This window comes from Oceanisphaera submarina (assembly GCF_046521305.1).
Taxonomy (GTDB): domain Bacteria; phylum Pseudomonadota; class Gammaproteobacteria; order Enterobacterales; family Aeromonadaceae; genus Oceanimonas; species Oceanimonas submarina.
Map to the genome: position 1 here is coordinate 1 of NZ_JBKGFN010000003.1, position 56,231 is coordinate 56,231.

52 protein-coding genes, 4 tRNA genes and 2 pseudogenes (1 of these 58 running past the window's edge) are annotated in these 56,231 nt (G+C 58.2%); 40 read left to right on the top strand and 18 right to left on the bottom strand.

What is annotated here, in order from left to right:
• Positions 1-164 precede the first annotated feature (164 nt).
• The 3 genes and pseudogenes from ACLEIV_RS04090 to ACLEIV_RS04100 all read left to right on the top strand — a co-directional run.
• Positions 165-338 (top strand): annotated as a pseudogene (locus tag ACLEIV_RS04090) (ATP-binding protein); the annotation flags it as partial.
• A gap of 116 nt (positions 339-454) precedes the next feature.
• A complete protein-coding gene (gene pdxR / locus ACLEIV_RS04095; protein WP_410455392.1) occupies positions 455-1,864 on the top strand; it encodes a MocR-like pyridoxine biosynthesis transcription factor PdxR in 1,410 nt (469 codons plus the stop codon).
• Positions 1,865-1,964: 100 nt separating this feature from the next.
• Positions 1,965-2,663 carry a phosphatase PAP2 family protein gene (locus tag ACLEIV_RS04100; protein ID WP_410455393.1) on the top strand — a complete coding sequence of 233 codons (699 nt, stop codon included), beginning with the start codon at positions 1,965-1,967 and terminating at the stop codon, positions 2,661-2,663.
• A gap of 9 nt (positions 2,664-2,672) precedes the next feature.
• On the opposite strand, the gene ACLEIV_RS04105 is transcribed toward ACLEIV_RS04100, so the two are convergent.
• From ACLEIV_RS04105 to rnk, 3 genes are all read right to left on the bottom strand, one after another.
• Positions 2,673-3,575 carry a LysR family transcriptional regulator gene (locus tag ACLEIV_RS04105; RefSeq protein WP_410455394.1) on the bottom strand — a complete coding sequence of 301 codons (903 nt, stop codon included), beginning with the start codon at positions 3,573-3,575 and terminating at the stop codon, positions 2,673-2,675.
• Between the two features lie 72 nt (positions 3,576-3,647).
• Complete coding sequence (locus ACLEIV_RS04110) at positions 3,648-4,604, bottom strand: AEC family transporter (RefSeq protein ID WP_410455395.1); 957 nt, start codon at positions 4,602-4,604, stop codon at positions 3,648-3,650.
• 121 nt (positions 4,605-4,725) lie between these two features.
• Positions 4,726-5,133 carry a nucleoside diphosphate kinase regulator gene (gene rnk / locus ACLEIV_RS04115; RefSeq protein ID WP_410455396.1) on the bottom strand — a complete coding sequence of 136 codons (408 nt, stop codon included), beginning with the start codon at positions 5,131-5,133 and terminating at the stop codon, positions 4,726-4,728.
• A gap of 243 nt (positions 5,134-5,376) precedes the next feature.
• On the opposite strand from rnk, the gene ACLEIV_RS04120 reads away from it, so the two are divergent.
• A complete protein-coding gene (locus tag ACLEIV_RS04120) occupies positions 5,377-5,967 on the top strand; it encodes an OmpW family outer membrane protein (RefSeq protein WP_410455397.1) in 591 nt (196 codons plus the stop codon).
• A 92-nt stretch (positions 5,968-6,059) separates the two neighbouring features.
• Here ACLEIV_RS04120 and lhgO read toward each other — a convergent pair whose 3' ends face one another.
• Together lhgO and glaH are read right to left on the bottom strand one after the other, a co-directional pair.
• Positions 6,060-7,271, bottom strand: coding sequence for an L-2-hydroxyglutarate oxidase (gene lhgO, locus ACLEIV_RS04125; protein ID WP_410455398.1), 1,212 nt, complete (start codon positions 7,269-7,271; stop codon positions 6,060-6,062).
• Positions 7,272-7,376: 105 nt separating this feature from the next.
• The gene (gene glaH / locus ACLEIV_RS04130) at positions 7,377-8,345 is read right to left on the bottom strand and encodes a glutarate dioxygenase GlaH (RefSeq protein WP_410455399.1); all 969 of its coding nucleotides are present in this window, start codon (positions 8,343-8,345) and stop codon (positions 7,377-7,379) included.
• 164 nt (positions 8,346-8,509) lie between these two features.
• On the opposite strand from glaH, the gene csiR reads away from it, so the two are divergent.
• From csiR to ACLEIV_RS04160, 6 genes and pseudogenes are all read left to right on the top strand, one after another.
• Complete coding sequence (csiR, locus tag ACLEIV_RS04135) at positions 8,510-9,199, top strand: DNA-binding transcriptional regulator CsiR (RefSeq protein ID WP_410455400.1); 690 nt, start codon at positions 8,510-8,512, stop codon at positions 9,197-9,199.
• 235 nt (positions 9,200-9,434) lie between these two features.
• Positions 9,435-9,746 (top strand): annotated as a pseudogene (locus ACLEIV_RS04140) (5-methyltetrahydropteroyltriglutamate--homocysteine S-methyltransferase); the annotation flags it as partial.
• 36 nt (positions 9,747-9,782) lie between these two features.
• Positions 9,783-10,688, top strand: coding sequence for a methylenetetrahydrofolate reductase (metF, locus tag ACLEIV_RS04145; protein ID WP_410455401.1), 906 nt, complete (start codon positions 9,783-9,785; stop codon positions 10,686-10,688).
• A 204-nt stretch (positions 10,689-10,892) separates the two neighbouring features.
• Positions 10,893-11,900: a DctP family TRAP transporter solute-binding subunit gene (locus ACLEIV_RS04150; protein ID WP_410455402.1), complete on the top strand. Its 1,008-nt coding sequence runs from the start codon at positions 10,893-10,895 to the stop codon at positions 11,898-11,900.
• Positions 11,901-11,975: 75 nt separating this feature from the next.
• Complete coding sequence (locus tag ACLEIV_RS04155; protein WP_410455403.1) at positions 11,976-12,470, top strand: TRAP transporter small permease; 495 nt, start codon at positions 11,976-11,978, stop codon at positions 12,468-12,470.
• Positions 12,460-13,764 carry a TRAP transporter large permease gene (locus tag ACLEIV_RS04160; RefSeq protein WP_410455404.1) on the top strand — a complete coding sequence of 435 codons (1,305 nt, stop codon included), beginning with the start codon at positions 12,460-12,462 and terminating at the stop codon, positions 13,762-13,764. Before ACLEIV_RS04155 ends, ACLEIV_RS04160 begins: the two co-directional genes overlap by 11 nt.
• A gap of 315 nt (positions 13,765-14,079) precedes the next feature.
• On the opposite strand, the gene ACLEIV_RS04165 is transcribed toward ACLEIV_RS04160, so the two are convergent.
• Positions 14,080-16,344 (bottom strand): heavy metal translocating P-type ATPase, encoded by a 2,265-nt coding sequence (locus tag ACLEIV_RS04165; RefSeq protein ID WP_410455405.1) that lies wholly within the window; start codon positions 16,342-16,344, stop codon positions 14,080-14,082.
• Between the two features lie 34 nt (positions 16,345-16,378).
• Positions 16,379-17,302, bottom strand: a complete 924-nt coding sequence (locus ACLEIV_RS04170) for a LysR family transcriptional regulator ArgP (RefSeq protein ID WP_410455406.1) — start codon at positions 17,300-17,302, stop codon at positions 16,379-16,381.
• A 113-nt stretch (positions 17,303-17,415) separates the two neighbouring features.
• Between ACLEIV_RS04170 and ACLEIV_RS04175 the strand changes: the two genes are divergently transcribed.
• Positions 17,416-18,039: a LysE/ArgO family amino acid transporter gene (locus tag ACLEIV_RS04175; protein WP_410455407.1), complete on the top strand. Its 624-nt coding sequence runs from the start codon at positions 17,416-17,418 to the stop codon at positions 18,037-18,039.
• Here the strand turns inward: ACLEIV_RS04175 and ACLEIV_RS04180 are convergent.
• The 4 genes from ACLEIV_RS04180 to ACLEIV_RS04195 form a co-directional block, all read right to left on the bottom strand.
• Positions 18,034-19,791 (bottom strand): trans-sulfuration enzyme family protein, encoded by a 1,758-nt coding sequence (locus ACLEIV_RS04180; protein ID WP_410455408.1) that lies wholly within the window; start codon positions 19,789-19,791, stop codon positions 18,034-18,036. The two genes, ACLEIV_RS04175 and ACLEIV_RS04180, sit on opposite strands and share 6 nt — an antisense overlap.
• A 294-nt stretch (positions 19,792-20,085) precedes the next feature.
• A complete protein-coding gene (locus tag ACLEIV_RS04185) occupies positions 20,086-21,354 on the bottom strand; it encodes an O-acetylhomoserine aminocarboxypropyltransferase/cysteine synthase family protein (protein ID WP_410455409.1) in 1,269 nt (422 codons plus the stop codon).
• Between the two features lie 68 nt (positions 21,355-21,422).
• Entirely contained in the window at positions 21,423-22,802 is a 1,380-nt protein-coding gene (locus ACLEIV_RS04190; RefSeq protein WP_410455410.1) for an ATP-binding protein, read from the bottom strand.
• The gene (locus ACLEIV_RS04195) at positions 22,792-23,517 is read right to left on the bottom strand and encodes a response regulator (protein ID WP_410455411.1); all 726 of its coding nucleotides are present in this window, start codon (positions 23,515-23,517) and stop codon (positions 22,792-22,794) included. The genes ACLEIV_RS04190 and ACLEIV_RS04195 overlap by 11 nt, the downstream gene beginning before the upstream one ends.
• Positions 23,518-23,694: 177 nt before the next feature.
• On the opposite strand from ACLEIV_RS04195, the gene ACLEIV_RS04200 reads away from it, so the two are divergent.
• A complete protein-coding gene (locus ACLEIV_RS04200) occupies positions 23,695-24,165 on the top strand; it encodes a hypothetical protein (protein WP_410455412.1) in 471 nt (156 codons plus the stop codon).
• A gap of 37 nt (positions 24,166-24,202) precedes the next feature.
• On the opposite strand, the gene asnC is transcribed toward ACLEIV_RS04200, so the two are convergent.
• Positions 24,203-24,673 (bottom strand): transcriptional regulator AsnC, encoded by a 471-nt coding sequence (gene asnC / locus ACLEIV_RS04205; protein WP_410455608.1) that lies wholly within the window; start codon positions 24,671-24,673, stop codon positions 24,203-24,205.
• A gap of 142 nt (positions 24,674-24,815) precedes the next feature.
• Here asnC and asnA point away from each other — a divergent pair, with 142 nt between their 5' ends.
• Positions 24,816-25,808, top strand: coding sequence for an aspartate--ammonia ligase (asnA, locus tag ACLEIV_RS04210; RefSeq protein WP_410455413.1), 993 nt, complete (start codon positions 24,816-24,818; stop codon positions 25,806-25,808).
• 77 nt (positions 25,809-25,885) lie between these two features.
• Here asnA and ACLEIV_RS04215 read toward each other — a convergent pair whose 3' ends face one another.
• On the bottom strand, positions 25,886-26,272 hold the full coding sequence (locus ACLEIV_RS04215; protein WP_410455609.1) for a CBS domain-containing protein: 387 nt from the start codon (positions 26,270-26,272) through the stop codon (positions 25,886-25,888).
• 375 nt (positions 26,273-26,647) lie between these two features.
• On the opposite strand from ACLEIV_RS04215, the gene ACLEIV_RS04220 reads away from it, so the two are divergent.
• From ACLEIV_RS04220 to ACLEIV_RS04255, 8 genes are all read left to right on the top strand, one after another.
• On the top strand, positions 26,648-28,087 hold the full coding sequence (locus ACLEIV_RS04220; protein ID WP_410455414.1) for a sensor histidine kinase: 1,440 nt from the start codon (positions 26,648-26,650) through the stop codon (positions 28,085-28,087).
• A complete protein-coding gene (locus ACLEIV_RS04225) occupies positions 28,080-28,568 on the top strand; it encodes a hypothetical protein (RefSeq protein ID WP_410455415.1) in 489 nt (162 codons plus the stop codon). Before ACLEIV_RS04220 ends, ACLEIV_RS04225 begins: the two co-directional genes overlap by 8 nt.
• A 5-nt stretch (positions 28,569-28,573) precedes the next feature.
• Positions 28,574-29,917 (top strand): sigma 54-interacting transcriptional regulator, encoded by a 1,344-nt coding sequence (locus tag ACLEIV_RS04230; RefSeq protein WP_410455416.1) that lies wholly within the window; start codon positions 28,574-28,576, stop codon positions 29,915-29,917.
• A 59-nt stretch (positions 29,918-29,976) separates the two neighbouring features.
• Positions 29,977-31,002: a protein-methionine-sulfoxide reductase catalytic subunit MsrP gene (gene msrP, locus ACLEIV_RS04235; protein WP_410455417.1), complete on the top strand. Its 1,026-nt coding sequence runs from the start codon at positions 29,977-29,979 to the stop codon at positions 31,000-31,002.
• Positions 31,002-31,646 carry a protein-methionine-sulfoxide reductase heme-binding subunit MsrQ gene (gene msrQ / locus ACLEIV_RS04240; RefSeq protein WP_410455418.1) on the top strand — a complete coding sequence of 215 codons (645 nt, stop codon included), beginning with the start codon at positions 31,002-31,004 and terminating at the stop codon, positions 31,644-31,646. The genes msrP and msrQ overlap by 1 nt, the downstream gene beginning before the upstream one ends.
• 323 nt (positions 31,647-31,969) lie before the next feature.
• Positions 31,970-32,431 (top strand): hypothetical protein, encoded by a 462-nt coding sequence (locus tag ACLEIV_RS04245; RefSeq protein ID WP_410455419.1) that lies wholly within the window; start codon positions 31,970-31,972, stop codon positions 32,429-32,431.
• 81 nt (positions 32,432-32,512) lie between these two features.
• The gene (locus ACLEIV_RS04250) at positions 32,513-34,456 is read left to right on the top strand and encodes a DNA topoisomerase III (RefSeq protein WP_410455420.1); all 1,944 of its coding nucleotides are present in this window, start codon (positions 32,513-32,515) and stop codon (positions 34,454-34,456) included.
• Positions 34,457-34,539: 83 nt separating this feature from the next.
• Positions 34,540-35,613, top strand: coding sequence for a trypsin-like peptidase domain-containing protein (locus ACLEIV_RS04255; protein ID WP_410455422.1), 1,074 nt, complete (start codon positions 34,540-34,542; stop codon positions 35,611-35,613).
• 195 nt (positions 35,614-35,808) lie between these two features.
• On the opposite strand, the gene ACLEIV_RS04260 is transcribed toward ACLEIV_RS04255, so the two are convergent.
• Genes ACLEIV_RS04260 through ACLEIV_RS04270 form a run of 3 tightly spaced genes read right to left on the bottom strand, consistent with a single transcriptional unit; the run spans position 35,809 to position 37,690 of the window.
• Positions 35,809-36,675, bottom strand: coding sequence for a carbon-nitrogen hydrolase family protein (locus ACLEIV_RS04260; protein WP_410455423.1), 867 nt, complete (start codon positions 36,673-36,675; stop codon positions 35,809-35,811).
• Positions 36,672-37,280: a GNAT family N-acetyltransferase gene (locus ACLEIV_RS04265; protein ID WP_410455424.1), complete on the bottom strand. Its 609-nt coding sequence runs from the start codon at positions 37,278-37,280 to the stop codon at positions 36,672-36,674. The genes ACLEIV_RS04260 and ACLEIV_RS04265 overlap by 4 nt, the downstream gene beginning before the upstream one ends.
• Entirely contained in the window at positions 37,280-37,690 is a 411-nt protein-coding gene (locus tag ACLEIV_RS04270) for a ketosteroid isomerase-related protein (protein ID WP_410455425.1), read from the bottom strand. The genes ACLEIV_RS04265 and ACLEIV_RS04270 overlap by 1 nt, the downstream gene beginning before the upstream one ends.
• Before the next feature lie 206 nt (positions 37,691-37,896).
• Here ACLEIV_RS04270 and murB point away from each other — a divergent pair, with 206 nt between their 5' ends.
• Both murB and birA read left to right on the top strand, forming a co-directional pair.
• Positions 37,897-38,931: a UDP-N-acetylmuramate dehydrogenase gene (murB, locus tag ACLEIV_RS04275; protein ID WP_410455426.1), complete on the top strand. Its 1,035-nt coding sequence runs from the start codon at positions 37,897-37,899 to the stop codon at positions 38,929-38,931.
• Positions 38,919-39,893, top strand: a complete 975-nt coding sequence (birA, locus tag ACLEIV_RS04280; protein WP_410455427.1) for a bifunctional biotin--[acetyl-CoA-carboxylase] ligase/biotin operon repressor BirA — start codon at positions 38,919-38,921, stop codon at positions 39,891-39,893. Before murB ends, birA begins: the two co-directional genes overlap by 13 nt.
• Positions 39,894-40,037: 144 nt before the next feature.
• Here birA and coaA read toward each other — a convergent pair whose 3' ends face one another.
• Positions 40,038-40,979: a type I pantothenate kinase gene (coaA, locus tag ACLEIV_RS04285; protein WP_410455428.1), complete on the bottom strand. Its 942-nt coding sequence runs from the start codon at positions 40,977-40,979 to the stop codon at positions 40,038-40,040.
• Positions 40,980-41,238: 259 nt separating this feature from the next.
• On the opposite strand from coaA, the gene ACLEIV_RS04290 reads away from it, so the two are divergent.
• From ACLEIV_RS04290 to ACLEIV_RS04320, 7 genes are all read left to right on the top strand, one after another.
• A tRNA-Thr gene (locus tag ACLEIV_RS04290) sits at positions 41,239-41,314 on the top strand.
• Positions 41,315-41,323: 9 nt separating this feature from the next.
• A tRNA-Tyr gene (locus ACLEIV_RS04295) sits at positions 41,324-41,408 on the top strand.
• Positions 41,409-41,479: 71 nt separating this feature from the next.
• Positions 41,480-41,554: transfer RNA gene (locus ACLEIV_RS04300), tRNA-Gly, on the top strand.
• 3 nt (positions 41,555-41,557) lie between these two features.
• Positions 41,558-41,633 (top strand) — tRNA-Thr (locus ACLEIV_RS04305).
• A gap of 99 nt (positions 41,634-41,732) precedes the next feature.
• Positions 41,733-42,917 (top strand): elongation factor Tu, encoded by a 1,185-nt coding sequence (gene tuf, locus ACLEIV_RS04310; protein WP_410455429.1) that lies wholly within the window; start codon positions 41,733-41,735, stop codon positions 42,915-42,917.
• Between the two features lie 162 nt (positions 42,918-43,079).
• Positions 43,080-43,505, top strand: coding sequence for a protein tyrosine phosphatase family protein (locus ACLEIV_RS04315; RefSeq protein ID WP_410455430.1), 426 nt, complete (start codon positions 43,080-43,082; stop codon positions 43,503-43,505).
• Positions 43,506-43,727: 222 nt separating this feature from the next.
• Complete coding sequence (locus ACLEIV_RS04320) at positions 43,728-43,919, top strand: bacterioferritin-associated ferredoxin (RefSeq protein ID WP_410455431.1); 192 nt, start codon at positions 43,728-43,730, stop codon at positions 43,917-43,919.
• A 97-nt stretch (positions 43,920-44,016) separates the two neighbouring features.
• Here the strand turns inward: ACLEIV_RS04320 and ACLEIV_RS04325 are convergent, their stop codons facing one another.
• Entirely contained in the window at positions 44,017-44,589 is a 573-nt protein-coding gene (locus ACLEIV_RS04325) for a superinfection exclusion B family protein (protein ID WP_410455432.1), read from the bottom strand.
• Positions 44,590-44,823: 234 nt separating this feature from the next.
• Here ACLEIV_RS04325 and ACLEIV_RS04330 point away from each other — a divergent pair, with 234 nt between their 5' ends.
• The 10 genes from ACLEIV_RS04330 to pdxR (ACLEIV_RS04375) all read left to right on the top strand — a co-directional run.
• A complete protein-coding gene (locus ACLEIV_RS04330) occupies positions 44,824-45,255 on the top strand; it encodes a GlcG/HbpS family heme-binding protein (protein WP_410455433.1) in 432 nt (143 codons plus the stop codon).
• 179 nt (positions 45,256-45,434) lie between these two features.
• The gene (locus tag ACLEIV_RS04335) at positions 45,435-46,055 is read left to right on the top strand and encodes a TetR/AcrR family transcriptional regulator (RefSeq protein WP_410455434.1); all 621 of its coding nucleotides are present in this window, start codon (positions 45,435-45,437) and stop codon (positions 46,053-46,055) included.
• 325 nt (positions 46,056-46,380) lie between these two features.
• Complete coding sequence (gene xdhA, locus ACLEIV_RS04340) at positions 46,381-47,826, top strand: xanthine dehydrogenase small subunit (protein WP_410455435.1); 1,446 nt, start codon at positions 46,381-46,383, stop codon at positions 47,824-47,826.
• Entirely contained in the window at positions 47,819-50,215 is a 2,397-nt protein-coding gene (gene xdhB, locus ACLEIV_RS04345) for a xanthine dehydrogenase molybdopterin binding subunit (protein WP_410455436.1), read from the top strand. The genes xdhA and xdhB overlap by 8 nt, the downstream gene beginning before the upstream one ends.
• A 471-nt stretch (positions 50,216-50,686) precedes the next feature.
• A complete protein-coding gene (xdhC, locus tag ACLEIV_RS04350; protein WP_410455437.1) occupies positions 50,687-51,532 on the top strand; it encodes a xanthine dehydrogenase accessory protein XdhC in 846 nt (281 codons plus the stop codon).
• A 30-nt stretch (positions 51,533-51,562) separates the two neighbouring features.
• Positions 51,563-52,867, top strand: a complete 1,305-nt coding sequence (gene guaD, locus ACLEIV_RS04355) for a guanine deaminase (protein WP_410455438.1) — start codon at positions 51,563-51,565, stop codon at positions 52,865-52,867.
• Between the two features lie 221 nt (positions 52,868-53,088).
• Complete coding sequence (locus ACLEIV_RS04360; protein ID WP_410455439.1) at positions 53,089-53,829, top strand: GntR family transcriptional regulator; 741 nt, start codon at positions 53,089-53,091, stop codon at positions 53,827-53,829.
• Between the two features lie 266 nt (positions 53,830-54,095).
• On the top strand, positions 54,096-54,491 hold the full coding sequence (locus tag ACLEIV_RS04365; protein WP_410455440.1) for a nuclear transport factor 2 family protein: 396 nt from the start codon (positions 54,096-54,098) through the stop codon (positions 54,489-54,491).
• Positions 54,492-54,530: 39 nt separating this feature from the next.
• Positions 54,531-55,955, top strand: a complete 1,425-nt coding sequence (locus tag ACLEIV_RS04370; RefSeq protein ID WP_410455441.1) for an FAD-dependent oxidoreductase — start codon at positions 54,531-54,533, stop codon at positions 55,953-55,955.
• Between the two features lie 133 nt (positions 55,956-56,088).
• A protein-coding gene (gene pdxR, locus ACLEIV_RS04375) for a MocR-like pyridoxine biosynthesis transcription factor PdxR (RefSeq protein WP_410455442.1) crosses the window boundary here: on the top strand, positions 56,089-56,231 show its 5' portion. Its footprint extends 1,324 nt past the window's final position; the window shows 143 of its 1,467 coding nt (coding positions 1-143); it begins with the start codon at positions 56,089-56,091; its stop codon lies beyond the right edge, outside the window.

Genomic DNA, 56,231 nt, shown 5'->3' on the forward strand with positions numbered 1-56,231 from the left:
AGTTCAGGCCGAGAATCGGTCTAATTTATTGTCCGGGATTAGTTGACCACTACAACTGCTGCGCAATGCCGATGAACTCGGGCCTGCCTGCGAGGCTACAGCGTACGCGACTACCGTCTCACCCGCCTGCCGTTGGAGCTGACCCAGACACACCGCAACGATCTGACGACCGACATGGCAAGACCTGGACACTGGTGAGCTGCCAGCCACCGACGGACTCGTGGTACACCAGCATTGGCGACAATACCTTGGCGGACGCCGTTCTGGACCGGCTGGTACACAACGCACATCGGCTTCAGCTTAAGGGAGAATCAATGAGAAAACGGCTCGGGAAGTGAACCGGAGATGAACGCCTGAGCTAAAAACACCAGGGCGTGATGCGTTAAGACACCGGGTGTTCACGTGCGCCCGGAATCGGTGTTCATCTTCGCCGGAATACGCAGTACCATGAGTCATGCATAATTTACAGATACAACTAAATCGCGATGCTGATATTCCTGTAACTGAGCAAATAAGCACAGCGATTGGCGCATCAATTCGTAACGGCCGCCTCTATTCAGGCGCTCGCCTGCCTTCTTGGCGTGACCTTAGTGTTCAACTTGGCGTGGCGCGAGGAACTGTGCGAGTAGCCTACGAACGTCTGATTGATGAACAGCTTATCGTCTCACGGGGTGCTGCCGGTACTTTTGTTGCGCCTCAACTTTCCGTAGTTAACGATACCGACACCAGTGGCTTACGTGGCCCACTGCCTGGCTTTTTTACTCATCCGTTTAGCCAGTCGCCCCTGATATTTCAAATGGGTGTCCCGGCTCAAGATGTGTTTCCTTCCAAGCTTTGGCATCGGCTAACCTCAGCAGCCTCGAGCCAAGCTGCAATTGGCGGTTCCGTGAGCTACCCCGATCCGCGAGGTGAGCTGGCATTGCGCACCGAAATTGCCGGCTATTTATCTGTGGCTCGCGGTTTAAGCTGCTCGCCTGCACAAGTCATTATTACTAACGGTTATACCGGCGCTTTAGGTTTAATCATTCATGCTCTTGGCCTAAAAGATCATACCGCATGGGTCGAGGAACCCGGCTATCCACTTACCCGCATAGCACTGAGCATGGCTGGTCTCAAACCTGTAGCAGTCAATGTTGATGAGCAGGGACTGTGCGTCAGTGATGGAATAGCTCAAGCTCCTGATGCCTCGCTAGCCGTTGTTACCGCGGGTCAGCAAGCACCACTGGGCATGACGTTGTCTCTGTCACGTCGCCATCAACTACTTGATTGGGCGGAACAAACTGGAAGCTGGATCATTGAAGATGACTACCTCAGTGAGTTGCAATTGTCAGGGCGGGCAGCACCTGCGCTGGCATCACTTGATCGATCTGGACGAGTGATTCATCTTGGTTCGTTCAGTAAAACGATAAGCCCTTCACTGCGTATGGGGTTTATCGTCTTGCCCGTAGATCACACAAATCACTTTGCAGACGTTGCCGCTGCACTTGCACCAGCATCATCAATTGTCACTCAGCTGGCTTTGACTGAATTCATACGCAAGGGTCATTATCTGCGCCACTTGCGCCGCATGAAACGCACTTATAGAAACCGTCTTGATGCACTGCGTCAGACGCTGCAATTAGCCCACACTACCGATGCCATGGCCGGACTTGCACTGCTGCTGCGATTGCCAGAAGGCGTCGATGATACTGCTATTGTGCGTCAGGCAGCGACATTGAACTTGGCACCTATGCCACTCTCGGTTTGGTATTCCAAGCCAAATTCGGCGCAAACAGGGCTATTACTCGGCATCACAAACTTGCCAGAGGAAGGGCTGGATATATGTTGCGATCAGCTGAAACAGCTAGTTGAACTAAATATATGATCATTTGTTCGGGTAGAAATATTGTTTATTCAGCGTCGGCCAGGCTGCAAAGTGCCAGGAAAATTCCGTACAATGCTCGCCTTATTACAGGGGGGCGTTTATGCCAATTCAATACAATAAACTGGTCTTCTGGAACCTGCTGGCGGCGGCGGTGCTGGGCAGCTGGTTCTGGTTACCGAATCATGGCTTCTGGTTCCATATCGATAAGGCTATTTTTTATTATTTTAACGACAAGATTGGCGCCAGTGACGGTTGGGTAACGGTCGTTGCCATCGCCAATAATCGAGCCTTCGACGGTGTGGCCTTGCTGGCGATGGGCCTGGTGTATTACAGCCATTACCGAGGCGCCAGTGCAGAGAAGAAGCGTCAGCTGCTGATCATCGGCCTGATGATGCTGCTGACTGCCATCGGGCTGAACCAGTTGGGCCGCGCCATTCCGGTGGAAAGGCCGAGCCCGACCCTGACCTTCGAGAATGTTTTCCGGCTGACCGAGCTGGCTGGTTTCAAGACCAAGGACGCCTCTGGTGACAGCTTCCCCGGCGATCATGGTCTTATGCTGATGATCTTTACCGCCTTTGTCTGGCGTTTTCTCTCCTGGAAAGCGGGGCTCTGGGGCTGCTTGTTTGTGGTGGTTTTCTCCGCGCCCCGGGTGATGGGTGGTGCACACTGGTGGACCGATATTTATGTGGGTTCTTTTTCGGTAGCCTGCTTTGGTATGGCCTGGTTGATGCACAGCGGTATGTTTGATGCTCTGCTGGTATGGCTGGACCGGAGCCTTCCCCGTCTTGGGCGAGGCTGAACCAAGCCGCTATTTATCCTGATGGAACAGGGTCGGGATCTGGCGAATAAGCCAGCTCTTGGCCTTGCCCATGGCATCCCGCCGCCAGGCCAGCACCACCTCAGTTGTTTCTCTACTGCTTCCCGCCACTTCTTTTAGCTCATTCTTTTCCAGTATGTCTTCGAGCCAGGACTGCGGGATGGATGAGATGCCGAGCCCGGCTTTCAGGGCGATGATCTTGTCCTGCATGGTGCTGACCGTTAACCGTGATTGTTTGTCGAATAATCTGAATGTCAGCGGTGGCTTGAAGCGAGCGGTATCCGCCACGGCGATGGCGCGGTAACGGCTGAACACTTCTTCTGTCAATGGCCCTGGCTCCCGGTGAATGGGATGGTCCGGGTGAGCAACATAGATAAAAGTTTCCCGATACAGGAAGCGGGTCTTGATGGCAGGGCTCAGTACCGTATTGTCTCGCAGGGGCGTAATGGCGAGATCGGCCCTTCCGGTTTCCAGCGCTTCCCAAGTGCCGGCCAGTACTTCATGCGCCAGCTTGATATCGGTTTCAGTCTGTTTTGACAAGGCATCCAGTACCGGGAACAGGCGTTGGCTGGGCATGATGGCGTCGATGGCCAGGGTGAGCCGGGTCTCCCAGCCCAGCTCCAGTGCACGGGCATCTTCAACCAGCTGTATGGCCGCATCCAGTAATAATCGTCCCCGTTCCAGCACGAGTCGGCCGACCGGGGTAAATTGGGTCTTGTGTCCGGATCGATCGAACAAGACCAGATCGAGCTCATCCTCCAGTTTCTGCATGGTATATGTGAGTGCAGAAGGCACCTTGCCCAGCTCATCGGCGGCGGCGGCAAAGCTGCCCCGGCGCGCTATGGCATCGAGCACGCGCAGGGCCTCCAGGGTCAGAGCTTTTTCTCTCGACATGATGTTTGGTTCTCATAGTGTGTGACTGGGTCAACCATAACCTATCTTGTTTCCGGTTATATAATGCAGTATTTAAAACCAGCCGACACTTTTGAGCAGGGCGGCACCGAGGCTGGTGCTGAGCAAGGAACCTAGGGTGGTGACGGCAATGATATTGGCGGCCAGCACCGCATTACCGCCCATGGCGCGTACCATGACGTAGCTGGCGGCGGCGGTGGGTGAGGCATTGATCAGAAACAGAATGGCCAGCTCAAAATCACGAAAGCCGACCAGGTAGCCGCCCAGGGTAATAAATGCGGGGATGGCCAGCAATCGCAGCACGGCAACGGTCGGAAGCAGTCCGTTCTCTTCCCTGCCGCCCTTCAGGCTCAGACTGGCACCGGTGCAGAGCAGTGCCAGCGGCAGTGTCATCTGCGCCAGATACTGGCCGGTTTTCATCAGCGTCCCCGGCACGGCCCAATCGTTGGCGGCAAAGGGCAGGGCGGCAACAATACCGATAATCAGCGGATTCCTGACAATCCCCTTGAGTACTCTTCCTAGCGGCAGGCTTTCACCCTGGTTCAGGCTGCGATTCAGCGTGATCACGGCAAGAATATTAAATAGTATGGTCAGGCAGGCCACGTACATGGCGGCGGCGGCCACGCCCTGGCTGCCGTAGGCATTATTGACGTAGGCCAGACCGACAATGCCCATATTGGCACGAAAAGCCCCTTGCACCAGAATACCGCGTACACATTTGTCGGGGGTCACGCGAATGGCAAGCCATTCCAGCAATACAAAGGCTACCAGGGTTGCCGAGATGCCATAAAGAATGAGGGAGGGACTGGCCATCTGGCTGAAGTCGGTTTGAGCGATACTGGTAAACAACAGCATTGGCAGGGCGATATTGAATACCAGTTTACTGGCTCCATCGATAAAGCCCTCGTTCATCATCTGGGTTCGGCGCAGGCCAATACCCAGCAACAGCAACAGGCAGATGGGACCGGTAATGGAGATGGAAAACAGGACGCTGCTAATAAGCTGGTTCATTAAGTCTGGGATGAGGGGCTGGGGTAATCAGCATGCCTCGAGCCTTCATGGAGAGCAAGACTCGCATTGTCTTTGGCAGCCCATAAATAGAAAAAGGCGCATCAACAGCGCCTTTTTCTATTTATGACTGATAATCGCCAGCACGCTCCGGCTGGTAATCAATGGCAGTAATGGCGACCTGCAGTGTCTTGCCGTTGGGGCCTGGCCATTGGATACTTTGATCGATGGCCAGGCCGAGCAGAGCCGCGCCAATGGGAGCCAGTACCGAAATTTTCTCTTTGGCACCATCCATATCCCGTGGGTAGCACAGCGTTTTGGTAAAGGTCTCTTTGCTACCGGCCATGGTAAAGGTGATGGTGGAATTCATGGTCACGATATTGTCCGGCATCTCGGTGGGGGCGACCACATTAGCCCGATCGAGTTCGTCTTCAAGCCGTCTGACGGCATCGGAGTCGGGCTGTTTTTCAAGCAGAGCCTCGAGCCGGGCCAGATCCAGAGTAGATACAGTAATAGGTGGCAACTGGGCCATATAAACCTCCATAAAAAAGCAGGCAACGCTAAAAGCGCTGCCTGAACCCGATGGCTAAGATATACCTCAAGCCGTTCGCTTTAGCCAGTGGTGGTGCCGGCTATTTGTTTGAAAGGTGTCAAAATTCGGGGGTTGAAGAGGGTTTCGGGGGTTGGTTTGCGTTAAATCAAAAAAGCCCTGTTTCGAATGAGGCAAACTGCCGGCAGTTGACTTGTTTACCCTAAAAGAAATTAAGGACAGCGCATGAAAAAGATTTCCCTGCTGGTTGCCACCGTTTTATTGGCCCCTTCTGCCTTCGCTCACCAGACCGGTGACATTCTGGTGCGCGGTGGCGCTATCAACGTCAGTCCTACCACCGATACTAATGATGCCCTCGATGTACAATCCAACACCCAATTGGGCCTGACCCTGTCCTATATGGTGACCGACAACTGGGGGGTGGAACTGTTGGCAGCTACCCCCTTCTCTCATGATGTTAATCTGGGGGGCAGTGAAGTGGCGAATGTCAAGCACCTGCCGCCGAGTCTGATGGCCCAGTACTATTTCGGCGATGCCCAGAGCAAGGTGCGTCCCTATGTGGGCGCCGGTATCAATTACACCTTCTTCTTCGAGGAAGAAGGTCGTGGGATTCTGGCTGGCACCGATGTCGAAGCCGATGACTCCTGGGGGCTGGCGGCCCAGGCCGGTATCGACATGGACATCAACGACAACTGGTTCGTGAATGGCTCTGTGTGGTACATGGATATCGACACCGATGTGAAAACCGCTGCGGGTACTTTTGACACCAGCATCGATCCCATCGGTCTGATGGTAGGTCTGGGTTACCGTTTCTGAATGACTTTCAATGTGGGTTGAGAGGCATGGAGCCTCGGCAGTGTTTGGGCAGACCCTTTGGTCTGCCCTTTCTTATGGTGCGCCAGACTCTATCAGGCGACGGCAGTGCCTTCCTCGACCTGGGCCTTCACCTTGTCGACGATATAGCCGCCGATGGGAATGGCGGAGGTCGCCGCCGGCGAGGGGGCATTACAGACGTTGATGGTGCGTTTGGTATTCACGAACAGGAAGTCGTCCACCAGCTTGCCGTCTTTCGATACCGCCTGGGCGCGGATGCCGGCCGGATAAGGAGTGAGGTCGCTCAGCTGCAGGCTGGGGCAATACTTGCGTACCAGCTCCAGGTAGCCGGCCTTGTTGATGGAGTTCTTCATCTCGGTCAGGCCGGGTTTGAGGTTTTTCATCAGTACCTTGAGGATACCCGGGTAGGTGAGCATCTCCAGGGTGTCGCGTAGCGAGATATCGCGTTTGTTGTAGCCTTCGCGCTTGAAGGCCAGTACCGCATTGGGCCCGACGGTGACGGTGCCATCGATCATCCGGGTCAGGTGGACGCCGAGGAAGGGCATGTTTGGATCCGGAATGGGGTAGATCAGATGATTCACTATCTGATTGTGTTCGGGCTTGAGCAGATAGTACTCGCCACGGAAGGGACAGATCTTGAACTCGGGCTCGATGCCCAGCATGCGCACCACCCGGTCCGCCATCAGCCCGGAGCAGGACACCAGGTACTTACCCTGAAATTCGCCCTGTCCGGTTTGCACCACCACCTGGCTGCTTTCTTCCGTAAGGCCGGTGACTTCGGCGTTGTAGCGGATTTCACCGCCCAGGCGCTCGAATTCCCTGCCCATGGCGGCGGTCACCTGCTTGTAGTTGACGATGCCGCTGGAGGGCACGAAGATGCCGCCCACGCCGGTGATGTTGGGTTCGCGTTCTTTCAGCTGCCCGGCATTTAGCCAGTGACGCTCCAGGCCGTTGGCCTCGCTTCTGTCCCACAATGCCTGCATCCGCTGCATTTCCAGCTCGTTGGTGGCTACCAGCAACTTGCCGCACTCGTCGAAGGGAATATCGTGCTCCCGGCAGAACGCCTTGGTGGCTATATTGCCCTCCAGGCAGAATCTGGCCTTGAGACTACCCGGGGTGTAGTAGACCCCGGCATGGATAACGCCGCTGTTATGGCCGGTCTGATGATGGGCCGGACCGGATTCCTTTTCCAGCAACAGTATCTTGTGGTCGGGATAGGTTTTTTTCAGCTGCCAGGCGGTGGACATGCCGACGATGCCGCCACCGATAATAATGAAATCAAACACTGTGTTCACCTGTGTGAGAGAGGCAAAAGCCGGAGACCTGCCCCGGCGTGATATTGGTTTGTTGTTGTTCAAGGTGCCGCCCCGGGCGACAGCTTGTCAAAGTCTTTAGCCCTGGTTCGGATTCTTCAGGGTCTTGGCGTGGGTGAAATAGCCGCGCTGACGCATCAGCTCGCGGCGTAGCCCCTCGTGTGCGATGAACTTGTCCCGGCCGTGCAGCCAGAAGTGGTTGTTGATCAGCAGGAAAGAGCCGGGGGGAACCGGCACCGACAGCCGGTGAGCACTGGTTTCCAGCGCTTCGGACAGCTCCGCCAGCCAGACCCCTTCATCAAAGTCCTTGGGCTGCACGAACTGATCTATGTAGGACATGATGGGCTGGCCGCTGCGATCGGTATCGAACACGGCATGATAGACGTCCTTGGTGGTGTTCTTGCTCGGCGGCGCCGCCCAGCGCATCACCCGGCGGGCCATGGGATCGGCGTAGAAACGGTCCAGGTGCTCCCAGTCGTCCAGGTGCAGCAGCAGCGAGTTACCGCCTTCGATATTCTGCTCATCGACTTTCAGCATCATGACATAGTCGGTGTCCTGCTCGACGAAGGTGCCGTCGTTGTGCAGCTCCATTACCCGGTGTGCCTGACGCAGGTAGCTGTCGGAGTTGTCCTGATTCTGCACCACAAAGCGGGCGTAATACTGGCCGCTCATGGCATCGAAGTTGGAGCGCCCCATCAAATGAGCCACGGCGGTAGTGAACTTGACCATCTCTTCCGCCTGCTCGACCTTATTCAGTCCTTCCGGGGTGATCAGCAGGCCGCCGGTGTTGCGGTCGACCAGAGTATTGACCAACAGCGGCTGCAGGGCCTGACCGCAGAGATCGTTGAGCAACTGAGCCACCCGAAAACGCAGGAACGACTTGTATTCCAGCGCCTGTATCGGCCATTCGGCGGTGGCGTCCAGAAAGGCCTGTACAGTTTGCTCGTCAAAGCGCAGCTCGAGCAGGCGCTTTGACTGGGCGGACGGCGCCAGGCTGAATCCCTGGTACTGGTGATTAATGAAATCGGCGGTGGCAACGTTAGACATGGTGGCTTCCTTGTTACTGTTTATGCTGTTGGTCGAGGCGGCTTAATGTCGCTGTATATATAAAATGTCGACATTATTGATTAATGTCAATTTATTATGGTTATTTTATGATCTCCGTTGCAATTTCGTTATAATCGGCCGATGGAATCATTCAGGAACAGAGCATGAGTAACCTCGATGCCCCGCGGGAAAACCTGGCGCGCACGGCCTACCAGCAATTGAAGCAAGACATCATCCAGAGCCACTTCGGACCCGGTGAAAAGTTGCTGATGACGACCCTGAAGAGTCGTTACAGCCTGGGCGTCAGCCCTCTGCGGGAGGCGCTGTCGCAACTGGTGTCCGAACGACTGGTCACGGCAGAAAGCCAGCGCGGCTTTCGGGTCAGCCCCATGTCGATGGCGGAGCTGAAGGATATTTACGACGCCCGCGCCCAGCTGGAAGGGCTGGTGGTGGAGCTTGCCATGGCCCGGGGCGACGATCTCTGGGAGGCGGGGGTGGTCGCGGCCCATCATGCCCTGAGCAAGGTGACTCACCTGAATTCGGTCGAGGATCAGCTCAATCAGTGGGACCACCGGCATCAGCTCTTTCATCAGGCAGTGGCCGCCGGTTGCTGTTCACCCCAGCTGCTGGTGGTGCGCCAGACGCTGATGGATCAGGCGGCGCGCTATCGCTACCTGTGGCTGAAGTGCACCGTGTTCAGCGAGCAGGCACTGCAGGAAAAACAGCAGGAGCACCAGGCCTTGTTTGATGCCCTGCTGGCTCGCAATCCAGAGGCCGGTGCCATGATGCGCGAGCATCTCATGAGCCCCGTGGCCATCATCACCCAGGTGCTGTCCGAACAGGGCGTGAGCTAAAGCCGTCAACCTAATAACGGATCGGGCACCCGCCCGATCCGTTTGCTCGCCATATTAATCCCTTTGTTCTTCCTTTTTCTTTCTCCAGCCACGAGGGCATCTCATTTGAGCCCTTGGTCAATATGCTTTAGCGTACGAATAAATCAGTGTTTATCACTTTTTTAAAAGAAGTCCTTGCCCCCGAAAGTTCAGACGTGTAAATATAAAGACATGTGGACGTCCAAACGTCCCCGCAGCCGAGAAAGCCTTCCGTTTGAGTGCATCCGTGGTGGCGGGCAGTACCCAGATCCGCACTCACATGTGTTATTCTGAGTTCAACGAAATCGGGCCCGACATGTACGATATTCACTCCCCGCGGATCCCGTCGGTAGCAGAAATGGTCAAGCTGATTGAAAAAGCCATGGAGCGTCTGCCCAAGGAACGTATCTGGGTCAACCCCGACTGCGGTCTCAAGACTCGTAACTGGGAAGAAACCCGTGCAGTCCTGGCCAACATGGTGGCGGCCACGCAGGAATTGTGTAAGGCCTACGCCGAAGCCAAGGCATAAAGGAATTGTTTTAATTTAAGTTGTCAGGAGATAAACATGGGTTTTCACAGCGCGCGTCATGTAGAAGCGCTTAACCAGTCAATGGCCGAGCTGAATGGTGATATCAACGTCTCGTTCGAGTTTTTTCCGCCCAACAGCGAGCAGATGGAGCAAACCTTGTGGAACTCCATCGAGCGGCTCAAGACGCTGGCGCCCAAGTTTGTCTCCGTTACTTACGGAGCCAACTCCGGCACCCGGGACAGAACGCACAAGGTGATCAAGGACATTCAGGATAAAACAGGCCTGATTGCCGCCCCGCACCTGACCTGTATCGATGCAAGTCGCGACGAGTTGCGCGGCATAGCCCGGGACTACTGGAGTAACGGTATCCGTCAAATCGTGGCCCTGCGTGGCGACCTGCCCAAGGGCATCGAAAAGCCGGATATGTACGCCGCCGATCTGGTGAGCCTGCTGAAGGAAGAAGCCGACTTCGATATTTCGGTAGCGGCCTACCCCGAGGTACACCCGGAGGCGAAAAGCGCCCAGGCCGATCTGCTCAGCCTGAAGCGCAAGATCGACGCCGGGGCCAACCGGGCCATTACCCAGTTCTTTTTCGATGTAGAGTCGTACCTGCGGTTTCGCGACCGCTGTGTCACTATCGGCATCGACACCGAGATAGTACCGGGCATACTGCCGGTGTCCAACTACCAGACCCTGATCAAGTTTGCCGGTTTCTCCAACGTGCGTATTCCGAACTGGATGCACCAGCGTTATCAGGGGCTGGAAGATGATCAGAACACCCGCAACCTGGTGGGGGCCAGCATCGCCATGGATCAGGTTAGGGTGCTGAGCCGGGAAGGGGTGAAGGATTTCCACTTCTACACCCTGAACCGCTCCGAGCTGACGTATGCCATCTGCCACAGCCTGGGCGTAAGGCCGCCGGCCGCCGCCGTCGCTCAATAACCCTTTTTATATAGCGAAGCCCCCGCAGCGTCAGTTGCGGGGGCTTTTTGCTGGCTGCCGTCTGGCAGAGAAAGGGATTATCAACTGTAAATAAATACTTACGGTTGACTCGTTTGCTTTATTAATTTAAATATTGCTTTTTTGCTTCGATTTCGTGCTGATTGAAGTGGATAATATTGCGTCACACAATAAAAAGGATTTCTTATGCGCATCTCACTGCTGGCGACAGCGCTTGCCACTACATTGAGCCTGACTTTTGCGGCCCCGTCTCTGGCCCAGGAAACCCGTGAGTTTTCGGTATCGACCGTGCTGTCCGATGCTTTCCCCTGGGGACAGGCGGCAGAGAAGTGGGCCGAGCTGGTCAATGAGCGCTCCGATGGGCGCCTGACCCTCAAGGTGTACCCCAACGCCCAGCTGGTATCCGGCGATCAGACCCGGGAATTTTCTGCCATGCGCAGTGGCCTGATTGACATGGCGGTGGCCTCCACCATCAACTGGTCTCCTCAGGTTCCCGAGCTGAACCTGTTCTCGCTGCCTTTCCTGATGCCGGACGAGGCGGCGATCGACGCCATTACCCAGGGAAGCACAGGCGAGAAGATCTTCGCCGCCATCGACAAGAAAGGTGTCATGCCGCTGGCCTGGGGCGAAAACGGCTTTCGCGAGTTGTCCAATTCCAAACACACCATTGACGGTCCGGAAGACGTGCAGGGCCTCAAGGTACGGGTAGTGGGTTCGCCTCTGTTCCTGGATACCTTCAGTACCCTGGGCGCCAATCCGACCCAGATGAGCTGGGCCGATGCAAAGCCGGCCCTGACTACCGGCGCCATCGACGGTCAGGAAAACCCGCTGTCGGTGTTCGATGTGGCGCGGGTGGATCAGGTAGGCCAGAGTTATCTGACCCTGTGGCATTACATGGCCGATCCGCTCATTTTCGGCGTGAACAAAAAGGTATGGAAATCGCTGCCGGAGGCAGACCGGGAATTGCTGCAACAGGCGGCCATCGACGCCGGCGCCTGGGAAATCGAGAAATCCCGTGGCGAGCTGAGTCGGACCCTGGCCGCCATCAAGGAAAGGGGTGTCGAGGTGACCGAGCTGACCCCCGATCAGCATCAGGCCTTCGTCGATGCCACCGCCGAGGTGTACCAGAAATGGACACCGCGCATCGGTGCCGAACTGGTTGCCGAAGCTCAGGCGGCCATTACCGCCCGTTAAGCCTCTGTTTCTCTGGCCCGGCTGCTACGCCGGGCTGCATGAGTGAAGTTGAACCTCCGTCCGAGAGTTGTCCCCATGTCAAAATCTGCCCCCGATGCCCGCCTCGAGCGCTGGCTGGCGGCCCTTGCCCTGCTGGCTGTCTGTATCATTAGCCTGGGTAATGTGGTGGTGCGCTATACCACCGATGCGTCCTTTGCCTTTACCGAAGAGTTTTCCGTGTTTCTGCTGGTGGTGCTGACCTTTGCCGGCGCCGCCGTGGCTGCCCGCCGCCATGTCCATATTCGTATCGAGCTGGTGGAAGAGTGGTTGCCGGTTCGCCTGCGGCCTGTGTTGTACCTGCTGCAATGGGCCGCCAGCGTGCTCTTGCTGGGCCTGGTGGTCTGGTACGGCGCCTTGTTGACCTGGGAGGAATACAGCTGGGAGTCGTTGTCACCCGGCCTGGGCTATCCCACCTGGATTTATCTGATCTGGCTGCCCTTGCTGTGTCTGGCCATTATCTGGCGACTGACCCAGAGCATGATGGAACGTTGCCGGACCTGCAATGAGACGGGAGGTCGCCATGAGTCCTGATTTGCTGATGCTGCTGGTGTTCGGCGGCGCCATGCTGCTGGGCGTGCCCGTGGCCTTCGCTCTGGGGCTGGGCGGGGCCGCCGGCATAGTGCTGGGCCTGTCGCCGGACATGCTGGCGACCCTGGGCACCAACACCTACAACAGCATCGCCAAGTACCCGCTGATCGCCATACCACTGTTTATTCTTACCGGACTTATCTTCGAGCGCGCCGGAGTGGCCGCCAGTCTGGTGCGCTTCGCCCAGGCGCTGATCGGCCCGCGTCACGGCGGCCTGGGGCTGGTAGTGGTACTGGTCTGTCTGATCATGGGTGGCATGAGCGGTTCGGGTCCGGCGGACGCGGCGGCGGTAGCCATGGTGATGCTGCCCAGTATGACCAAGGCCGGTTATCCCAAGCCCTTTTCGGCGGCTTTGATCGCCTCGGCCTCCTCTACCGCCATTCTGATCCCGCCGTCCATCGCCCTGATCCTCTATTCGATCGTGGTGCCGGGGGTGGATCTGCGGGCGTTGTTTGCCGCCGGTCTGTTTCCCGGCCTGCTGGCGGGGATGTCGCTGCTGCTGCCGGTATGGTGGCTGGCCAAACGCAACGGCTGGGAAGATCCCAGCCAGGGCGATCGGCCGGATCTGAAAGAAAGTTTCATCAAGGCATTGCCGGCCCTGTTTGCCCCGGTACTAATCCTGGGTGGTTTGCGCTCGGGTCTGTTCACCCCGACCGAAGCGGCGGTGGTGGCGGTGACCTATGGTCTGATTGTGGGCATTTTTGTCTATCGTCAGCTTAGCCTGAAGGAGGTCTGGGGCCTGCTGGGCGAGGCGGGCATGGTATCCGGGGTGGTGATGATCATCATCTCGCTGGCAGGGATCTTCGCCTGGGCAGGCACCACCCTGGGCACCTTCACCCATCTGGCCGAGGCCATGCTGTCGTTGTCGGAGCGGGGCTGGGTGCTGATGATACTGATCATGGTGCTGGTTCTATTGGCGGGTATGCTGCTCGACGCCATCTCCATCTATCTGATCATCACGCCGATACTGATCCCGCTGATGCAGCATTTTGGCTGGAACCCGGTGTGGTTCGGTATTTTGCTGGCGATGAATATCGCCATCGGTCAGTTTACCCCGCCGGTGGCCATCAATCTGATGGTCACGACCCAGATCGCCGGTATCCGGCTGGAGAAAACCTTCGGTTGGGCGCTGTTCTTCATGCTGACCATGCTGTCGGCACTGATACTGGTGATGCTGTTCCCCGGCATTGCCCTCTGGCTGCCGGAGCGACTGGGGTTTGTGGTCGGTCCCTGGTAATTTCATAAGTCATATATCTGTAAGTCAAAGCCCCCGTAACGCAGGTTACGGGGGCTTTTTTATATTTCACGGTCGTGGTCGCTCTCTGTTGCCTCTTCTTGGGCACCGAGTTACCTGTAGGCGATGCTCGCAGGCCACTCCCAGCATCAGGGAGGATAGAGGGTGCAGCTCCACCGACCCTCCGCGCCAAGGATGGCGCGGCGGAGCCCCCAGGGATGGGTTCACGGCGTGTCGGGGGGAGCTGGCCCTTTGTCCGGCCTTTGCAGGGCAGCCAAGCAGGTCAGTTGTTTAATCTGTCTGCTACGAGACGCTCCCTCATGCTTTACTCCTCACGGCCAGTAATCTCAGGGCGTTTAGGGTAACCAGGGCGGTGGCGCCGGTGTCGGCCAGCACCGCCAGCCAGAGGCCGGTGATGCCGAGGATACTGGTGACCAGAAACACCGCCTTCAGCCCCAGCGCCAGGCCGATATTCTGGCGAATATTACGATGGGTCGCGCGCGACAGTCGTACAGCATCGGCCAGTCCGGTGAGTCGGCTGTGGGTGAGCGCCGCATCGGCGCTGTCCAGCGCCACGTCGGTACCCTGGCCCATGGCGATGCCCACGCTGGCCTGCTTGAGCGCCGGGGCATCGTTGATGCCGTCACCCACCATGGCCAGTTGCCGGGTTCGTCCCAGACTCACCAGTTGATCCAGCTTGCCCTGAGGGCTCAGTTCGGCGTGATAGTCGATGCCGAGCTCGGCGGCGATGCGGGCGGCGGCAGACTGATGATCGCCGGTCAGCATCAGGCAGTGAATGTTCAGCGCCTGGAGGGCGGCAATGCCGGCTTTGGCATCGTCGCGCAGCGGGTCACTCAAGGCGAACAGGGCGGCGATATGTTTGCCGACCACCAATATCACCAGGGTATGGGCCTCGGCGCGCAGTTGATTGATATCGGCCTGTTGCTCGGCGGTCAGCATGTCGGTGGCAAGGTGGGCCGGGGTACAAATCAGTAGTGGCTGCCCCTGCCATTCACTTTCTATGCCGGCGCCGGGCAGGGTGCGTCTATAGGGCAGAGATTCAGGTGTTACTCCTTCGGCATCGGCGGCGGCCACCATGGCTCTGGCCAGCGGATGATGTGATCCTGCTTCCAGTCCGGCGGTCAGTGTCAGTACCTGCTCCCGCTCGAAGGGCGGATAGATGATCACTTGCTGCAATTGTGGCTCGCCCTTGGTCAGGGTGCCGGTCTTGTCGAAGGCGAGGGTGCTTATCTTGCCCAGTTGTTCGAGTGCCGCCCCCCCCTTGATTAAAATGCCCATTCGGCTGGCGCTGGCCAGGGCCGAGGTGACTGCGGCCGGTGTGCTGATAACCAGGGCGCAGGGGCAACCGATCAACAGTAACACCAGGCCGCGGTAAATCCAGGTTTCCCAGTCGGCGGCCAGCAGTAGTGGTGGCGCCAGTGCCACCAGGGCGGCGGCCAGTATCATGGCCGGGGTATACCAGCGGCTGAAGCGTTCGATAAAGCGGGCGATGGGAGCCCGGTTGGACTCGGCCTGTTCCATCAGGTGCAGGATACGGTCTATGGTGTTGTTGCCCGGAGCCGAGGTGACCCGTACTCGTACTGCCACATCGACCAGCAGGCTACCGGCGGCAAGCCGCTCGCCGCTGCTCCGATCGACCGGCAGCGATTCGCCGGTGACCGCGCTTTCATCAAACGCCGCCAGTTCACTCAGCAGCAGGCCATCGACCGGCAGCCGCCCGCCGGGGTGCACTTCTATTTCATCATTCGGTCGCAGGCTGGAGACGGCGACGTCTTCCAGGCCGGTGGCGGTCACGCGCAGTGCCTGGTCGGGAACCAGTGCCATCAGCGCCTTTACGCCTTTGCGGGCTTTATGGGCGGCGAGGCTTTCCAGCTTTTCCCCTATCAGAAACAGCAGCAACACCATGGCGGATTCGGCGGTTTCGCCGAGCAGCAGGGCACCGCAGGCGGCGACTGTCATCAGAGTCTCGATGGAAAAAGGCGAGCCACTGCGCGCCAGTTGCAGCGCCTTGCGGCCGGTGGGCCACAGTCCCCAGAGGGTGGCAAGGGTAAACAGCGGCGGGGCGGCGGCGGGGATGAACAGGCTGGCGGCGGCGGCGGTCAGCATCAGGGCCAGCAGGGTCAGTATAGATGTGTATTCCTGCCACCAGGGGATGGAGACCTGTTCTGTGCTTTGCCTGGCCGAATGTTCGTCAAGGGGGGTGAAGCCGGCGGCACGGATGCTCTGCTCTACGGTATGAGTGGTGGTTGCCGGCGTCAGTGTGACCTGCAGTCGCTCGGTGGCAAAGCGCACCTCGGCGCTCAGGACGCCGGGCAGTCGGCGCACCGCGGTTTCAATCTTGCTCGCACAACTGGGGCAGTCCATGCCGCCGATGCGCCAGTAGCGGGTCAGGCTCTGGTCGTCGTCATCGTCGGGGAGGCTGTCATCGCCGGTCGTCTGCCGGGCGCCGCCTGTCGTTGCGGGCTGTTCGACGCCGGGCTCGGCAGGGGGCGTACATCGATGATCATGATGATGTTCTTTCTGTTCGGTTGTTGAGCCTGTGTGCCGGCAACAATGTCCCATGGGTTACTCCTTGTCTGAACGGGTTGAACAGAGTTTAAACCCTAGACGTACCTCCAGAGTCAAGGGATGGCAGCACCTGCCGTGCATACGCAATCAGGCGGTGGGACAGGTCCTTGTGAATGCCCCGCTCCAGCAACCAGCGATGCCAGTACAGCGGCTCCGTCAGCCTTCCCTGCGGGTGAAGCTCGATCAGCCGCCCGCTCATCAGGTCTTCTTCGATCATCAGCCGGGGGATCAGACAATAGGCCGCCCCGGAACGGGCGATGGCGACGAAGGCTTCGGCAGAGCGTACCGCATGGCAGGGATAGCCCCCGGGCGGCAACCCGAAATGTCGTTCTATATAGCGGGCGTGCATGTCGTCCCGCTGATCGAACGCTACCGCCGGCGCCAGCTGCAGGGCGGTCAGGCTCAGGCCCTCGGTAAAATAACGCTGCTGGAATGCGGGGGTGGCCACCAGTATGTAGTCCATTTTGCCGAGGGCATCGCAACGACAGCCTGGTAACGGCTCGGCGTGCAGGCTGATGGCACCGAAGGCCTCGCCTCGTTTCAGCCGCTCCAGGCTGCGGGACTCGTCTTCGATCAACAGATTGAGTTCTATCGGGTGGCTGTGCAGCAGGGGCGTGAGCGCCGGGATAAGCCAGGTGGCCAGGCTGTCGGCGTTGGTCACTATGGTTACTGTGAGCGGTTTTTGCGGGGCGTCCGGCAACAGGTCCGCCATGACGGCGCTTTCCAGTTGGCTGACCTGGCGGTAATGAGCCAGCAGTCGACGGCCCGCCTCGGTGGGCTGGGGTGGCTGACCGCGTACCAGCAGTGGCTGGGCCAGTCGCGACTCCAGCTGCTTGATGCGCTGAGACACCGCCGACTGGGTCAAATGTAGCAGCCGGGCGGCCCGTTCGAAGCTTTGCTCGCTCACTACCTTGTCCAGGGCGGCCAGCAGCTTGTAGTCCAGTTCGCTCATTTATGATTCCAGTTATTAATTATTCTTATGGTAATGAAATTTTATTAGTTTTACTTAACTTTAACCGCTCTTTAATCTGGTCGCCATTCAAGTCGGTAAGGTGGGTATGGAAGATGATGTACTGGTTGCCCTGGGTACAGGGATTTACGCTGGGGGCGGGGCTGATTATTCCCATCGGGGCGCAGAATGCCTTCGTGCTCAATCAAGGGATGCGGCGGCAGTACCATCTTCTGGTCGCGGCCATCTGCAGTCTGTTCGATGTGCTGTTGATAAGCCTGGGCGTGTTCGGTGGTGGTGCCGTCCTGCAGTCTCACGGGGTGCTCTATTGGGGCATCAGCCTGGCGGGCATGGCGTTTTTGCTGTTGTACGGCGCTCATTGTTGGCGCCGGGTGTTTCAGCAGGGGCAGACGGTGGCATTGAACGGGCGTGAACGGGGACTGAAGGCGGTGATCATCGGGGTGCTGGCGGTAACCCTGCTCAATCCTCAGGTCTATATCGAAACCGTGATGATACTGGGCTCGGTCGGCGGTGGCTTTGCCGAACAGGACAAGTGGGCCTTCGCCATCGGCTGTTTCAGCGCCTCGCTGATCTGGTTTTTTACCCTGGCCCTGGCGGCGGCGCGGATGAGCAATTGGCTCAATCGATCTGCGGTACAGAAGGGGATGGATGCCATCATCGGCACCCTGATGTGGTTGCTGGCCGCCAAGCTGGCGCTGGGGTTGAGCGCAACCTTATAACAGGTCCGCCAGCCTGCTCTGTTGTGACAGGTGTTCTCGATGCACGGTCAGGGTGGTTGCTTCGACCAGCGCATCCACCTGTTCGGCGACCATAAATTGCTGGCTGAAACCGGGGCTGACCGGATCTATATGCAGCCGGGTGGCCAGTATGAGGTGGGCGATCAGCTCCTGCACCCGCTCTATGCCCATGGCTACCCGAATACCGGTGCGGCTGATGCCGGCGGCGGCCAGGGCGGCATCGTCCAGCTCGGAATGGGAGGTCAGCGCCGGGCACAGCACCAGGGTGTTGGTCTGGCCCAGGCTGACCATATGCGAGAAAGCCGGCTCCAGGGCATCGAAGAAGCGTACGAAGGTGTCCCGGGAAAGCCCCGCCGGTTCCAGATCTAAGGTAAACAGCGGGCTGGGCAGGCCCAGTTCCAGCAGTTGGTGCCGCAGTCCGGCATTGGGGTGCTGCTCCAGGGCGTGGGAGTTCACCCGGATCTGCGGGTGAGAGTCCAGGAAGCGGGTCATCACCAGGGTATTGATACACTTGGCCAGCATGCGCAGCTCCAGGGTTTTCAGCCCCGTCATCACCTCATAGGCCTTGTCTCCGTCCAGAAAAGCCCCCTTGATGTAATACACCTGCCAGAACAGGGTTTGCTCCCAGCCGGGTTCGTCCTTGGGCAGGAACATACGTGGCTGTTCGCCTATCACCACACCGGCGGTGGTGCTGCCGGTGCCACTCAGATCCTTGGTATAGGAATGGATGACAAAATCCGGTCGCTCGGCCTTGTCGGCACGCTGCAGCGGGCGAAACAGCACAGGGGTGGCCAGGGTGGCGTCCAGCATCACCAGGGCACCGGCCGCGTGGCCGAGCCGGCAGATGGCGGGCACATCCAGCATAAAGCCATGGGGGTTGCAGGGTGACTCCAGATAGACCCGCAGCCGTGCTCCTCGGTCCAGTGCCTTTTGGTTATCGGTGAGTGCCTGTTGCAGGGCCTGGCGGAATTCATCGGCCGTGGTGCCGTCAAACCAGGCCAGGGTGACGCCGAGCTTCTGCGGCCGGGCGTAATAGTCCTGCAGCAGTTGATGTACGCCACCATAGACATTACGGCTGACCAGCAGCACATCGTCACGCTCCAGCACAGTGCCCAGCAGGGCATCGATGGCGGCCATGCCGGAATTGAAGTTCCAGGCCAGGTAATCGGCGCTGTAGGGACCGGCTTCCAGCTCGACCATGGTATTGGCCAGCGCCAGTGAGGTGGGATTGAGCAGCCGGGTATAGATGGGATGGCTGGACTCCCGGCCCTGAAAGGCATCGTCGATCCATTCGGTACAGGCATAGATATAGGTGGCGGTGCGCACTATCACCGGGTTGGCGGAAAACAGCGCCGGCACTCGATCAAACAGCGGATAGGGGCCCTTGGCCAGCCGAGAGCCCAGTTCCATGTTCAGTCCGCGCCATTGCCGGCGAAACGGGGTCTGCAGGTTTTCCAGCACCTTGGCCAGCTGAAAGGAGAGAAATTTCTTGGTGTTGAAGCGGCTGACCTGCTGTTCGGGCGGCAGGCTGGCGAGGGTGTCCTCGGTCAGTTGCCAGAGCGCGTGAATGTCCTGATTGGTGCGGTTGAGGTTGAGCACCGCCTGGCCCAGATGCTGGCCGTAAGGGCTGTCGGGGTCGATACCGAAGTGCTGCAATTGTTCGGTGACGAGGGCCTGCTCATCCTTGGCCTGGCTGGAATGACGACGGGGCGATAACTCCGGATTGACGGACATGACTGGCTCCTGTTCAGGCATATCCCCAAGCATGGTCGAGGAAGGCTGAAAGGGCCAGAGCCTGTCGGGAGGTACCCATCTCGAACAAAGTCCGCTCCGCCGACTCGCCATGCTCTAAGGCCACCTGTGCTGGTTAACGGCTGCGAACATCCAGTGAATGTTTGCAGCCATCGCTAAAGGGAGATGGCCTTAGTCCATGGCATGTGATGGTCGGCGGAGCTGACCCTTGGGCCTATGTCCACTACGTGGCGAAAGCCCTAATCTGCATCCAGTGGCACATGGGAATGGCACGAGTCAGGCCTTCAGCGCCTGCTCCAGATCGGCGATGATGTCGTCGCTGTGCTCTATGCCGATAGACAGGCGGATCATCTCCGGCTTCACCCCGGCCTGGGCCTGCTCGGCTTCACTCATCTGGCGGTGGGTGGTGGAGGCCGGGTGACAGGCCAGTGACTTGGCATCGCCTATGTTGACCAGTCGCTTGATGAGCGCGAGCGCATCGTAGAAACGTACACCCGCTTCGTAGCCGCCCTTGAGCCCGAACGACAGAATGGCCGAGGGCTTGCCTTTCATGAAACGCTGGGCGCGCTCGAAGTCCGGGTGTTCCGGCAGACCGGCGTAGTTGACCCAGGCCACCTGTGGATGGGCCTGAAGGAAGTTGGCCACCTTGAAGGTGTTGTCCACATGACGTTCCATGCGCAGCGGCAGGGTTTCCAGTCCCTGCAGCAACAGGAAGGCGTTGAGCGGCGCCAGGGCGCTGCCGGTGTTGCGTAGCGGCACGGTGCGGGCGCGGGCGATAAAGGCCGCCGGGCCGAAGGCCTCGGTGTAGACCACACCATGATAGGCCGGCTCGGGTTCGTTGAACTGGGGGAAACGCGCCTTGTGTTCGGCCCAGGGGAATGTTCCGCTGTCGACGATAATGCCGCCCAGGGAGTTGCCGTGGCCGCCGATGTACTTGGTGAGCGAGTGCACCACTATGTCGGCGCCGAAGTCGATGGGCTTGCACAGCAGGGGAGTGGCGACTGTGTTGTCGACCACCAGCGGTACCCCCTGGGCATGGGCCACGTCGGCCAGTCCCTGAATGTCGGCGACGTTGCCCGCCGGGTTGCCGATGCTTTCGCAGAATACCGCCTTGGTGTTGGCGTCGATAAGTCGGGCGATGGCTTGCGGGCTGGCGTCTTCGGCGAAACGTACTTCAATCCCCATGCTCGGCAGCATATGGGCGAACAGGGTGTAGGTACCGCCGTATAACTGCGGCGTGGTGATGATGTTATCGCCGCACCTGGCCAGGGTGATCAGGGCATAGTGGATGGCGGCACTGCCGGCCGACACCACAAGACCGGCGATGCCGCCTTCCAGTGCGGCTACCCGCTGCTCCAGCACGTCGTTGGTCGGGTTCATGATGCGGGTATAGATGTTGCCCGGGACTTCCAGGTTGAACAAATCGGCGCCGTGCTGGGCGCTGTCGAATTCGTAGGCCACGGTCTGATAGATAGGCACGGCCACCGATTTGGTGGTGGGATCCGTGATATAGCCATGATGGACCGCCAGGGTTTCGTCTTTCATCGGATGCTTTCCTTGTAGGTGTAATGCCGCCCAATGTAGGGGCTTTCACCCTGGCTGTAAAGCCGCCCTCAGCGGGGTAACCGCACCTGAACCAGCAGTCCTCCATCATGGTGATTGTCCAGCGTGAGCTCGCCGCCATGCTGATGGATCAGGGTGCGGGCGATGGCCAGGCCCAGCCCTATGCTGCCGTCTTCCGGGTTGCGGGCCGGGTCCAGCCGGGTGAAGGGTTTGAATACCTCTTCCAGCTGATCCTGCGGAATGCCGGGACCGAAGTCACGGATCAGCACGCGTACCCGTCTCGGTTCGGCCAGTAATCGCACTTCCACCTTGCCGCCGTATTTGACGCCGTTGTCCAGCAAATTCTGCAGCGCCCGGCGCAGGGCGGTGGGGCGACCCCGGTAGATGATGGCGTCCTGTTCTTCCAGGCTGACCTCATGGCCGTTGTCCTGCAAATCGTCGCACAGGCTTTGCAGCAGGCTGGGCAAGTCCAGATCCCGTACCGGCTCGGCCAGGCCGTCTTCCCGGGCAAACTGCAGGGTGGCGTTCAGCATTTGCTCCATCCGTTTCAGACCTTGCTGCAGTTTCTGTTTGTCTTCTCCTTCGGGCAGAAACTCGCAGCGCAGCTGCAATGTGGTGATGGGGGTGCGCAAGTCGTGTGAAATGGCCGCCAGCATGCGGGTGCGATCGGACACGAATCGATCGAGCCGGTCCTGCATGCGGTTAAAGGCGGACAGCATCTCGCGAATTTCGCTGGGCCCGCTTTCAGGTAGGGGCTCGAGCTTGTCGCCCCGGCCCAGACGTTCGGCCTGGCGAGCCAGTTCTTTCAGGGGCCGGGTGGTGCGTTGCAGCAGCCAGATCATCATTCCGGCCAGTAGCGCAGCCAGTACCACAAAGGACAGTATCGCCCTGGCGGACCAGGCGGGAATGTCCCGATCGATCAGCGAGGTGAAGTTCAGCCAGCGGCCGTCGGCCAACTCGATCACGCCATGGAGACGAATATCGGACAGCGGTGGGGAGTGATGATGTCGACGACGATCCTGTCCCCGCTCCCGGGGTGCCCAGTCGCGCAGACCCTGGCGGGACTCGATGCTGATATGAATGTCTCGTCGAGCGGGGTAGTCGAGCTTGTTGCGTATGATGCGCTCGAAGTTTGCGCTGTGCTCACCGGGCCGGGGGCGGGTGTCCGTCACTGTCAGCAGCAGGGTTTCGCTGCGGCTGGCGCGCAGAATTTCGTCGTGTAGGGCGGGGGGAGACTGGTTGAGCAGGCGGGTGACTGCAATCAGCCGTTGCAGGGTAAAGCGGCTGTTGACCATCCCCAGGGTTTCTTCCCGCTCCATGCGGTAAATCTGTACGCCCACCAGCTGGATCAGGACCAGGGCAAACAGAGCTACCAGTATGACCTGGCCGGTGAGACTGCCCAGCCAGTAGCGCAGGCGACTAGTTCCCATGGTGGATATCGGCCACCAGCATATAGCCGCCGCCCCAGATGGTCTTGATAAGTTGCGGGTGTCGGGAGTCGGACTCGAGCTTGCGCCGCAGTCGGCTGACCAGGGTGTCGATGGCGCGGTCGAAGGCCTGAGCCTCCCGCCCCCGGGCCAGATCCAGTAACTGGTCCCTGCTCAGCACCCGGTTGGGATGTCGGGTAAAGACCCGCAGCAGATCAAACTCGGCGGTGCTCAGGCTGATGGTCACGCCCTTGTCGTCGAGCAATTCCCGACGGGACAGATCCAGGGTCCAGTGACCGAAGCGGATGAGCCGGGGTTCATCGGCGGATGGCGTCAACCCTGGCTCAGGCTGGCGGCGTAATACCGCCTTGATACGGGCCAGCAGCTCGCGAGGATTGAAGGGTTTGGGCAGATAGTCGTCGGCACCCATTTCCAGGCCCACTATGCGGTCGGTTTCCTCACCCACGGCAGTGAGCATTATGATGGGCACTTCATTGCCCTGGCCGCGAAGCTCGCGGCACAGGGTCAGGCCGTCGTCTCCGGGCAGCATCAAATCCAGAATGATCAGATCGGGGCTCTGGCGGCTCAGGTACTGGCGCATTTCCTGGCCGTCCCGCACGGCCTGTACCCGATAGCCATGTTGCTCCAGAAAACGCTTCAGCAGATCGCGAATTTCCCCGTGATCGTCTACCACCAGTAACTGCCTGCCTTTGTTCATGAATCGCCCTCTCGTTGCTACCGGGCCAGTATAAGCGCCCCGGGCAGGTAAATAATGTCAAAGTATGGCAGTGGGCAAAGATGTCACACTTTGTGACAAAAAATCCGGTGGGTGACACAGTTGACTGACAAGGCGCTGCTTTAATTGATGCTGAAACCACCACCGATAGAGGTCATTATGATGAAAGCCAAATACAACGCCCTGTTGCTTGCCGCCACCTTGTTGACGGTACCCGCTCTGGTGAGTGCCGCTCATCACGAAGCCGACGGTCAGGCCGGGGCAGATGAGGCGCGCAAAGCGCACATGAAAGAGGGCTGCGAGCGCGGGGGCATGAAAGTGCGGGGCCATCACAGTCAGCGCCATCACGGCAGGATGATGGACCCGGCCCGCTTTGAACAGCACCTGAACAAGCGGCTGGAAAAGCTGGACAGCCCCGAGCTGAAGGCGCAGTTTCTGACCAGCCGCAAGGCCAGCCTGGTGGCCATGGAGCAGCAGATGCTGCTGCACAAGCTGATGGCCGAGCACAAGGCGGACAAGATAGAAAATGCGGAACTGAAAGCCGCCACCCTGGAGAAAATTGCCGCCGACAGCAAGGTGAAACAGCTGCGCCTCAAGCAGATGCAGGAGACATTGAACAAACTGAACTGAGAGTAAGATGTAGGGGGGAAATTCCCCCCCTCACGGTTCAAGGCGTTACATCCCTGTCTATCGGCTGCTGCAGCGAGATCAGAGTTTCGGTGGATTGAATTTCGTCGATAGGTTGCAAGCGGTGGACCAGCACATGTTGCAGCTCGTCGATGGAGCGGGTCATCACCTTGATGAAGATGTTGTAGTGGCCCGTGGTGTAGTAAGCCTCGACCACTTCTTCCAGCTGTTCCAGCTTGGCCAGCGCCCGGGGATAATCCCGGGCGCTTTTCAGTATGATGCCGATAAAGCAACAGACGTCGTAACCCAGCTTCTTGGGGTTCACCTGCACCCGGGTGCCTTCGATGATGCCCGCCTGTTTCATTTTCTCTATCCGCACATGAATGGTGCCGGGACTGACCGAAAAACGCTTGGCCAGTTCTGCATAGGGCACCCGTGCATTTTCCATCAACGCCATCAGAATGGATTTGTCCAGATTGTCGATACGATAATGAAGGTCGCTCTTTTCCATCATATTTTGAATATCCTGCAAAAATAAGGCGGTATTTTGATGAATTTAAATTAAGCGTGGAGTTTTTTCCATTTAATGTTGAATTTAAAGCGATATTCCTTGAGTATTCATCAAAACCAATCAGCAACCTCAGGTGAATGAGATGAAGCAATCCTATATTGAACGCCAACGCCAGATCCGTTTTGTGAAGGAGTATTTCTCCGGTCAACTGGCGCAGCAACTCAATCTGCTGGAAGTGCAGGCTCCCATTCTCAGTCGCCTGGGTGACGGTATGCAAGACAATCTGTCCGGCTCCGAAAAAGCGGTGCAGGTAAAGGTTAAGGCCATCCCCTCTGCCTCCTTCGAAGTGGTGCATTCCCTGGCCAAGTGGAAGCGTCATACCCTGGGTCGCTTCGGCTTCGATGCGGGTGAAGGCATCTACACTCACATGAAGGCGCTGCGCCCGGACGAAGACCGCCTGAGCCCCATCCACTCCGTTTATGTGGATCAGTGGGACTGGGAACAGGTTATGTCGGCGCAGGATCGGGATGCAGACTTCCTGATTGGCACCGTTAACCGCATTTATGGGGCCATCAAGCGTACCGAGCAGGCGGCGGCCGCCGAATTTGGTCTGACGCCTTTCCTGCCCGAGCAAATTCAGGTGCTGCATGCGGAAGAGCTGCTGACCCGTTATCCGGATCTGGATGCTAAGGGCCGCGAGCGCGCTATCGCCAAAGAACTGGGTGCCGTGTTTCTGGTTGGCATCGGCGGCAAACTCAGCCACGGCGACATTCATGATGTGCGGGCACCGGACTATGATGACTGGTCCAGCGCAGGTAAAGATGGCCTGGCCGGTCTGAACGGTGACATTCTGGTGTGGAACCCGGTACTGGAAGACGCCTTCGAGATTTCCTCCATGGGCATCCGGGTCGATCAGGAAGCGCTGCGCCGCCAGCTGGCGCTGACCGGTCATGAAGACAGAGCCGGACAGGAATGGCACCAGGCACTGCTGGCCGGAGAGCTGCCTCAGACCATAGGTGGCGGCATCGGTCAGTCACGCCTCGCCATGCTGTTGCTGCAACTGTCGCATATCGGTCAGGTACAATGCGGCGTGTGGCCGGCAGAATTGCATGAATCGGTCGACGCTCTGCTGTAAACGGCGGCGCCGAGATGCAAAAACGGGAACCTCAGGGTTCCCGTTTTGCGTTCTGAATACCCCTGTCAGTCATTGACTCAGTAATTGATGGAACAGCTCTGCAACTGTCTGTTGAGAAACAGCATGACCTGATGTCGGGTGACGATGCCTATGACCTTGGTGTTTTCGACTACCGGGTAGAGCTTGGGTTTGGCGCCGCCCATGAGGCGTGCCAGCTCGAATACGTCGTCATTGGCCGACACGGTCAGCGGATCTCTGCGCATCAAATCATTGACCGTGACCCTGCTGTCACAGTGGTAGCTGGCATTGATCAACTTTGGGATGCAGTCCTGCTCGGAAAGAAAGCCGATAATCTGTCGCTGCGCATCCACCACCGGCAAACCACTCAGGCCGGACTCCAGCAGCCTGTCCAGTGCCTCGGTGATGGACATTTCGGCTCTCAGCGTGGGTAGACTGTGCCGCATGATTTCACTTACTGTTGCCATCGCCATTCTCCTTGTATTACTCATAAACTGAGTGTGGCATCGTTAGGCTCGGTAAGCCAATAGGTACCGCCTGAACGATTGATAGTCAGGGTCGCCAGTGGCGAGCGGTACTGAAGTTTTTCGGCCGTTGTCCGGCGGGCACAATACGTCTCGGAGTGACAGTTGTTGCTTCTGTAGCCTGTGTTTAACCGCCCCCGCAGGGCAGCATTTGTGGGGGCTGACTACTGCGTTATCGCTCATTTATGTAGAATGACCGCATGGCATCAGCGCTGCCTTGTATCAAGACCCCACAAGCGGCTGCAAAAATCATCTCGAAAGATCAACAGACCTAATAACCGAGTGAGTGTATGGATAATGTCTAATGCGGTCAGGGGATTTGCCCCCCGCTCTTTGCTGCGACTGGTGTTGATCGCCTTTACCCTGGTGTTGCTGCCGCTGATCCTGCTGGTCATTCAGAATGGTCGCAGTCTGGACAGGGTCAACTTGCTGGCGCAGGACGGGATTGAAAGTGCTGTCATCGACACCCGGCGTGCATCGGATATGAACGACCTTGCCCTCGAGATGGAGCGAGCCATCCGCCGCTATGCGGTATTGGGCAATCCGGAATTACGCCATTCCTATCTGCGGTTGCTGGAGCGTTATCGGCTGGAGCTGGATCAGTTGCTGCTGGGCATCGACGGTGGCGACCTTGGCGCCTCCTTACAACATCAGCTGGTCTATTTGGTGGATCTGGCCCAGGCCAGTGGTGAGCAAATTCGCGAGCGGGTGGAGATGTTCAACGCCTTCAACAGCGCCACTCTGGCGCTGGATCAGCTGACCCGGGCACAGATTGACGGACGCATTCGGCAGTTGCGGGAGCATGTCATTCAGGTGCGGCAGCAATTGTGGATGCTGAGCGCGGCCCTCGGGGGCGCAAGCCTGGTACTGGTGCTGTTGTTTACCTATCTCATCATTCGTCCTGTGCGGCAGCTGGAGCGGCGTATTCTTAGCCTGGGCGCCGGGGTCGAGCCGGACGAAAAACCGATACGGGGGCCGGCGGAGCTGGTGGCACTGGGCGACAAGCTGCAGTGGCTGCATCAGCGATTGCGTGAGCTGGAAGCGCAGAAGCTGCAGTTTTTGCGGCATCTGTCCCATGAGCTGAAAACGCCGCTGGCAAGCTTGCGGGAGGGGGCCGATCTGTTGCTGGAACAGGTGACGGGCCCGCTGACCGTCGAGCAGGAAGAAATCTGCGAGCTGCTGGTACATAACAGCTTTCGCCTGCAGGGGCTGATCGAACAGTTACTCGATTACAATCGCATTCAGCAGGTACAGGTCTATCAGGAGCCGGTGGTGGTGTTACCGCTGTTGGAACAAAGCCTTGAGGCTCACCGACTGACCATCGAAAACAAGAGATTAGAGGTCAGCCTGGCGCTGGATGATGAATGCCCGCTGGCAGATGGTCATCGATTGAAGCTGGTTTTGGATAACCTTATCTCCAATGCGGTAAATTACGCCGATGTGGATGGCTTGTTGCGGGTGGAAGCCTGGTTCGAGCCGGAGGCTTATGTGCTGACGGTGGCCAACACCGGCCAGCCGATATCGGAACGGGACCGAGAGCGCATTTTCGAGCCTTTCGTGCAGGGCAGTCAGGTGCGCAAGGGCGTACTCAAAGGCTCCGGCATCGGGCTGAGTATCGCGCGGGAGGCCGCCGTCAGCATGGGTGGACGCCTGACATTGAATACAAGCATGGCAGAGCTGGTTTGTTTTGAACTGAGCCTGCCCAAAAATAATGACAAAGGGACAAAAAATGAATAGAGCGTGGTATTGCGGTGTGTTGGCATTGATGCTGACTGGCTGTTCATTGCCGTTTTCGCTGCCTTATCAGCAGCAACCCGAACCCACCTGGAGTCCGGCCTCCGACAGCCAGGAGCTGAATGACTGGCTGCAGCTGTCGGCCGAGATGATGAGCAGCAGCGAAGTCGAGCGTCAGCAACGGTTGCAGCAGCTGCAGAACATGCCCGTCAATAACGAGTTGAAGCTGGCCTTGTGGTTGAGTCACCCCCGGGCGAGTATCAACCAGCGGCAGCAGGCCCAGCAGTTGTTTAAACAGCATTTGCCGGCGGTGAATACCCGGGTGCAGCAATTTTTTGGTGTCTATCAGAGCTATAATCAGGAGCTGCTGACCTTTCACCGGCAACTGACCGAGCGGCAGCAACAGGTCGACACCCTGACCCGTAAACTGAAGGAGCTGGCCAGCATCGATGAGCAGATCAACGAACGTAAATTCCGAGAGTAGACGCCATGAAGCGTAAAGCCAGAATACTGCTGGTGGATGACGACGTCAGCCTGCTGAAGCTGCTGGGACTGCGGTTGAAAAGCGAAGGCTTCGAGGTGAGCACGGCCGCGAGCGGCGCCGAGGCACTGGAATGGCTGGAGCAGGAAAGGCCGGATATGGTGTTGAGCGACTTGCGCATGGACGGCATGGATGGTCTGGCACTGTTCGACCGGATTCAGCGTCAGCATGTAGGGCTGCCGGTGGTGATCATGACCGCCCACGGCTCCATTACCGACGCGGTTACCGCCACTCGTTCCGGTGTATTCGGTTTTCTGACCAAGCCTATCGACAAGGAAGCGCTGCGCAAGACCATCAACGAAGCCTTGTCGGTGTCGCTGCCGGCGATGCAAGACGAATGGCAACAGAGGATCATGACTCGCAGCCCGGTCATGGTGGCGTTGCTGGAGCAGGCCCGGCGCATGGCCCCGCTGGATATCAGCGTGATGCTGACCGGGCCCTCCGGCTCGGGCAAGGCATTGATGGCCGAGGTATTGCACGATGCCAGCCCGCGGCGGGATTATCCCTTTATATCCCTTAACTGCGGCGCCATGACAGAGCAACTGCTGGAGTCGGAGCTGTTCGGCCATGTCAAAGGTGCCTTCGATGGTGCCGTGTCCGATCATCCCGGTGTCTTTCTTGCCGCCCAGGGGGGGACCCTGTTGCTGGAAGAGGTCGGTGAGCTGTCGTCGTCGCTGCAGATAAAATTGTTACGAGCACTGGAGCAGCAGCAGGTGCGACCGCTGGGGGCGACCCACAGCATCAAGACCGATGTGCGGGTGTTGTCTTCCACCAATCGGGATCTGGTTTCCGCCATGGAGCAGGCGACCTTTCGGGAAGATCTGTTTTATCGGCTCAACGTGGTAAATCTGGATCTGCCGGCGTTACAGCAAAGGCCCGAGGATATTCCACTGCTGGCGCGCCATGCGCTGGATTTGCTCAGGCAGCGCCAGCAGACCCAGGTGACCGGTTTTGCTCCCGAGGCGTTGTCGATGCTGGCAGCGGCCAACTGGCCGGGTAATGTACGACAATTGCTGAATGTGGTCGAGCAGGCGGTGGCACTGGCCTCGGCCCCGGTCATAGGCCCGCAACTGCTCGAAGGCATACTGGCGGGCAGCGGCGAACAGTTTCCTACTTTCAACGAGGCCAGAGCCGAGTTTGAACGGCTGTATCTGCACAAGATACTGCGCATGGCAGAAGGTAATGTCAGCCAGGCGGCAGGGCTTGCCGGGCGCAACAGGACCGACTTCTACAAGTTGCTCAACCGACACGGCATCGAGGCCGGCACCTACAAGGAAAAAGGCAAGGGGTGAAATTTTTCTGCAGGGAGGACGCTCTTTGTATGCAATCGGACAGACACAAGAGGCTTCAGATGCGGATTCACAACAAGAAAAAATCGGAATTGAGTGAAAACCAGGTGACTCCGGAGCCAATTTATCGCCAGCGTCGGCAGATACTGCAAGGCCTGGGGTTAGGCCTGGGAGCGGCGGCACTGAGTGGCCCGGCCAGCGCCGGTTTGTTCGACTCCCTGCTGGGCGGTAAGGAAACCGCCCCCGATGCTGGCGCGGCTCAGACCATTCCCCTGACCTTCGAGCGCCCCGAGGCCTACCGGCTTGCCATACCGCAAACGGCCGAGCGGGTGGCCAGCAGCTACAACAACTTCTACGAGTTCGGCGCCGACAAGTCGGATCCGGCCCGTTATGCGCAGCAGTTCAAGACCCGGCCCTGGACCCTGACCATTTCGGGTGAAGTTGACCGGCCCCAGACGCTGGATGTGTGGGCGTGGATGGAAAAACAGCGACTCGAAGAGCGTATCTATCGTCATCGCTGCGTCGAGGCCTGGTCCATGGTCATTCCCTGGCTTGGGGTGCCCCTGGCGGACATCATCAAGGCCGCCGGGCCGACCTCCAGGGCTAAATATGTCGCTTTTGAAACCCTCTACGATCCGGAGCAGATGCGCGGCCAGGCCTCCCGTTTTACCGGCGGCGGCATCGACTACCCCTATGTGGAAGGACTGAGGCTGGACGAAGCCATGAACCCGCTGGCACTGCTGGCGGTGGGTATGTACGGCAAGACGCTGCCGCCCCAGAACGGTGCACCGATAAGGCTGGTCGTGCCCTGGAAGTACGGCTTCAAGGGCATCAAGTCTATCGTTCGCATCCACCTGACCGACAAGCAGCCGCCCACCACCTGGAATCAGCTGGCGTCCTACGAATATGGCTTTTATGCCAACGTCAATCCAGAGGTGGATCATCCCCGCTGGAGCCAGGCCAGCGAGCGGGTGATTGGCGAAGGCGGCCTGTTCGGCAGCGAGCGGAAGCCGACCCTGATGTTCAACGGTTATGAAGACGAAGTAGCCAGTCTCTACCGGGGCATGGACTTGAGGAAGCTGTACTGATGAAGCTGACTCCCAAAGGGATAACCCGGCTGAAGGTACTGCTGCATGTGGCAGCTGTGCTACCGCTGCTGTGGTTGCCCTGGGCTTTTGAAAGCGGGCGCTTCAGTGCCGATCCCATTCCCGAGTTGCTGCAGTTTCTCGGCGACTGGGCGTTACGGCTGTTGTTGCTGACGCTCTGCATCTCCCCTCTGGCCAAAAAGCTGAAAAGCGGCGGCCTGATCAAGATACGGCGCCTGCTGGGGCTCTGGTGTTTTACCTATGCCAGCTTGCACCTGCTGGTGTGGTTACTGCTCGACCTGCAACTGGCCTGGGGCCAGATTGGCGAGGAGTTGGTCAAGCGCGGCTTTATTACCCTGGGCATGGTGTCCTGGCTGGCACTGCTGTTGCTGGCGGTCACTTCTACCCGCGGCTGGCAGCGCCGGCTCGGTAGTCGCTGGCAGCGGCTGCACAACTGGGTTTATCTGCCGGCCCTGCTGATACCGATACATTTCTGGTGGGGCGTCAAGTCCGGCTGGATTGAGCCGGTCATCTATCTGGTGCTCAGTCTGAGTCTGTTGTGGTGGCGGCGTGACAAGCTGAGCCGCTGGTGGAGAACCCGGCCTAAAGCCAGGAACAAGAAAAAGGCGATGAATAGTGAGGGGTGAGGCCACCTCTTGGTTACAAATTTTTGTTGGTTTCTGGTGACAAGTGGCGATAGGAGGTCGGACAAAGGGCACAACTCCGCCGACACGCCGTAAATCCTTCCCTGGGGCCCCGGCCGTCCAGGCATTCCCACCATCCATGGCGGTCAGATGGCATTTGCTGAGTGTCACAGGGATGTGCTCGCAGCGTGTCGGAGGAGGCAACCCTGTTGCCTCTTTAATTCCACAGGTTGATTTGTGACTAAGAGGCTGGGCGCGAGAGGCTTACCACCTCCCGCTCACATCGGTTAAACTGGCGGCTTTTCGGGCAAGCAGCGGAGTATTGAATGGATAATCGGTTATGGGGATTGTGTTTTCTCGATGAAGGCGTGGCACTGTCGGTGATCAGCCGCAAGGAAACCCGTTGCCAGTGGCTGAGCGACGAAGATCAGGCCCGGCATTACCTGCTAAATGATTACCTGGATCATGTGGCCGAACTGGGTGAGCTGGACCAACAACAAACCTCGGCGGCGCGGGATCGGTTCGAGTTGCTGATGGAGCAATATCCGGAGCCGGAAACCCTGGTGGAATACCTCAACGATCTCACCAGTGGTCTGACCCGTATCCTCTGGTTTGGTCCGCTGTCTGCGCTGGCCGAAGACTACGGCGATTTTCCCCTGGCGCTGCGAGCCTACTACTGGGAAGAGTATGGCGAGGGTGAAGAAGATCCGGTGACGCCGGTGGTGGAAGACGACTGGATTTATCTGGTGGAAGCCATGGACGACTTTCTGCTGCAGGACGATTATTGAAGTCGGTCCCCTTCTGCTGCTAACCTGTATCCATATACAGTAGCCATCTGCAGCCATGATTTGCAGTCACAAGCGTCCCCTATGATCCTCTACATTGCCGAAAAACCCAGTCTGGGCCGCGCCCTGGCCGAGGTGTTGCCCAAACCCCATCAGAAGGGGGATGGTTTTATTCGTGTGGGCAACGGCGACGTGGTCAGCTGGTGCATCGGGCATCTGCTGGAGCAGGCTCAGCCCGCCGCCTATGATCCGGCCTTCAAGCAATGGCGGCTGGAACACCTGCCGATCATCCCCCGTGAGTGGAAGCTCGAAGCCAAGCCAAAGACCCGCAGCCAGCTGACGGTGCTGAAGAAGCTGTTAAAGCAGGCCGATGACATCGTTCATGTTGGTGACCCGGATCGAGAGGGCCAGCTATTGGTGGACGAGGTTATCAGCTTCTGCGGGGTCTCCGTCGCCCGTCGGGACAAGGTACAACGCTGTCTGATCAGCGACCTCAACCCGGCCGCGGTCAAGAAGGCGCTGGCGGCGCTGCGACCCAACCGGGACTTTGTGCCGCTGTCAGTGTCGGCGCTGGCACGTTCCCGGGCCGACTGGCTCTATGGCATCAACATGAGTCGGCTCTGTACCATTCAGGGCCAGAAAATGGGGTATCAGGGGGTGCTGTCGGTAGGCAGAGTGCAAACTCCGTTGCTCGGTCTGGTGGTACGGCGGGATCGGGAGATCGGTTCCTTCACCGCCAAGCCCTATTTTGAGGTGCTGGCCCTGTTGCAGACCGAGGCTGGTGAGCGATTCAAGGCCAAATGGCAGCCCAGTGAAGCCTGTCAGCCCTGGCAGGACGAAGAAGGTCGGATCTTGTCCCGGGCGTTGGCAGAAAACGTCATCAAACGCATTCAGGGCCAACCGGGACGGGTGGTCGGGGCCGAGCGCAAGCAGCGTCGGCAGGCACCACCTCTGCCTTACAATCTGTCATCCTTGCAGATTGACGCCGCTCGCCGTTTCGGGCTCAGCGCCAAGCTGGTGCTGGATGTTTGCCAGACCCTGTATGAGCGGCACAAGCTTATTACCTATCCCCGCTCCGACTGCCGCTATCTGCCGGAAGATCATTATCATCAGGCCGAGGCGGTCACCGGGGCGCTGGCCCGCACCAGCCCCGAACTGGCGCCGGCGGTGGCCGAGGCGAATTTAAGCCTGCGCAGCAAGGCCTGGAACGACAAAAAAGTCGAAGCGCACCATGCCATTATTCCCACCGCCCGGGCGATGGACGGCGGCAAGCTGTCCGGGGCCGAACAGAATGTGTATCAGTTGATTGCCCGTCAGTATCTGGCCCAGTTTTATCCACCCTGGGAATATGAAGACAAGCAGCTGGATGTCGACATCGCCGGAGGCCGCTTCGTCTCTCGTGCCCGGCAGCAAATCCGCCCGGGCTGGAAAGCCCTGTTTGCCCAGCCGGGTAAAAAAGAGGACGAAGACCCCGAGTTACAGTCGACCTTGCCCGCGTTGGCGGTGGGTGATTCCCTGCTATGCCTCGAAGGTGAATTGCTCGATAAACTGACCCAGCCGCCCAGGCACTTTACCGACGCCACCCTGCTGGCGGCCATGACCAATATAGCCCGTTATGTCACCGACGCCGAGCTCGGGAAAATACTGCGCGACACCGATGGCCTGGGTACTGAGGCGACCCGTGCCGGTATTATCGAGCTGTTGTTCAATCGCCAGTTTTTAAGGCGTGAAGGCAAGCAAATTCGGGCCACCGAGGCGGGTATCAGGCTGATCGGCAGCCTGCCCGAGTCGGCCACCACTCCGGACATGACTGCCCGCTGGGAGGCGGTGCTCGATGCCATCAGCCGCAAACAGGCCGGTTATCAGGGCTTTATGGCCGAGTTGGAAGCTTCCTTGCCTGCGCTTATCAGCCAGGTGGATCCGGCGGCGTTCACGGACCTGCAGGGTGGCGGCAAGTCGAAAAACTTCCGCAAACGCAAGCCGCGCAAAGCGGCCGCCGGTACCTCGAGCAGCTCGAAAAAGCGCTAGGCGGGAATCCGTGGAATACGGCGTAGTTCGGCGCCGTTGGGCTGCTATGCTTAGGCTTTTAATGCCGCAGATGGAAGCCCATCATGGACAGGATTTCGTTGTTGTTTGGCTTATTGGCCCTGTTGCTTGCCGGCTGCGGCCTGAGCGGAGAGGCCGGATATCAGGCCGGTTACGCCGCCCGGCTTGCCGGAGACGATGACAAGGCTTTCGAGCATTACCTGGACGCGGCCCGAAGCGATAATTATCCCGAGGCGCGCTATCAGGTGGCCGGTATGTACCTGGAGGGCCGGGGAACCCGGCAGGATACGGAGCAGGCAATCAGCTGGTTGACCCGGGTGGCGGAGTCCGGTGAACCGGAGTGGCGCAACCGTGCTCACCGACAACTGGGTCTCATCTACCGGGGTGATCATGGGGAAGGGTTTCGGGATCGGCGCAAGGCGGCGGAGCACTTTCGCCTGTGTGCCGGGCTGGGGGATGCCGACTGTGGCCGCTTGCTGGCGCTGCTTACCCCGCCATCCTTGCGGGTAGTGGCTGCAAGTCGCGAAAGCGCGGTTTCCGGCCTGCCGGCCGTGGATATTTACGCCCGCCATGCGGCCAGCGTGTACAAGATAGTGGTGTATGAGCAACTGGGCGCGGGCCTAGAGCCCATCAGCGTCGGCTCGGCCATTGCCATAGACCCCTACCGTGCCATTACCAGTTATCATCTGCTGCAGGCAGGTGGGGTACCGGTCAGCATAGACAGCCGCGCCGGCAACGATGCCGTGCAGGAGGCCGATGTGCAGGTATGGCAGGTTACCCGGGTGGATCCCCGGCGGGATCTGGCACTGCTGACCCTGGCCGAGCCGGTTCGACCACTGAACTTCACCAGTGGCATGGCATCCTTCGACCGGGTGCGGGTCGGCGAAAAGGTGTTTGCCATCGGTGCTCCGGCCGGGCTGGACAAAACCCTGACCGAGGGCATCGTTTCCGCATTGAGAACCGAGAACGGGGTGCGGTTGATCCAGACTTCGGCCCCCATCACCTATGGCTCTTCGGGCGGTGCCCTGTTCGATACCGAGGGGCGGCTGCTCGGCATGACCATCAAGGGTGTGCAGGCATGGGGTAACTTGAATTTTGCCCTGTCCATGGACGAGGTACAGGCCTTTCTGGCTGAGTAGGCGGTCTTCACCGGTGTCTATCGGACAAAGGGCTCGATCCGTCGACTCGCCGTAAACCCGTCCATGGGGGGCCGACGCGCCATCCCTGGCGCTAAGGGGCGGCGGCGCAGATCCCTTTGTCCTCCTTGATGCTGCCTCTGGAACTGCAACCCACAGAATGCTCAGATACTTGATGGGATTGCTAGATAGGGAGCGTCAAAATCGGGCCTGACCATCCCAGTCTCTATGGTTGAATACCTGCCCCTGGGCTCGGACCTCGGCCAGGGCCGCCAGATCCAGCTCGGCCACTACCCACTGGGGTCGCTCCGGCTCACCCATGACCAGCACGCCGTCGTCGGGATAACCGTAATCCACCGGGGTATAGATGGCGGCTCGTCCGGTGTTGATGTCCACCGCCTCCGACCAGGGCGCCGTGCCTATGGTGGGAGACTGGGCCACGAAGCACTGGTTTTCCAGCGCCCGGGCCTGGCAGCCGATGCGCACCCGGTTGAAGCCGGCTTCGGTATCGGTGCAACTGGGTACCAGTATCAGGTTGGCGCCGGCCTCGACCTGACGGCGGGCCAGCAGCGGAAACTCGCTGTCGTAGCAGATGGCCACGCCTACCTTGCCGAACACGGTATCCAGCACCTTGAGATCGGTACCGGACTGGATCTGCCATTGCTCGTTCTCGAAGCGGGTCATCTGCAGCTTGTCCTGCCAGTCGATACGGCCATCGGGATAAAACAGGAAGGCGCGGTTGCGATAACTGCCGTCGGCCTGGCGCACCGGAAAGGTGCCGGCCAGAATATGCAGTCCGTGCTGTTTGGCCAGAGCACCGAACAGAGTCTGGAAGTCCGCCAGCAGACTCTGCATGGCGTCGAGTTGGCCATGCAGCGAACGATAGACGTTTTCCTCGAACAGGGACGCCAGTTCCATGCTGAAATATTCCGGAAACAGCAGGAAGTTGGCGCCTCGATCGACCGCGTCCTGCACCAGGCGTCGGATCTTTTGCTCGTAGGCGGGCCAGTCCGGCAGAAAGTCGATTTGATACTGGGCGCAGGCCAGTCGCAGGGCGGGCGTCATAGTGATGTCTCCAGTGGCTTGAGGTAAAACTGCATCGGCTTGTCGGTCTCGTTCGGCTGGTCGATATCCTTCCAGCCGAAGTGAGCCCGCAGACCCGGCTCGGGCCGGTAACCGAAGTGTTGCCAGACCGGCTCCAGCGACCGATAGCCATGGGGTCGCAGCGGATGCCCGGCGGGGCGCACCACGGCGCAGAAGGCCGCCAGCTCGAAGCCGCCCAGTTGCCGGGCATGCTCCTCCCGGCCATTGAAGAAGGCCTTGTATAGGCTCTGTCCGCGATAGGCGGGCAGTAACACCGACTCGGCGCAGTAGAAGATGCGGTCGGTATCCAGCCCTCGTTCGACAAAGGGTCGACGAAAGGCTCCGGCTTCATGGCTCAGGGGCAGGCCGGTGGAAGCGCCCACCAGATGGTCGCCATCGAGCGCCAGTACACAGACGCTGTTGTCGGTCTCCAGGTAGGTACTCAGATAGTCGGCTTCATAACCCGGATTTCCGTCATAGAGATAGGGGAAGTCGCGGAATACCCTGATACGCAGTTCGGCCAGCTTGTTCAGCCAGGGTGCCAGCCCGGGGCCGGAGACCGTCAGCAGTCGGACCGGTTCTCTCATCAGGCGCTGACCTGGGCGACCCAGTCGTTGAGGTTGTAGTAGTTGCTGATACGCGCCACCTTGTTGTCGCGCAGCTCGAAGAAGGCGCCGGCCGGCAGCCGGTAGCGTTGGCCGCGAGCTTCGGGCAGGCCGTCGTCGGTCACCAGATACTCGCCTAGCACCACAAATTCGGCGGCGGCCCGGCTGCCATCGGCACTGCTCATGATCTGAATGTCGACCAGTTGTTCCCGGTAGTTGCGGTTCATGCGATCCATGAAGGCGGCGAACGCCTCGCGGCCGGTTTCGCGGTCGCCCTGATTGATGTCGTGTTGTACATCGTCGGTCAGCAGCGTGAGGAAGGCATCCATATCACCGGCGTTAAAGGCCTGGTAATAATCGGCGATCAATTGTTCGGCATTGGCTCTGTTCATGATGATGCTCCTGATTCTGACAATAGCAGGCTAATCTCGGTGAAAGTGCCGAACCGGTCAAGGGCGGCGGGCCAATGCGGCCGGCAAATGACTTTTTCGGCTCGGAAAAAGTGGCGTCAGATATGTTCCGGTGGCGTCGAGGAGCGGCTTAACCAGCTTGGGCACTTGGGGTACACTGGCACGGCATTTATTCAGGAACCGCGACCATGCAGCTCACCCAGGCATCCCTTACCCCCTATAACACCTTTTCCCTGGCCCAGACCGCCGATCGCTTGACGGTGCTGGAGCAAAGGGAACAATTACTCGCCCTGTGGCAAGCCCGCCGGGATGAGCCTCTGCTGATCGTGGGAGAAGGGTCCAACCTGCTGTTTACCTCGCCTTTTCATGGTCTGGTGCTGGTTAACCGCCTCAAGGGTATCAATGTCGCCGAAACCGACGACGCCTGGCTGTTGAAGGTGGAGGGGGGAGAAAACTGGCATCAGCTGGTGTGCTGGACCCTGGCACAGAAGATGCCCGGACTGGAAAACCTGGCGCTGATCCCCGGCACCGTCGGCGCCTCGCCGATCCAGAATATCGGTGCCTACGGAGTGGAGCTGGCGCCATTCTGCGAACAGGTGGAAAGCCTTGACTGGCACAGTGGCAAAACCCGTTACTGGTCGGCGGCCGAGTGCGCCTTCGGCTACCGGGACAGCGTGTTCAAGCATGAGGCGCGTCATCATCTGATCCTGAGTGTGACCCTGCGGCTGCCCAAGGCCTGGCAACCGGTTCTGGGCTATGGCCCGCTGGCGGAGCTGGGCGAGTCGGCAACGGCAGAACAGATTTTCGAGCGAGTCTGCGCCACCCGCCAGGCCAAACTGCCGGATCCGGCGGTGCTGGGCAATGCCGGCAGCTTCTTCAAAAATCCCAAGGTGGTGACGGCCCAGGCCGAAGCGCTCAAGCTGGCGTGGCCGGCGCTGCCGGTGTTTGCGGCGGAAAGCGGGCGGAGCAAGCTGGCGGCCGGCTGGCTGATCGATAAGGCAGGCCTCAAGGGTACCCGTGTTGGTGGCGCCGGGGTGCATACCGAGCAGGCGCTGGTGCTGGTCAACCACGGCGGAGCCACCGCCGAAGATGTGCTGCGCCTGGCGGCGTTGGTAAGGGAGCGGGTGGAGCAGTTGTTCGGTGTGCGGCTCGAGCCCGAGGTGCGCATGATAGGCGCCGGCGGCGAAACCCATCTGGACGAGGCGCTGGCATGTCTGAACTGACCCCGTTGCGCGAGACGCTGCTGCGCCTGTTGGCCGATGGCCAGTTTCATTCCGGCGAACAGCTGGGAGAGCGGCTTTCGGTCAGTCGGGCGGCGGTCGGCAAGCACGTGCAGGCGCTCAAGGCGCTGGGGCTGGATGTCTACAGTGTAAGCGGCAAGGGCTACCGGCTGGCGGTGCCGTTGCAGCTGCTGGAGCAGAGGCGGCTGAACGAGGCTCTGGCGCCGAATCGGGCCGAGCTGGTACCGGTAATAGGTTCCACCAATCAGCATTGGCTGGACTCGCTCTCCCGACTGGAAAAGGGCGATATCTGTGTCGCCGAATGTCAAACCGCCGGGCGTGGGCGACGCGGTCGCCAGTGGATCTCTCCCTTCGGCGGTCAGCTGATCATGAGCATGTACTGGCGGCTGGAGCAGGGCATGGCGGCGGCCATGGGCCTGAGTCTGGTGGTGGGCATTGCCGTGGTGGAAGCGCTGGAGGCGCAAGGCTTTGCCGGCGTGCAGCTGAAATGGCCCAACGATCTCTACCTGAATGGTCGCAAGCTGGCGGGCATACTGGTGGAGATGTCCGGCACCGCCGGTGGTCCCTGCCAGCTGGTGATCGGCATGGGGCTGAACCTGCTGCTGCCTCGGACCGAACAGGAACGTATCGACCAGCCCTGGGCGGAGCTGGTCGAGCTCGGTAATATAGAGGATCGCAATGGCCTGGTGATTGCCGTGGCCGAGCATTTGCAGCGTAGTCTGTTGTTGTTCGAACGGGAGGGTATTGCCGCTTTTCGCGGGCAATGGAACCGGCTGGATTACTTCAACGGCAAGGCGGTACGGGTACTGATGGGCGAACAGCAAGTACAGGGCATGGCCCGGGGCATCGATGCCCAGGGTGCCCTGCTGCTGGAGCTGGAAAACGGTGAAATCAAACGCTTTCTCGGCGGCGAAATATCACTGCGTGGTGAAACGCAGCTATAGGCCGCCACCCTGACGAATGTCAGGATCTTGAGGAGTTTGGGGGTTGTTCACAGGGGACACCGGCATGCCGGCGACCAGCGGCATCTGCAGAAGACGGTGTTTGCTTTTGGCTGCTAGCTTACGGCTTAACGCTTGGTGTCAGGCTTATTTCTTCAGCCACACCTGATCTATGCCGTGCTCTCTGCCCTTGGTGAGGATCAGCTCGGCCCTGTCCTTGGTGGGCAGTATGTTCTGTTTCAGGTTCTTGTAGTTGATTTCCTGCCAGATGCGGCTGGCCGTGGTCACCGCCTCTTCTTCCGACAGCCGGGCATAATGATGGAAGTATGAGTCGGGGTTGCTGAAGGCGCCGGAACGCAGCTTGAGAAAACGCTCCACATACCAGGTCTTCAGTAGCCGCTCGTCCGCATCCACGAAGATGGAAAAATCCACGAAGTCAGACACAAATACCCGATGTGGCTCGTGTGGGTAATCCATGCCGCTCTGCAGCACGTTCAGACCTTCGATGATCACGATATCCGGCTGCTCCACCACGGCTTCCTGCCCCGGCACCACATCATAGCTCAGATGTGAATACACCGGTGCCGTGACCCTGGGTTTGCCGGACTTGATATCGGAAACAAACTGCACCAATCGACGAATATCATAAGACTGGGGGAAGCCTTTTTTGCGCATCAGGCCGCGTTCTTCCAGCACCGCATTGGGATAGAGAAAGCCGTCGGTGGTCACCAGCGCTACTCTGGGATGCTGGGGCCAGCGTTCGAGCAGCGCCTCGAGAATACGCGCCGTGGTGCTCTTGCCCACCGCGACCGAACCGGCGATGCTGATGATATAAGGCACATGACGGGGTTCTTTACCGAGAAACTGATCCAGTACCCGATTGCGGCGCTGTTTGGCCTTGATATAGAGGTTGAGCAGGCGGGACAGGGGCAGGTAGATGTCTCTGACTTCCGCCAGTGACACCTTGTCGTTGATGCCCTGGAGGCGCTTGAGTTCCTCTTCGCTCAGGGGCTGATGTACTGCATCGCGCAATTCTGACCAGGTTTCGCGAGAAAAGGCCAGATAGGGGGAATAGTTGTCTATCGTCATGAGCGTGTCCTGTGGGTCGCTCGAGGACGATACACCATGGTCTGGGGATGAACAAGACGGCAAAGGGCTACAGCCGGAGCCGCGAACCGCTCTGTCATGACGATGTTTGGCTAAGATCCGAGCTGTCACGGGGGATGCCGACGTCAAAATGGTATTGTTTTGTCGTTTTTTTGTTCGCTTGAACCCGCAACTGAAAAAACTTGCGGCAAAGGTGTTGCATAGAGTCATGGCCTTGCCCTAGAATTCCGCTCGCTCTAGTGCCGGCATAGCTCAGTTGGTAGAGCAACTGACTTGTAATCAGTAGGTCCCGAGTTCGACTCTTGGTGCCGGCACCATTAAAATTTGGAGGGGTTCCCGAGTGGCCAAAGGGATCAGACTGTAAATCTGACGGCTCAGCCTTCGCTGGTTCGAATCCAGCTCCCTCCACCACATTTCCGGATCTGTCCATCATGACGGGTTCGAAATAAAACAGCTAACCGCTGTTAAAAGTAAAGCGTATTGCGGGCATCGTATAATGGCTATTACCTCAGCCTTCCAAGCTGATGATGCGGGTTCGATTCCCGCTGCCCGCTCCAGTTGCTGATATAGCTCAGTTGGTAGAGCGCACCCTTGGTAAGGGTGAGGTCCCCAGTTCGAATCCGGGTATCAGCACCACTTCTTTGCTCCCGCACCTTCACATTCTTTTTTGTTATATACTTCCTACTTGCGAATCGCGTGGTAGAGCTCACCACCCAACCAGTTAGAGGGACGAGCATGTCTAAAGAAAAATTCGAACGTAACAAACCGCACGTGAACGTAGGTACTATCGGCCACGTTGACCACGGTAAAACCACCCTGACCGCTGCCATCACCAACGTCCTTGCCAAACAGTTTGGCGGTGCCGCCCGCGCGTTTGACCAGATCGATAACGCTCCCGAAGAAAAAGCCCGTGGTATCACCATCGCCGCTTCTCACGTCGAGTACGACACCGAATCACGTCACTACGCACACGTTGACTGCCCCGGACACGCCGATTACGTGAAAAACATGATCACCGGTGCGGCTCAGATGGATGGCGCCATCCTGGTGGTTGCCGCGACCGATGGTCCTATGCCGCAAACTCGTGAGCACATCCTGCTGGCCCGCCAGGTAGGCGTACCTTACATCGTTGTGTTCATGAACAAGTGTGACATGGTTGACGATGAAGAGCTGCTCGAGCTGGTAGAAATGGAAGTTCGTGAACTGCTGTCCGAGTACGACTTCCCGGGCGACGACATTCCGGTTATCCAGGGCTCTGCTCTGAAAGGCCTGGAAGGCGATGCACAGTGGGAACCGAAGATCCTGGAACTGGCTGCTGCGCTGGATTCCTACATCCCCGAGCCCGAGCGTGCCGTTGACGGTGCTTTCCTGCTGCCGATCGAGGACGTCTTCTCTATCCAGGGCCGTGGTACCGTTGTTACCGGTCGTGTTGAGCGCGGTATCGTTAAAGTGGGTGAAGAAGTGGAAATCGTTGGTATCAAAGATACCATCAAGACTACTTGTACCGGCGTTGAAATGTTCCGTAAGCTGCTGGACGAAGGTCGTGCCGGTGAGAACGTAGGTGTTCTGTTGCGTGGTACCAAGCGTGAAGACGTTGAGCGTGGTCAGGTTCTGGCCAAGCCGGGCTCCATCAACCCGCACACCGACTTCGAATCCGAAGTATACGTGCTGTCCAAAGAAGAAGGCGGTCGTCACACTCCGTTCTTCAAAGGCTACCGTCCCCAGTTCTACTTCCGTACTACTGACGTGACCGGTACCATCGAACTGCCGGAAGGCGTTGAAATGGTTATGCCTGGCGACAACATCAAAATGGTTGTTAGCCTGATTGCTCCTATCGCGATGGAAGACGGTCTGCGTTTCGCCATCCGTGAAGGTGGCCGTACCGTAGGTGCCGGCGTTGTAGCCAAGATCGTTAAGTAATAACGTTTCTTGATTGCACGAAAAAGGAGGCTTCGGCCTCCTTTTTTCATTTGTGCTTTGCCGTAAACAAACCATATTAGTATATGTTAATGCTGTTTGTTTACGGCATGCTGTTATTGTGATTGCCATTCTGACCGTTCGGTCTATTCACAGAGGTGCTATATGGATATTAAAACGGTCACTCCTTCTTTTTCGGTTGCCGATCAGGTGACCGAAGCCGACTTGGCGCAGCTGAAGGCGGCAGGCTACCGAACTCTCATCTGCAACCGGCACGATGATGAGGCAGAAGGACAGCCGGCGGCAGAAATGCTGGCCACCGAGGCGAGAGCGCAAGGCTTCGACTGGCATTGGATCCCCATTTCTTCCGGCCAGTTTACCGACGAAGCGGTGGCAGCCTTTACTCAGGCTCTGGTCGGCAAAGAGGAGCCTGTACTGGCCTTCTGTCGTACCGGAACGCGCTCTATCACCCTGTGGGCCCTTGCGCAGGCAGGCAGGCAACCGACGATGGAGTTGGTGCGGCTCGCAGCCGGTGCCGGTTACGACTTGTCTGCCCTGGCGCCTCGGCTGAACGCGGTATCGACCAAGTAGTAGAGGGCTTGGGTTATCGGTGTTTAGCCGGTCAGACCGCGCAACAGCCTTATTCTGGCGGCAGGTTCGGGAGCATAGACAAACTTGGGTTATTGTCGTCGGTTTTCCGTTGCTAGTCTGGTGCCGGGATCTGTGATTAAAGTCGTTTTTTTCGACAAATAATTTCTTGCATTGATAACTGCTATCATTTAGATTTACTTCCTCGAAGCGGAGGGTTTATCGATGTATGTGTGTTTGTGCAGAGGCATTACCGAACGCCAGCTGAAAGCGGCGGTGGCAGAGGGCAATACCGAGTTCAGAGATCTGAAACAGGAACTCGGTCTGGGCTCTCAGTGCGGAAAATGTATTCCGGTTGCCTTGGCCATACTGGCAGAAGAAAATGCCAAGACGCACCTCTACTACGAGGTCGCTTAAACACCGACGTTGCTTAAACTTCTTTGATCCGCCGCAAAAGAGCCCCTTATTGGGGCTTTTTTGCGTTTAGGCTGTGTAAGAGAACCAGGAACCGTAATCAGTGTCTGTCCAGTTGCTTGTAGGCATACCTGGGTCTGTTGTTGAGTATCAGGTTTTTTTGTTCTTCGGTCATGTTGGCCGGGTTCAGGCCCAGCACCTTGAAGGTAAGCAGAGGCCGTGCCGCTATGGTGATCATCAAGGGCTTGATGGCATTCAGCCCCGCCTCGCCGGGTTCACCGAAGGCGTAGGTCAGAATGCCCTGTTCCAGCAGATTTTTGACGGCAGGTTCGGTTACCGGCAATTTTATGACGTTTTTACGCTGGATCACGAACTCTCGCAGCACCGCCTTTTCGCTGGCGTCGAGGTAATCCAGTAATTCCTTCAGCAGTTTCTGTTGCATCAAGCGCTGCTTGCGATAAAACACGTGCTGAAACAGCATGATGGCGGCGTGAGATAAAAAATAAGATCCAGACGCAACCATGCTCAGTACAAACAGCAGTCGGTAGTCATTCAGCCAGAGGCCGAAGGCGCCAGAAAAGAGATGGTTTGGCAGCAGAGTCATCAGGATAGAGCTCAGCAGCAGCCAGCACATGAACCAGTTAAGCGGTGAAATCTGTCGTAAGTCCAGCATCTTCTTCTCCACAATCCAGACGCCCGTCTGAAATAGCAACAGTAAATCAAATACAAAGCAAGGTACGTGCCATGGCGTGGAGTGAGCCGGGCTCAGGCTATTACTGGTAAATAAGTAATAAATAAATTACCTTTACGTTAAGAGTATACAAAATACCTTAACATTGTGTTTGTTTTGTGTTTTATTAGTATTCAATCAATCTCTATTGTTATTGTCGACAGGGAGTCCAGGTAAATGAGTACAGTTACACTTGAACAGGCGCTGATTATCACACGTGGTGCCTTGCAGCATGCATTGGAAATTTCCGCGGCACCGCTCACCGTCGCCGTGCTGGATAATGCCGGTCGTCTGGTGTCGCTGCAGCGTCAGGATGGAGCCAGCCTGTTACGCCCCGATATTGCCACCGGAAAAGCCTGGGGCGCCGTTGCCCTGGGTCGCAGCTCTCGGGGCTTGGCTGAAGTGGCAGCAGCCAGACCGGCCTTTGTCTCGGCGGTCAACGTTCTGGCAGACGGCAATATCATTCCGGCAGCCGGTGGCGTGCTGATCCGGGATGCACAGAATAAGATTCTGGGTGCGGTTGGGATCAGCGGTGATCAGCCCGATGTCGATGAAGCTTGTGCTGTAGCTGGCGTCGAGCTGGCCGATCTGGTAGCGGATTGTAGCTGAGTATTTTGTTAGTGCAGTAAACCTGTTGTTTTGGTCGAGGGGTAACCTTGGTTACTCATTTTCAGCACCCACCTGTGTGGGTGCTTTTTTTTGCACTTTTCTGCCGAACTCCAGCCAGAACTCGGGTATGGTTAGCCAATATCACTTTTCATTTTATGGCCTGGAGCCTGAAAATCAGTATGTCCCGGATCAGAGCTAAAAACGAAGAAATCATCATCCGTGCCGCCAGTCGTGTATTTGCCGAAAACGGTTACGCCGCCACCAAGACCGCCGCCATTGCCGAGCTGGCCGAATTGCCGAAACCCAATATCTACTATTACTTTGGCAGCAAGGAAAAACTCTATCGCGCCGTGCTCGAAAGTGTCACCGAGCCTCTTCTGGCGGCTTCGGTACCTTTTATCGAGTATCGGGATCCGGTCATGGCGCTGACCGCCTATATCAAATCCAAGCTGATGATTTCGAAAGACTATCCCTATGCCTCCAAGGTCTTTGCCAATGAAATCATGCATGGGGCTCCGCATCTGCCGGAAGACATCATTGCGCGCTTGAGCGCACAGACCCGCACCCTGAGCGCCAAGCTGACCGACTGGATGGGGCAGGGGCTGATGGCACCGGTCGATGCCCATCATCTGCTGTTCGCCATCTGGTCCTCAACCCAGACCTATGCGGACTTCAATTGGCAGATCACCATGGCACTGGGCAAGGAAGAGCTGGACGATCAGGACTTCGAACGGGCCGCCCAGCTGATCACCCGGCTGGTGATCGGGGGTTGCGAGGTGCGGTCCTTGCCAATCGTCTGACGACGAGCTGTCTCCCACCGACGTCAGCACCCAGTGTTGACGTCCCTCTCTCCCTCTGTCGTGACTTCTTTTCCCCGCTATTATCCGGCGCCGCTCCCGCTACACTTCATATAAAAGGCGAACAAACTCGCCTCCGTAATCCGTACGCATAATCGATGAATATCCTGTGATGACAATCGATTAACGACGTTGTGCAGGGCTTAGGTTATCCGATGGTAAAATTTTTGTTGACTCAATGGTCAAGTTTTACTTTAATTATACATGAAGATACTACTATTCCGGTGGTCGGCAATGTGTGCTGTGTATTCGTTGAAGGAGGCAAGCTTTGATTAAGTTTCTGCTTAACCAGGAGATGCGGGAGGAACAAGACCTTTCGCCAAACATGACGGTGCTCAATTACCTGCGTACTCGTGTGGGTAAAACCGGTACCAAGGAAGGGTGTGCGTCCGGCGATTGTGGCGCCTGCACCGTGGTGCTCGGCGAGCGGGAAGGGGATCACATCCGTTATCAAACGGTGAACTCCTGCCTGACCTTCGTCTCGACACTGCACGGCAAGCAGCTGCTCACGGTGGAGGATCTCAAGTCGAAGGACGGCAGTCTACACCCGGTGCAGCAGGCGATGGTGGATTTTCATGGTTCCCAGTGCGGCTTCTGTACCCCCGGCTTTATCATGTCGATGTTTGCACTCAGCAAAAACAAGCCCTCGGCGGACAAGCACGATATTCTCGAAGCCCTGGCCGGTAACCTGTGCCGCTGCACCGGGTATCGTCCCATCGTCGATGCCGCCAGAGCCATTGCCGAACAACCACGGCTGGCCGATGAATTTTCCCGCTATGAGGCAGATATACTGGCCCGGCTCGATCAGATTCAAACCGACACCCTGGTTACCCTTAACGGAAACGGTAATGTGTGCTTCTCGCCCACCAGCAGCGATGAGCTGGCGGCCTTGCTGACGCAGCACCCGGATGCCCGGCTGCTGGCCGGCGGTACCGATCTGGCGTTGGAAGTGACCCAGTTTTACCGCGAACTGCCGAAGATGATTTATGTGGGTAATGTGGCCGACATGAAACAGCTGAAAGAAGACGACCAACAGTTGGTGATCGGCGCGGCCCGCAGCCTGAGCGACAGCTACGAGGCCCTGAGCCGCGTCTTTCCCGATTTCGGTGAACTGTTGCATCGTTTTGCCTCCCTGCAGATCCGCAACCAGGGCACCCTGGGCGGTAACATAGGCAACGCCTCACCCATCGGTGATGCGCCACCGGTACTGATGGCCCTGAATGCCCGGCTGGTATTGCGCAAGGGTGACCAGGTTCGCGAACTGCCTATCGAAGAGTATTTCCTGAGTTACAAGGTGACCGCCCAGGAAGAAGGCGAATTCATCGAGAAGGTGATAGTGCCCAAACCGGCGGCCAATCAGCACTTCAAGGTCTATAAGTTGTCTAAGCGATTGGATGACGATATTTCTGCGGTCTGTGGTGCCTTCAACCTGACCATTGAAGACGGCATTGTTACCGATGCCCGCATCGGCTTCGGTGGCATGGCGGCGGTACCCAAACGTGCAGCGGCCTGCGAGCAGGCGCTGAACGGCCAGCCCTGGAATCATGCCACCGTCAAGGCGGCGATGAAGGCGCTGAACGGTGATTTCGAGCCACTGTCCGACTTCCGGGCCAGCAAGGAATACCGCAGCAAAACCGCTACCAACCTGCTCTACAAGTTTTTCATCGAGCAGCAGAGTCTGAAACTGGAAACCAGGGTGACGTCTTATGTCTAACAAACAACTGAATACTCTCACCATCGACGAGATGATGGAGCGGGTCAAACAGAGCCTGCAAACCGGCGTGGGCAAGAGCGTGCCTCATGACAGTGCCGCCATGCAGGTGGCTGGCGAGGCCCAGTACATAGATGATCGGCTCGAATTTCCCAATCAGCTGCATCTTTATGCCCGGCTGTCGGAACGAGCCCATGCCCGCATCACCAAACTCGATGTCGGCCCCTGCTACCAGTTTGACGGCGTGACCATCGCCATTACCGCCAAAGATGTGCCCGGCGAGCTGGATATCGGACCTGTGCTGGCCGGCGATCCGCTGCTGGCGGACGGCAAGGTCGAATACGTCGGCCAGCCGATACTGGCAGTGGCGGCGAAAGACCTGGAGACCGCGCGCAAGGCGGCCATGGCCGCCATCGTCGAGTACGAAGATCTGCCGCCGGTGCTGTCGGTGGAAGAAGCGCTCGAGAAAGAGTTGTTTGTAACCGAAAGTCACAAGCAGCAGCGAGGCGACTCCGCCGCCGGACTGAAAAATGCTAAGCATGTGATTGAAGGCAGCCTGCATATCGGCGGCCAGGAACACTTTTATCTGGAAACCCAGGTCAGTTCTGTGGTGCCTACCGAAGACGGTGGCATGATGGTGTTTACCTCCAGCCAGAACCCGACCGAGGTGCAAAAGCTGGTGGCCAGCGTGCTGGACGTGCCGATGCACAAAGTCGTGATCGACATGCGCCGCATGGGCGGCGGCTTCGGCGGCAAGGAAACCCAGGCCGCCGGTCCCGCCTGTATGGCGGCGGTGGTGGCGCGGCTCACCGGTCGCCCCACCAAGATGCGCCTGCCGCGGGTCGAAGACATGATGATGACCGGCAAGCGTCATCCCTTCTTCAACCAGTACAGAATTGGCTTCGACGATAACGGCCGCATCGAGGCGTCGGAAATCATCGTCGCCGGTAACTGCGGCTATTCGCCGGATTTGTCGTCCTCGATTGTCGACCGGGCCATGTTCCACTCGGACAACGCCTATTATCTGGGCGAGGCGACGGTGATCGGCCATCGCTGCAAGACCAATACCGCCTCGAACACCGCCTATCGTGGTTTCGGTGGTCCTCAGGGCATGATGACCATAGAACACGTGATGGACGAGATCGCCTCTTATCTGGGCAAGGATCCGCTGGAGATCCGCAAGATCAACTTCTACGGCAAGGACTCACGTAACGTCACCCACTATCACCAGCCGGTGGAGCACAACATCATTCACGAGCTGGTGGCGGATCTGGAGCTATCCTCCGAATACGCCAGCCGGCGCGAGGCGATCAAAGCCTTCAACGCTCAGAGCCCTATCTTGAAAAAGGGTATTGCCATCACCCCGGTGAAGTTCGGTATTTCCTTTACCGCCACCTTCCTCAACCAGGCCGGTGCTCTGGTACACATCTACACCGACGGCAGTATCCACCTTAACCACGGTGGTACCGAGATGGGCCAGGGGCTGAACATCAAGGTGGCCCAGATAGTGGCGGAAGAGTTTCAGGTGGATATTGATCGTATCCAGATCACCGCCACCAATACCGACAAGGTGCCCAACACCTCGCCCACGGCCGCGTCCAGTGGCACCGATCTGAACGGCAAGGCGGCCCAGAACGCGGCGCAGACCATCAAGCAGCGCCTGATCGACTGGGCGGCGGGTCACTTCCAGGTCAGTCCGGAAGAAGTGGTATTCAAGAACAACTTCGTGCGCGTACGAAACCAGATACTGTCGTTCCAGGAATTCGTGCAACTGGCCTACTTCAACCAGATTTCGCTGTCGAGCACCGGTTTCTATCGCACTCCCAAGATCTATTACGATCATGCCACCGGATCCGGTTGTCCCTTCTACTACTTTGCCTACGGCGCCGCCTGTGCCGAGGTGGTGGTGGACACCCTGACCGGCGAATACAAGATCTTGCGCGCCGACATACTGCACGACGTGGGTGACTCACTGAATCCGGCCATCGACATCGGTCAGGTCGAGGGTGCCTTCATTCAGGGGGTGGGCTGGCTCACCACCGAAGAACTGGTGTGGAATGACACGGGCAAGCTGATGACCAACGGTCCGGCGGGTTACAAGATACCGGCGGTGGCCGACATGCCGATCGACTTTCGGACCACGCTGGTGGAAAACCGCAAGAACCCGGAAGACACGGTATTCCATTCCAAGGCCGTGGGCGAGCCGCCCTTCATGCTCGGCATCTCGGTGTGGTGTGCGCTGAAGGACGCGGTAGCCAGCGTGTCGGATTACAGGAAATATCCGCACATGGACTCACCGGCGACCCCCGAACGGGTACTGTGGGCGGTGGAACAAATGCAGACACTGGTGGAGCAGGACGAAGCCGTGACCGAGGATGTGCTGGTCAAATAGCAGGTTTCAGGCGCAGCAGAGGCAACAGGGGTGTCTCTTCCGACCCGTTACAGGAAATGACACTCACTGTTTCCGCCTGCTGCGAACATTCACCGGACGTACGGCCAGGCAGAAACAGTTCATTACGGCGAGACAAGCTTGCCCTATGTAACGCCACACATGTTATCTGATCGCCATGGATGGCGAGAATGCCGGAACGACAGGAGCATTTTCCGGCTCTGGCATGTGATGGTCTGCCGAGGCAATCCCTGCTCCCTCTCTTTGATACTCGAGTTGCCAGTGGAGAACAGGAGCTGGTGGCTCCGATACCGAAAGGAGGACAAAGGGATCTGCTCCGCCGACCCTTTGCGCCAAGGATGGCGTGATGGAGCCCCCAGGGATGGGGTTACGGCGAGCTGGCGGAACTGACCCTTTGGCGATGCCCCTTGTGGAATAAAGCCAGCACTCGCTTTTGGTAATAGAGGTGAAGTTATGTTCAAGGACAACTGGATTCAGGTGCTGGCCGAGCTGGAACGCAAGGGAGAACCCTGCGTATTGGTTACGGTCGTCGAGCACAAGGGCTCTACGCCTCGCGACAGCGGTACCAAGATGCTGGTCACCGAGCAGGGCTGTTACGCCACCATCGGCGGTGGTCACCTGGAATACAAGGCACTGCAGCTGGCGCGCGAGATGCTGATGCAGGGCGAACAGCAGATGAAGGTGGAGCGTTTTAATCTCGGCGCCAGTCTGGGCCAGTGTTGTGGCGGCATGGCCACCATCATGCTGGAGCCTGTGGTGCGGGCGCGTCATCATCTGGTGCTGTTCGGCGCCGGTCATGTGGCCAAGGCTCTGGTACACATTTTGGCGACGTTGCCGTTTCGCATTACCTGGATAGACGAACGGGAAGCGGAATTTCCCGCCGAGCTGCCTGCCGGTATCACCCGGGTGGTAAGCGATGATCCGGTGGCCGAGATTGACGATCAGCCCGCCGGCAGCTTTTATCTGGTGATGACCCACAACCACCAGCTCGATCTGGAGCTGTGTGCCCGTATTCTCAAGCGGGGTGATGCCCGTTATTTCGGGGTTATCGGTTCACGTACCAAACGTAAACGTTTCGATTACAAGTTGAAAGAGCGAGGCTTCGACGAGGCGGCACTGGCGCAGATGATTTGCCCCATAGGTTTGCCCGAGGTGACCGGAAAGCACCCGACCGAAATTGCGGTGTCGGTGGCCGGAGAGCTGATCGCCGCCTATCAGAAGCCGGTGACGGCGGCTGGCGCCCCCCCTGCGGACGAACGGGAAGCAGGGACAAATGAGACTGCCTCGGTACGAGCATAACCATACTAATTTTCAAGGAGAAGTCCTCACATGACGCAAGCGACCGCGTATCGCGCCGCCATTCTGCATAGTCTGGCCGATCCGGCCCTGGTTGGGCTGGATGCCAGCTATGCCTACCATGAAGACGGCGTGCTGGTGGTAGCCGACGGCCATATCAGCGATATCGGCCCGGCCGAGCAGGTGCTGGCTCGCCAGCCGGCGAACATCGAGGTGATCAGCTTCGAAAACAAGCTGATCACCGCCGGTTTCATCGATACCCATATCCATTTTCCCCAGACCGAGATGATCGCTTCTTATGGCGAGCAACTGCTCGACTGGTTGAACAACTATACCTTTCCGGAAGAGCGCAAGTTTGCCGATCCCGAACATGCACGCCGGGTAGCGAGCTTCTTTCTGGATGAACTGCTGCGTAACGGCACCACCACCGCCATGGTATTCGGTACCGTACACAAGGCATCGGTGGAGACTTTTTTCAGCGAGTCGGACAAACGCAACATGCGCATGATCGCCGGCAAGGTGATGATGGACCGCCATGCTCCGGATTATCTGCTCGATACTCCCGAGTCTGCTTATGCGGACAGCAAGGAGCTGATCGAGCGCTGGCACAACAAGGGGCGCCAGCTCTATGCGGTGACGCCGCGCTTCGCGCCTACCAGTACCGCCGAGCAGTTGGCCATGGCCGGGCGGCTGCTGCAGGAGTACGACGGAGTCTATCTGCAGACTCACCTGTCCGAGAACAAGCAGGAAATCGAGTGGGTCAGGGAGCTGTTTCCCGATCGCAAGGGTTATCTTGACGTTTACGATCACTTCGGCCTGCTGGGTGAACGCTCGGTCTTTGCCCATGCGGTGCACCTGGAGCGAGAGGAATGCGCGCGCATGGGGGAAACCGACTCGGTGATTTCCTTCTGTCCTACTTCCAACCTGTTTCTGGGCTCGGGACTGTTTGATTTGCCGGAGATGGAAGCTCACCAGATCCGGATCGGTCTGGGCACCGATGTGGGCGGCGGCACCAGTTTTTCGATGCTGCAGACCATCGCGGAGGCCTACAAGATACAGCAGCTGCAGCAGCACAAGCTGCATCCGCTGAAGGCGCTGTATCTGGCCACCCTGGGGGGCGCCCGGGCGCTAAGCCTGGATGACAAGATAGGGAACCTGGCGATCGGCAAGGAGGCGGATTTCCTGGTGCTGGATCTTCATGCCACGCCGCTGATACAGGCGCGGATGAAAAATGCTCACAATTTGTTCGAACAATTATTCGTGCTGATGATGCTCGGTGACGATCGTGTGATCGCCGAGACCTACATCTATGGAGACCGCAGCTACCGAAGAAGTTGAGGCTCAGTTGAACTTCTTTTTCGGTCCGGTGCGCTTGTGCTGCAAAAAGCGCCCATTTCGGGCGTTTTTTGTGTTCAGTCACAGTCTTGACTATTGCAACTGTCGTATCGTTCAAAACCCAGTAATATTGTATACGAGATTACAAAAACTTAACTAACTAACAGGCCAGCATGCGGTATACCCTTTGTCGTATATGCAGGCCGTAACTGGAAACCCACAGCATGAGTTCACTCAGTCAACTGGAGCCAAGACCCGTCAAGTCGAGCTCAAATACTCAGGATGATATTGTTTACGAACATATCTTCGATGCCATTCTCGAACAGCGGCTGGCGCCAGGCACCAAGCTGAGCGAAGAAGCCCTGGGCGAAATCTTCGGCGTCAGCCGGACCATTATTCGCCGCGCCCTGTTGCGCCTGTCACACGAACAGGTAGTTAGCATCAGACCCAATCGTGGTGCCGTGGTCGCGGCCCCTAGCGTGGAAGAAGCCCGGCAGATTTTCGCCGCCCGCCGAGTGGTAGAGCTGGCAGTGATAGAGCTGGCGGTGAAGAATACCACGCGCGAGAGTCTGCAGCGTATCCGCACCATGGTGCAGGAAGAGCAGGACGCCTTCGCCCGTGGTGACCGGGGCAAGGGTATTCGGCTGTCGGGTGAATTTCATCTGGAGTTGGCTCATATGGCCAACAACACGCCGCTGCTCAACTTTCAGCGCAGCGTGGTGTCACAAACTTCGCTGATTATCGCCCAGTACGAGGTGGGTCATCAGGCGCACTGTTCCTTCAACGAACACGAAGCGCTGCTGCTGGCCATCGAATCCGGTGACCCGGCGAAGGCCGTCGACATGATGGCCCAACACCTGGACCATATCGAAGGCAAGCTGAACCTGGACAACGAGTCCGCCTCTACCGATCTGCATGTGGTGTTTTCCGGTGTGGTGAAAAAAAAGCCCGGTCGTAGTCGTTAATCTCCCCTGAATGCGGGGCCGTATCGGGCTCCGCTACTTCTGTTCTTTCCTCCCGGTTATTTTGTTTTCCACTGAATCTGCTGCTCTGCAGTGGCGCTTTTGTCGTGCCCGGACACCGGCCATCACGTGGTCCAAGCCACGGCAGCCAACTGGCGCTACCGGCATGACCGCCTTCCTCCTAATGTTGTGAACATGTAAACAACAGTAACAACTGTTGAGTTTATGGTCATCGCACAGCCCAAATGGGGCTGCCAAGGGAGAATGTCATGTCAGCAGAAAATCAGAAAAACGTCGCCTTGCTTGAGCAACTGTTTGCCGCCTTCAATCGTCACGATATCGAGGGCGTCATGGCCTGCATGAGCGAAGATGTTGTGTTCGAAGGGGCGGCCGGTACCGAAGCGTACGGCACCCGTTTCAATGGCGCCGCCGCCGTGGCCGCTGCCTTCGTCAAGGTGTGGACCACCTATCCCGATGTCAGCTGGCAGAACACCAGCCACTTTGCCGTCGGCGACAAGGGCGTGTCTCAGTGGACCTTCTGCGCCACTTGCTCGGATGGCAAGCGTATCGAAGCCGACGGCGTCGATATCTTCACCCTGAAAGACGGCAAGCTGGTGTTGAAGCAAGCCTTCCGTAAAGACCGGCCCCTGCTGGATCCCAAGTAAATCACCAGGGTTTCAACTTTTCATCCGGGGAATACGAATATGGATATTGCCAACAAAACCCAGGCGGATCTCCGCCAGCCGGCTCAGCCCAAGAAGGTGCTGGACAGCTATGATCCTACCTACGATCCGCTGGTGGCGGCCACGCCGGGGCGTGGCCAGCAATATGCGCCTACCTACTGGGTGGCGACTGCCGGTGAGTCGCCGGAAGATGACGGCCCCATCAGCCAGGATGTGGATGTGGACGTGGCCATCATCGGCAGCGGCTTTACCGGCCTGACCTGTGCCGTTTTTTTGGCCAAGGAGCATGGTATCAAGGCGACGGTGCTGGAAGCCAACCAGGTCAGTTGGGGCTGTACCAGCCGCAACGGTGGTCAGGCCCAGAATGCCTCGGGCCGATTGAGCCGTTCCCAGTGGATACAGCGTTGGGGGCTGGATACTGCCCGCAAGATGCACGAAGAGGTGCGCGAAGGTTTCGATACCTTCAAGGGGCTGATCAAGGAAGGCAATATCGACTGTAATCCCCAGGATGGCGGCCACCTGTACATCGCCCACCGGGACAAGGCGATGCGCAAGCTGGAAGCCGAAGCCAAGGTGCTGCGGGAGCAGTTCGGTTACCAGACCGAGATGCTCGACAAGGCCACACTGAGCCGAAACTATGTGGACGAGGCCGAGGCGGTGGGTGCCATGCACGAGCCTGACGGTATCGGTGTACACCCGCTCAAACTGGCCCATGGTTATCACCGCATGGCACGGGAGCTGGGGGCGACCATACATCCGTCCAGCCCGGTGACCGGCTGGGAAACCAAAAACGGCATTCATTATCTGCAGACGCCGGGTGGTATAGTGCGTGCCCGGGCCGTGGCAGTGGCGACCGGCGGTTACACCTCTCAGGGGCTGCATCAGAGTCTGCGCAGCAAGATAATGCCGATACTGTCCAACTCGCTGGTGACCCGGCCGATGACGGATCAGGAAATTACCGCCTGTAATTTTCAGACCAACGAGGTAATCACCGATACCCGCACTTTGCGTCATTACTATCGCAAGTTGCCGGATAACCGCTTGCAGATTGGCAGCCGCAGCTCCATCACCGGCAGCGATGCACCCAATCCCAAGCATCTGCAATTGCTGATCGACGGTATGCACCGCAAATTTCCTGCGCTCAACGGCATCAAGGTGGATTACTCCTGGTGGGGCTGGGTCGATGTGAGTCATGACATGATGCCGCGTATCGCCCAGCCAGACGAGAAGGAGCAGGTATTCTATGCCCTGGGGTATGGCGGTAATGGCGTCATGTTCTCGGCCCACGCCGGTCGGCGCATGGCCCAACGCGTCGCCGGCATCAAGGAAGGTTTCGAACTGCCGATTTACAATACGTCGTTACCGGGACACCTGTTTTCTCCCTTCCGCCGGATGGGGCAGCGGATGCTGTATCACTGGTACCAGCTGCGAGACGAGCATTTGTAAACCAAGATAACAGCCTGTGATGCCGGAGCTTTACTTTTGCGTTCATTAAGTTACAAAGGTGTAATCGAATGATGCATTATGGCTCCGGCATTTTTGCGTCTGTTTTATCACTCGTAGACAGGTAAGTCGCTTCATGTTCCCGCTGTTTCATTTCTCCACGGAAAAAACCACCAGTCTGCAGCAGCAGTTGCGCGAGCAGATTGCCGCCGCCATCATCAACGGCAATATTCCCCAGGACAGCCCCTTGCCTTCCAGCCGCAAGCTGGCCAAACAGCT

Coding starts and splice junctions, on each gene's coding strand:
- pdxR (WP_410455392.1), top strand. CDS start 455: ATGCATAATTTACAGATACAACTAAATCGCGATGCTGATATTCCTGTA.
- ACLEIV_RS04100 (WP_410455393.1), top strand. CDS start 1,965: ATGCCAATTCAATACAATAAACTGGTCTTCTGGAACCTGCTGGCGGCG.
- ACLEIV_RS04105 (WP_410455394.1), bottom strand. CDS start 3,575: ATGTCGAGAGAAAAAGCTCTGACCCTGGAGGCCCTGCGCGTGCTCGAT.
- ACLEIV_RS04110 (WP_410455395.1), bottom strand. CDS start 4,604: ATGAACCAGCTTATTAGCAGCGTCCTGTTTTCCATCTCCATTACCGGT.
- rnk (WP_410455396.1), bottom strand. CDS start 5,133: ATGGCCCAGTTGCCACCTATTACTGTATCTACTCTGGATCTGGCCCGG.
- ACLEIV_RS04120 (WP_410455397.1), top strand. CDS start 5,377: ATGAAAAAGATTTCCCTGCTGGTTGCCACCGTTTTATTGGCCCCTTCT.
- glaH (WP_410455399.1), bottom strand. CDS start 8,345: ATGTCTAACGTTGCCACCGCCGATTTCATTAATCACCAGTACCAGGGA.
- csiR (WP_410455400.1), top strand. CDS start 8,510: ATGAGTAACCTCGATGCCCCGCGGGAAAACCTGGCGCGCACGGCCTAC.
- metF (WP_410455401.1), top strand. CDS start 9,783: ATGGGTTTTCACAGCGCGCGTCATGTAGAAGCGCTTAACCAGTCAATG.
- ACLEIV_RS04150 (WP_410455402.1), top strand. CDS start 10,893: ATGCGCATCTCACTGCTGGCGACAGCGCTTGCCACTACATTGAGCCTG.
- ACLEIV_RS04155 (WP_410455403.1), top strand. CDS start 11,976: ATGTCAAAATCTGCCCCCGATGCCCGCCTCGAGCGCTGGCTGGCGGCC.
- ACLEIV_RS04160 (WP_410455404.1), top strand. CDS start 12,460: ATGAGTCCTGATTTGCTGATGCTGCTGGTGTTCGGCGGCGCCATGCTG.
- ACLEIV_RS04165 (WP_410455405.1), bottom strand. CDS start 16,344: ATGGGACATTGTTGCCGGCACACAGGCTCAACAACCGAACAGAAAGAA.
- ACLEIV_RS04170 (WP_410455406.1), bottom strand. CDS start 17,302: ATGAGCGAACTGGACTACAAGCTGCTGGCCGCCCTGGACAAGGTAGTG.
- ACLEIV_RS04175 (WP_410455407.1), top strand. CDS start 17,416: ATGATGTACTGGTTGCCCTGGGTACAGGGATTTACGCTGGGGGCGGGG.
- ACLEIV_RS04180 (WP_410455408.1), bottom strand. CDS start 19,791: ATGTCCGTCAATCCGGAGTTATCGCCCCGTCGTCATTCCAGCCAGGCC.
- ACLEIV_RS04185 (WP_410455409.1), bottom strand. CDS start 21,354: ATGAAAGACGAAACCCTGGCGGTCCATCATGGCTATATCACGGATCCC.
- ACLEIV_RS04190 (WP_410455410.1), bottom strand. CDS start 22,802: ATGGGAACTAGTCGCCTGCGCTACTGGCTGGGCAGTCTCACCGGCCAG.
- ACLEIV_RS04195 (WP_410455411.1), bottom strand. CDS start 23,517: ATGAACAAAGGCAGGCAGTTACTGGTGGTAGACGATCACGGGGAAATT.
- ACLEIV_RS04200 (WP_410455412.1), top strand. CDS start 23,695: ATGATGAAAGCCAAATACAACGCCCTGTTGCTTGCCGCCACCTTGTTG.
- asnC (WP_410455608.1), bottom strand. CDS start 24,673: ATGGAAAAGAGCGACCTTCATTATCGTATCGACAATCTGGACAAATCC.
- asnA (WP_410455413.1), top strand. CDS start 24,816: ATGAAGCAATCCTATATTGAACGCCAACGCCAGATCCGTTTTGTGAAG.
- ACLEIV_RS04215 (WP_410455609.1), bottom strand. CDS start 26,272: ATGCGGCACAGTCTACCCACGCTGAGAGCCGAAATGTCCATCACCGAG.
- ACLEIV_RS04220 (WP_410455414.1), top strand. CDS start 26,648: ATGTCTAATGCGGTCAGGGGATTTGCCCCCCGCTCTTTGCTGCGACTG.
- ACLEIV_RS04225 (WP_410455415.1), top strand. CDS start 28,080: ATGAATAGAGCGTGGTATTGCGGTGTGTTGGCATTGATGCTGACTGGC.
- ACLEIV_RS04230 (WP_410455416.1), top strand. CDS start 28,574: ATGAAGCGTAAAGCCAGAATACTGCTGGTGGATGACGACGTCAGCCTG.
- msrP (WP_410455417.1), top strand. CDS start 29,977: ATGCGGATTCACAACAAGAAAAAATCGGAATTGAGTGAAAACCAGGTG.
- msrQ (WP_410455418.1), top strand. CDS start 31,002: ATGAAGCTGACTCCCAAAGGGATAACCCGGCTGAAGGTACTGCTGCAT.
- ACLEIV_RS04245 (WP_410455419.1), top strand. CDS start 31,970: ATGGATAATCGGTTATGGGGATTGTGTTTTCTCGATGAAGGCGTGGCA.
- ACLEIV_RS04250 (WP_410455420.1), top strand. CDS start 32,513: ATGATCCTCTACATTGCCGAAAAACCCAGTCTGGGCCGCGCCCTGGCC.
- ACLEIV_RS04255 (WP_410455422.1), top strand. CDS start 34,540: ATGGACAGGATTTCGTTGTTGTTTGGCTTATTGGCCCTGTTGCTTGCC.
- ACLEIV_RS04260 (WP_410455423.1), bottom strand. CDS start 36,675: ATGACGCCCGCCCTGCGACTGGCCTGCGCCCAGTATCAAATCGACTTT.
- ACLEIV_RS04265 (WP_410455424.1), bottom strand. CDS start 37,280: ATGAGAGAACCGGTCCGACTGCTGACGGTCTCCGGCCCCGGGCTGGCA.
- ACLEIV_RS04270 (WP_410455425.1), bottom strand. CDS start 37,690: ATGAACAGAGCCAATGCCGAACAATTGATCGCCGATTATTACCAGGCC.
- murB (WP_410455426.1), top strand. CDS start 37,897: ATGCAGCTCACCCAGGCATCCCTTACCCCCTATAACACCTTTTCCCTG.
- birA (WP_410455427.1), top strand. CDS start 38,919: ATGTCTGAACTGACCCCGTTGCGCGAGACGCTGCTGCGCCTGTTGGCC.
- coaA (WP_410455428.1), bottom strand. CDS start 40,979: ATGACGATAGACAACTATTCCCCCTATCTGGCCTTTTCTCGCGAAACC.
- tuf (WP_410455429.1), top strand. CDS start 41,733: ATGTCTAAAGAAAAATTCGAACGTAACAAACCGCACGTGAACGTAGGT.
- ACLEIV_RS04315 (WP_410455430.1), top strand. CDS start 43,080: ATGGATATTAAAACGGTCACTCCTTCTTTTTCGGTTGCCGATCAGGTG.
- ACLEIV_RS04320 (WP_410455431.1), top strand. CDS start 43,728: ATGTATGTGTGTTTGTGCAGAGGCATTACCGAACGCCAGCTGAAAGCG.
- ACLEIV_RS04325 (WP_410455432.1), bottom strand. CDS start 44,589: ATGCTGGACTTACGACAGATTTCACCGCTTAACTGGTTCATGTGCTGG.
- ACLEIV_RS04330 (WP_410455433.1), top strand. CDS start 44,824: ATGAGTACAGTTACACTTGAACAGGCGCTGATTATCACACGTGGTGCC.
- ACLEIV_RS04335 (WP_410455434.1), top strand. CDS start 45,435: ATGTCCCGGATCAGAGCTAAAAACGAAGAAATCATCATCCGTGCCGCC.
- xdhB (WP_410455436.1), top strand. CDS start 47,819: ATGTCTAACAAACAACTGAATACTCTCACCATCGACGAGATGATGGAG.
- xdhC (WP_410455437.1), top strand. CDS start 50,687: ATGTTCAAGGACAACTGGATTCAGGTGCTGGCCGAGCTGGAACGCAAG.
- guaD (WP_410455438.1), top strand. CDS start 51,563: ATGACGCAAGCGACCGCGTATCGCGCCGCCATTCTGCATAGTCTGGCC.
- ACLEIV_RS04360 (WP_410455439.1), top strand. CDS start 53,089: ATGAGTTCACTCAGTCAACTGGAGCCAAGACCCGTCAAGTCGAGCTCA.
- ACLEIV_RS04365 (WP_410455440.1), top strand. CDS start 54,096: ATGTCAGCAGAAAATCAGAAAAACGTCGCCTTGCTTGAGCAACTGTTT.
- ACLEIV_RS04370 (WP_410455441.1), top strand. CDS start 54,531: ATGGATATTGCCAACAAAACCCAGGCGGATCTCCGCCAGCCGGCTCAG.